This window comes from Pedobacter immunditicola, from assembly GCF_037482985.1.
In the GTDB taxonomy this organism is placed as follows: Bacteria; Bacteroidota; Bacteroidia; order Sphingobacteriales; family Sphingobacteriaceae; genus Pedobacter; species Pedobacter immunditicola.
Map to the genome: position 1 here is coordinate 346029 of NZ_JBBHKC010000006.1, position 57671 is coordinate 403699.

56 protein-coding genes and 1 tRNA gene (2 of these 57 cut by a window edge) are annotated in these 57671 nt (G+C 40.1%); 34 read left to right on the forward strand and 23 right to left on the reverse strand.

The genetic code is table 11. From position 1 onward, the window contains the following. The 19 genes from WG905_RS12900 to WG905_RS12990 all read left to right on the forward strand — a co-directional run. A protein-coding gene (locus WG905_RS12900; protein WP_339592141.1) for a DUF5703 domain-containing protein crosses the window boundary here: on the forward strand, nucleotides 1-1254 show its 3' portion. 1068 nt of this gene lie to the left of the window's left edge; the window shows 1254 of its 2322 coding nt (coding positions 1069-2322); its start codon lies beyond the left edge, outside the window; it ends in the stop codon at nucleotides 1252-1254. A gap of 14 nt (nucleotides 1255-1268) precedes the next feature. After that, on the forward strand, nucleotides 1269-2435 hold the full coding sequence (locus WG905_RS12905; RefSeq protein ID WP_339592142.1) for a glycoside hydrolase family 88/105 protein: 1167 nt from the start codon (nucleotides 1269-1271) through the stop codon (nucleotides 2433-2435). Between the two features lie 20 nt (nucleotides 2436-2455). Further along, nucleotides 2456-3244, forward strand: coding sequence for an SDR family oxidoreductase (locus WG905_RS12910; protein WP_339592143.1), 789 nt, complete (start codon nucleotides 2456-2458; stop codon nucleotides 3242-3244). Nucleotides 3245-3275: 31 nt separating this feature from the next. Continuing rightward, complete coding sequence (locus WG905_RS12915; RefSeq protein ID WP_339592144.1) at nucleotides 3276-4295, forward strand: zinc-binding alcohol dehydrogenase family protein; 1020 nt, start codon at nucleotides 3276-3278, stop codon at nucleotides 4293-4295. 90 nt (nucleotides 4296-4385) lie between these two features. Then, nucleotides 4386-5861 (forward strand): IMP dehydrogenase, encoded by a 1476-nt coding sequence (gene guaB / locus WG905_RS12920; RefSeq protein WP_339592145.1) that lies wholly within the window; start codon nucleotides 4386-4388, stop codon nucleotides 5859-5861. Between the two features lie 22 nt (nucleotides 5862-5883). After that, on the forward strand, nucleotides 5884-6471 hold the full coding sequence (locus tag WG905_RS12925) for an LOG family protein (RefSeq protein ID WP_339592146.1): 588 nt from the start codon (nucleotides 5884-5886) through the stop codon (nucleotides 6469-6471). Nucleotides 6472-6578: 107 nt separating this feature from the next. Continuing rightward, nucleotides 6579-7016, forward strand: a complete 438-nt coding sequence (locus WG905_RS12930) for an RrF2 family transcriptional regulator (protein ID WP_339592147.1) — start codon at nucleotides 6579-6581, stop codon at nucleotides 7014-7016. A 62-nt stretch (nucleotides 7017-7078) separates the two neighbouring features. Beyond that, nucleotides 7079-9199 carry a cbb3-type cytochrome c oxidase subunit I gene (locus WG905_RS12935; RefSeq protein ID WP_339592148.1) on the forward strand — a complete coding sequence of 707 codons (2121 nt, stop codon included), beginning with the start codon at nucleotides 7079-7081 and terminating at the stop codon, nucleotides 9197-9199. Nucleotides 9200-9212: 13 nt separating this feature from the next. Further along, a complete protein-coding gene (locus WG905_RS12940; protein WP_339592149.1) occupies nucleotides 9213-10214 on the forward strand; it encodes a cytochrome c in 1002 nt (333 codons plus the stop codon). 11 nt (nucleotides 10215-10225) lie between these two features. After that, nucleotides 10226-10486, forward strand: a complete 261-nt coding sequence (locus tag WG905_RS12945) for a hypothetical protein (RefSeq protein ID WP_339592150.1) — start codon at nucleotides 10226-10228, stop codon at nucleotides 10484-10486. Nucleotide 10487: 1 nt separating this feature from the next. Beyond that, nucleotides 10488-10901, forward strand: coding sequence for a cytochrome C (locus WG905_RS12950; RefSeq protein ID WP_339592151.1), 414 nt, complete (start codon nucleotides 10488-10490; stop codon nucleotides 10899-10901). A 65-nt stretch (nucleotides 10902-10966) separates the two neighbouring features. Beyond that, nucleotides 10967-11353, forward strand: coding sequence for a group III truncated hemoglobin (locus tag WG905_RS12955; protein WP_339592152.1), 387 nt, complete (start codon nucleotides 10967-10969; stop codon nucleotides 11351-11353). Between the two features lie 50 nt (nucleotides 11354-11403). Then, on the forward strand, nucleotides 11404-11802 hold the full coding sequence (locus tag WG905_RS12960) for a group III truncated hemoglobin (RefSeq protein WP_339592153.1): 399 nt from the start codon (nucleotides 11404-11406) through the stop codon (nucleotides 11800-11802). 74 nt (nucleotides 11803-11876) lie between these two features. Continuing rightward, nucleotides 11877-12695, forward strand: a complete 819-nt coding sequence (locus WG905_RS12965; protein ID WP_339592154.1) for a hypothetical protein — start codon at nucleotides 11877-11879, stop codon at nucleotides 12693-12695. A gap of 36 nt (nucleotides 12696-12731) precedes the next feature. Beyond that, nucleotides 12732-14360: an acyl-CoA carboxylase subunit beta gene (locus tag WG905_RS12970; RefSeq protein WP_339592155.1), complete on the forward strand. Its 1629-nt coding sequence runs from the start codon at nucleotides 12732-12734 to the stop codon at nucleotides 14358-14360. Nucleotides 14361-14376: 16 nt separating this feature from the next. Further along, entirely contained in the window at nucleotides 14377-15012 is a 636-nt protein-coding gene (locus WG905_RS12975) for a hypothetical protein (protein WP_339592156.1), read from the forward strand. A gap of 81 nt (nucleotides 15013-15093) precedes the next feature. Next, entirely contained in the window at nucleotides 15094-16050 is a 957-nt protein-coding gene (trxB, locus tag WG905_RS12980) for a thioredoxin-disulfide reductase (protein ID WP_339592157.1), read from the forward strand. Nucleotides 16051-16197: 147 nt separating this feature from the next. Further along, nucleotides 16198-18105 carry a family 20 glycosylhydrolase gene (locus WG905_RS12985; protein ID WP_339592158.1) on the forward strand — a complete coding sequence of 636 codons (1908 nt, stop codon included), beginning with the start codon at nucleotides 16198-16200 and terminating at the stop codon, nucleotides 18103-18105. A 69-nt stretch (nucleotides 18106-18174) separates the two neighbouring features. Beyond that, nucleotides 18175-18798 carry a hypothetical protein gene (locus WG905_RS12990; RefSeq protein WP_339592159.1) on the forward strand — a complete coding sequence of 208 codons (624 nt, stop codon included), beginning with the start codon at nucleotides 18175-18177 and terminating at the stop codon, nucleotides 18796-18798. 5 nt (nucleotides 18799-18803) lie between these two features. Here the strand turns inward: WG905_RS12990 and WG905_RS12995 are convergent, their stop codons facing one another. Beyond that, entirely contained in the window at nucleotides 18804-19412 is a 609-nt protein-coding gene (locus WG905_RS12995) for a hypothetical protein (protein ID WP_339592160.1), read from the reverse strand. Beyond that, entirely contained in the window at nucleotides 19399-19896 is a 498-nt protein-coding gene (locus WG905_RS13000; RefSeq protein WP_339592161.1) for an RNA polymerase sigma factor, read from the reverse strand. Before WG905_RS13000 ends, WG905_RS12995 begins: the two co-directional genes overlap by 14 nt. 143 nt (nucleotides 19897-20039) lie before the next feature. Here WG905_RS13000 and WG905_RS13005 point away from each other — a divergent pair, with 143 nt between their 5' ends. The 4 genes from WG905_RS13005 (at nucleotide 20040) to rpmA (ending at nucleotide 22730) form a co-directional block, all read left to right on the forward strand. Then, nucleotides 20040-21452: a dicarboxylate/amino acid:cation symporter gene (locus WG905_RS13005; RefSeq protein WP_339592162.1), complete on the forward strand. Its 1413-nt coding sequence runs from the start codon at nucleotides 20040-20042 to the stop codon at nucleotides 21450-21452. Nucleotides 21453-21457: 5 nt separating this feature from the next. Beyond that, nucleotides 21458-21970, forward strand: a complete 513-nt coding sequence (locus WG905_RS13010; protein ID WP_339592163.1) for a hypothetical protein — start codon at nucleotides 21458-21460, stop codon at nucleotides 21968-21970. Nucleotides 21971-22051: 81 nt separating this feature from the next. Further along, the gene (rplU, locus tag WG905_RS13015) at nucleotides 22052-22363 is read left to right on the forward strand and encodes a 50S ribosomal protein L21 (protein ID WP_339592164.1); all 312 of its coding nucleotides are present in this window, start codon (nucleotides 22052-22054) and stop codon (nucleotides 22361-22363) included. Nucleotides 22364-22418: 55 nt separating this feature from the next. Further along, a complete protein-coding gene (gene rpmA, locus WG905_RS13020; RefSeq protein ID WP_339592165.1) occupies nucleotides 22419-22730 on the forward strand; it encodes a 50S ribosomal protein L27 in 312 nt (103 codons plus the stop codon). A 128-nt stretch (nucleotides 22731-22858) separates the two neighbouring features. Here the strand turns inward: rpmA and WG905_RS13025 are convergent, their stop codons facing one another. From WG905_RS13025 to rnr, 4 genes are all read right to left on the reverse strand, one after another. Next, nucleotides 22859-23470 carry a thioredoxin family protein gene (locus tag WG905_RS13025; protein ID WP_339592166.1) on the reverse strand — a complete coding sequence of 204 codons (612 nt, stop codon included), beginning with the start codon at nucleotides 23468-23470 and terminating at the stop codon, nucleotides 22859-22861. 4 nt (nucleotides 23471-23474) lie between these two features. Next, complete coding sequence (locus WG905_RS13030; protein WP_339592167.1) at nucleotides 23475-23957, reverse strand: TlpA disulfide reductase family protein; 483 nt, start codon at nucleotides 23955-23957, stop codon at nucleotides 23475-23477. A gap of 92 nt (nucleotides 23958-24049) precedes the next feature. Then, nucleotides 24050-25021, reverse strand: a complete 972-nt coding sequence (locus tag WG905_RS13035) for a polyprenyl synthetase family protein (protein WP_339592168.1) — start codon at nucleotides 25019-25021, stop codon at nucleotides 24050-24052. Nucleotides 25022-25037: 16 nt separating this feature from the next. Beyond that, nucleotides 25038-27170 carry a ribonuclease R gene (gene rnr / locus WG905_RS13040; protein ID WP_339592169.1) on the reverse strand — a complete coding sequence of 711 codons (2133 nt, stop codon included), beginning with the start codon at nucleotides 27168-27170 and terminating at the stop codon, nucleotides 25038-25040. Between the two features lie 76 nt (nucleotides 27171-27246). On the opposite strand from rnr, the gene WG905_RS13045 reads away from it, so the two are divergent. Next, nucleotides 27247-28197 (forward strand): mechanosensitive ion channel family protein, encoded by a 951-nt coding sequence (locus WG905_RS13045; protein WP_339592170.1) that lies wholly within the window; start codon nucleotides 27247-27249, stop codon nucleotides 28195-28197. Here the strand turns inward: WG905_RS13045 and WG905_RS13050 are convergent. Beyond that, nucleotides 28147-29874, reverse strand: a complete 1728-nt coding sequence (locus tag WG905_RS13050; protein ID WP_339592171.1) for an ABC transporter ATP-binding protein — start codon at nucleotides 29872-29874, stop codon at nucleotides 28147-28149. The two genes, WG905_RS13045 and WG905_RS13050, sit on opposite strands and share 51 nt — an antisense overlap. Before the next feature lie 62 nt (nucleotides 29875-29936). On the opposite strand from WG905_RS13050, the gene WG905_RS13055 reads away from it, so the two are divergent. From WG905_RS13055 to WG905_RS13065, 3 genes are all read left to right on the forward strand, one after another. Beyond that, nucleotides 29937-31250, forward strand: a complete 1314-nt coding sequence (locus WG905_RS13055) for a nicotinamide mononucleotide adenylyltransferase (protein WP_339592172.1) — start codon at nucleotides 29937-29939, stop codon at nucleotides 31248-31250. A 238-nt stretch (nucleotides 31251-31488) separates the two neighbouring features. Then, nucleotides 31489-31785 carry an ArsR/SmtB family transcription factor gene (locus WG905_RS13060; RefSeq protein WP_339592173.1) on the forward strand — a complete coding sequence of 99 codons (297 nt, stop codon included), beginning with the start codon at nucleotides 31489-31491 and terminating at the stop codon, nucleotides 31783-31785. 12 nt (nucleotides 31786-31797) lie between these two features. Then, entirely contained in the window at nucleotides 31798-32898 is a 1101-nt protein-coding gene (locus WG905_RS13065) for an NADH:flavin oxidoreductase (protein WP_339592174.1), read from the forward strand. A gap of 188 nt (nucleotides 32899-33086) precedes the next feature. On the opposite strand, the gene WG905_RS13070 is transcribed toward WG905_RS13065, so the two are convergent. Both WG905_RS13070 and WG905_RS13075 read right to left on the reverse strand, forming a co-directional pair. Then, entirely contained in the window at nucleotides 33087-33527 is a 441-nt protein-coding gene (locus tag WG905_RS13070; protein WP_339592175.1) for a GNAT family N-acetyltransferase, read from the reverse strand. Then, complete coding sequence (locus WG905_RS13075) at nucleotides 33528-34019, reverse strand: YajQ family cyclic di-GMP-binding protein (RefSeq protein ID WP_339592176.1); 492 nt, start codon at nucleotides 34017-34019, stop codon at nucleotides 33528-33530. Between the two features lie 71 nt (nucleotides 34020-34090). On the opposite strand from WG905_RS13075, the gene WG905_RS13080 reads away from it, so the two are divergent. The 3 genes from WG905_RS13080 to WG905_RS13090 all read left to right on the forward strand — a co-directional run bounded on the left by WG905_RS13080 (nucleotide 34091) and on the right by WG905_RS13090 (nucleotide 37718). Next, complete coding sequence (locus WG905_RS13080; RefSeq protein ID WP_339592177.1) at nucleotides 34091-34642, forward strand: hypothetical protein; 552 nt, start codon at nucleotides 34091-34093, stop codon at nucleotides 34640-34642. 85 nt (nucleotides 34643-34727) lie between these two features. Beyond that, on the forward strand, nucleotides 34728-36785 hold the full coding sequence (gene ppk1, locus WG905_RS13085) for a polyphosphate kinase 1 (RefSeq protein ID WP_339592178.1): 2058 nt from the start codon (nucleotides 34728-34730) through the stop codon (nucleotides 36783-36785). Next, nucleotides 36786-37718, forward strand: a complete 933-nt coding sequence (locus WG905_RS13090) for a Ppx/GppA phosphatase family protein (protein ID WP_339592179.1) — start codon at nucleotides 36786-36788, stop codon at nucleotides 37716-37718. Here the strand turns inward: WG905_RS13090 and WG905_RS13095 are convergent. From WG905_RS13095 to WG905_RS13145, 11 genes are all read right to left on the reverse strand, one after another. Continuing rightward, nucleotides 37636-38184 carry a 4'-phosphopantetheinyl transferase superfamily protein gene (locus WG905_RS13095; RefSeq protein WP_339592180.1) on the reverse strand — a complete coding sequence of 183 codons (549 nt, stop codon included), beginning with the start codon at nucleotides 38182-38184 and terminating at the stop codon, nucleotides 37636-37638. The two genes, WG905_RS13090 and WG905_RS13095, sit on opposite strands and share 83 nt — an antisense overlap. Next, entirely contained in the window at nucleotides 38144-38404 is a 261-nt protein-coding gene (locus tag WG905_RS13100) for an acyl carrier protein (protein WP_339592181.1), read from the reverse strand. The genes WG905_RS13095 and WG905_RS13100 overlap by 41 nt, the downstream gene beginning before the upstream one ends. Continuing rightward, nucleotides 38401-39675 (reverse strand): beta-ketoacyl-[acyl-carrier-protein] synthase family protein, encoded by a 1275-nt coding sequence (locus WG905_RS13105; protein WP_339592182.1) that lies wholly within the window; start codon nucleotides 39673-39675, stop codon nucleotides 38401-38403. The genes WG905_RS13100 and WG905_RS13105 overlap by 4 nt, the downstream gene beginning before the upstream one ends. 11 nt (nucleotides 39676-39686) lie before the next feature. Next, a complete protein-coding gene (locus tag WG905_RS13110; protein WP_339592183.1) occupies nucleotides 39687-40133 on the reverse strand; it encodes a 3-hydroxyacyl-ACP dehydratase FabZ family protein in 447 nt (148 codons plus the stop codon). Between the two features lie 16 nt (nucleotides 40134-40149). Then, the gene (locus WG905_RS13115; RefSeq protein ID WP_339592184.1) at nucleotides 40150-41199 is read right to left on the reverse strand and encodes a type III polyketide synthase; all 1050 of its coding nucleotides are present in this window, start codon (nucleotides 41197-41199) and stop codon (nucleotides 40150-40152) included. Further along, entirely contained in the window at nucleotides 41186-41899 is a 714-nt protein-coding gene (locus tag WG905_RS13120; protein ID WP_339592185.1) for a methyltransferase domain-containing protein, read from the reverse strand. Before WG905_RS13120 ends, WG905_RS13115 begins: the two co-directional genes overlap by 14 nt. Next, entirely contained in the window at nucleotides 41883-43004 is a 1122-nt protein-coding gene (locus tag WG905_RS13125) for an NAD(P)/FAD-dependent oxidoreductase (protein WP_339592186.1), read from the reverse strand. Before WG905_RS13125 ends, WG905_RS13120 begins: the two co-directional genes overlap by 17 nt. Before the next feature lie 77 nt (nucleotides 43005-43081). Next, a complete protein-coding gene (gene pgl / locus WG905_RS13130) occupies nucleotides 43082-43807 on the reverse strand; it encodes a 6-phosphogluconolactonase (RefSeq protein WP_339592187.1) in 726 nt (241 codons plus the stop codon). A 30-nt stretch (nucleotides 43808-43837) separates the two neighbouring features. After that, nucleotides 43838-45349 (reverse strand): glucose-6-phosphate dehydrogenase, encoded by a 1512-nt coding sequence (gene zwf, locus WG905_RS13135; protein ID WP_339592188.1) that lies wholly within the window; start codon nucleotides 45347-45349, stop codon nucleotides 43838-43840. 9 nt (nucleotides 45350-45358) lie between these two features. Continuing rightward, on the reverse strand, nucleotides 45359-46771 hold the full coding sequence (gndA, locus tag WG905_RS13140; protein ID WP_339592189.1) for an NADP-dependent phosphogluconate dehydrogenase: 1413 nt from the start codon (nucleotides 46769-46771) through the stop codon (nucleotides 45359-45361). 25 nt (nucleotides 46772-46796) lie between these two features. Beyond that, a complete protein-coding gene (locus WG905_RS13145) occupies nucleotides 46797-47555 on the reverse strand; it encodes an ROK family protein (RefSeq protein ID WP_339592190.1) in 759 nt (252 codons plus the stop codon). Nucleotides 47556-47939: 384 nt separating this feature from the next. Here WG905_RS13145 and WG905_RS13150 point away from each other — a divergent pair, with 384 nt between their 5' ends. Together WG905_RS13150 and WG905_RS13155 are read left to right on the forward strand one after the other, a co-directional pair. Then, the gene (locus WG905_RS13150) at nucleotides 47940-48311 is read left to right on the forward strand and encodes a response regulator (protein WP_339592191.1); all 372 of its coding nucleotides are present in this window, start codon (nucleotides 47940-47942) and stop codon (nucleotides 48309-48311) included. Beyond that, the gene (locus WG905_RS13155) at nucleotides 48298-50529 is read left to right on the forward strand and encodes an ATP-binding protein (RefSeq protein WP_339592192.1); all 2232 of its coding nucleotides are present in this window, start codon (nucleotides 48298-48300) and stop codon (nucleotides 50527-50529) included. The genes WG905_RS13150 and WG905_RS13155 overlap by 14 nt, the downstream gene beginning before the upstream one ends. Nucleotides 50530-50590: 61 nt before the next feature. Here WG905_RS13155 and WG905_RS13160 read toward each other — a convergent pair. From WG905_RS13160 to WG905_RS13170, 3 genes are all read right to left on the reverse strand, one after another. Next, a tRNA-Ser gene (locus WG905_RS13160) sits at nucleotides 50591-50675 on the reverse strand. 217 nt (nucleotides 50676-50892) lie between these two features. Further along, nucleotides 50893-51945 (reverse strand): fatty acid desaturase, encoded by a 1053-nt coding sequence (locus WG905_RS13165; protein ID WP_339592193.1) that lies wholly within the window; start codon nucleotides 51943-51945, stop codon nucleotides 50893-50895. Between the two features lie 45 nt (nucleotides 51946-51990). Beyond that, nucleotides 51991-52851: a hypothetical protein gene (locus tag WG905_RS13170; protein ID WP_339592194.1), complete on the reverse strand. Its 861-nt coding sequence runs from the start codon at nucleotides 52849-52851 to the stop codon at nucleotides 51991-51993. Nucleotides 52852-53168: 317 nt separating this feature from the next. On the opposite strand from WG905_RS13170, the gene WG905_RS13175 reads away from it, so the two are divergent. Next, complete coding sequence (locus tag WG905_RS13175) at nucleotides 53169-56411, forward strand: SusC/RagA family TonB-linked outer membrane protein (RefSeq protein ID WP_339592195.1); 3243 nt, start codon at nucleotides 53169-53171, stop codon at nucleotides 56409-56411. An 11-nt stretch (nucleotides 56412-56422) separates the two neighbouring features. Beyond that, on the forward strand, nucleotides 56423-57671 hold the 5' portion of the coding sequence (locus WG905_RS13180; RefSeq protein WP_339592196.1) for a RagB/SusD family nutrient uptake outer membrane protein. 281 nt of this gene lie beyond the right edge of the window; the window shows 1249 of its 1530 coding nt (coding positions 1-1249); it begins with the start codon at nucleotides 56423-56425; the stop codon falls past the right edge of the window.

Genomic DNA, 57671 nt, shown 5'->3' on the forward strand with positions numbered 1-57671 from the left:
TTTAACGGCGGGTTATTTACGTATGATCCTGTTTTGGTCGATTCAGCGATGAAATTTTCACCAGATTTCAGGCTTTGGGGTGGCGGCACATTTACCGCTCAAAACCAGCGGTTGGTATATTGGCCCATGTTGAGGAGTGGCGATTTTGACCTGATGAAGTCGCAGTTTGACTTTTATCAGCTTTTGCTCAAAAATGCTGAACTCCGGTCTGAAGTATATTGGGGCCACAAAGGTGCCAGCTTTACCGAACAAATGGAGAATTTTGGACTTCCAAATCCTTCAGAATACGGATGGAAGCGTCCCGAAACATATGATAAAGGGATGGAGTACAATGCATGGCTCGAGTATGAATGGGATACTGTTTTGGAATTTTGTATGATGATGATGGAGACGGAACGTTATACAGGAAAAGAAGTCAGAGAATATATCCCTTTCATAGAGAGCTGCCTTACTTTTTTTAAAGAGCATTATACCTACCTGGCTAAACAGCGGGGCCGTAAAGCCCTTGATGACAATGGCCATTTGGTTTTATACCCAGGTTCTGCAGCGGAAACTTACAAAATGGCATACAATGCGAATTCTACCATTGCAGCTTTAAAAACTGTTTTAGAGCGTCTGTTAGAAATACCCTACCTCTCCGCAGCACAAAAACAAAACTGGGAAGCTATGCTGCGCACCATTCCGGCAATTAGTTTTCGTGAGGTAAACGGCTATACCACTATTTCACCTGCCAAAGTGTGGGAACGCATTAACAATACGGAAAGCCCACAACTTTACCCGGTTTACCCCTGGGGCATCTATGGCATTGGAAAACCAGGTTTGGATACAGCCATTAATACCTATAAACATGACCCCGATGTGCTGAAATTCAGAAGTCATGTTGGTTGGAGACAACACAACATTTTTGCAGCAAGGTTAGGCCTTACCAGTGAAGCTGCTGAACTGACTACACAAAAGTTGAAAAATTCCGGTCGCCGCTTTCCAGCTTTTTGGGGGCCGGGATTTGACTGGACACCTGACCATAACTGGGGAGGCGCAGGGATGATCGGCCTTCAGGAAATGTTGATGCAAACCGATGGAAGAAAAATATATTTGTTCCCAGCCTGGCCAAAAGAATGGGATGTACATTTCAAGTTACATGCACCCTATCAAACTACAATTGAAGGTGTGCTGCGCGCCGGTAAAGTCAATATCATCAAAGTTACTCCTGCGTCAAGAAGCGTAGATATTATTAACTGTTTCAACACCGATTAAAAACAAATTATATCATGATGAAAAAATCAATGCTGATTATTGGCTTAATCACCTTGCTCACAGGCATGCTGAAGGTTAAAGCACAAGTTGAACCCCTGTCTGAACAAATGGCAGCTACTGTAATGGAAATCTGGCAGGAACGCCCACATAAATGGTCATATGACCAGGGGGTGGTATTTGACGGTTTGGAAAGACTGTGGAGAAGAACCGGTAAGAAAGAGTATTTTCAATATATCCAAAATAGCATGGATAAATTTATTTCCGAAGACGGAAAAATTGATTCTTATGTGGAGGAACATTTCAATATAGATAATATTAAAAATGGCCATACCCTTTTAATGTTATATAGAGAAACAGGCAAACAAAAGTATTTAACGGCAGCAACCCTATTATGGGAACAGTTAAAAAAACATCCCCGCACCTCAGAGGGGGGCTTTTGGCATAAAAAAATATATCCTAACCAAATGTGGTTAGATGGTTTGTATATGGGACAACCTTTTTATGCTGAATATGCAGTTTTCAGTAAAAATGACCAGGCATTTAATGATATTGCCAACCAGTTTGTCCTTATGGAAAAAAACAGTGTGGAGAAAAGTACCGGATTAATGTACCATGGTTACGATGAATCCAGAGCTGAGGCCTGGTCAAATCCGAAAACAGGAAGATCACCTCATTTTTGGGCAAGGGCCATGGGTTGGTATGCAATGGCATTGGTAGATGTTTTGGATTATTTCCCGGAAAATCACCCAAAACGTGCGATGTTAGTTAACCAGCTGAAAGCTGTTGCTTCCGCACTTAAAAAAGTACAGGATCCTAAATCAGGCGTTTGGTATGATATTCTCGATCTTCCCAACAGAGAGGGTAATTATTTAGAATCTTCGGCATCCAGTATGTTTGTTTGTGCCATTGCGAAAGGTGTCCGGAAAAAGTATTTAAAAAAATCATACCTTAAAGTTGCTCGTAAAGGATACGAAGGCCTTAAAAAGGAATTTATTGAGCATCGTTCAGCTGGTAAAGTAAATTTAAAAGGGACGGTAAAAGTATCCGGTCTTGGTGGAAAACCTTATAGAGATGGTAGTTTCGCGTACTATATGTCTGAAGATGTAATTACAAATGATCCAAAAGGGGTAGGCGCATTTATAATGGCCGCTAATGAAATGGAACTGGCAGGTATTCAATAAAGATTAAATTTAAAAAATATATGAATCTTCAATTAAACGATAAGGTTATTATTATTACTGGTGCTGCAAAGGGAATAGGCAGGGGAATAGCAGAAGTATTTGCTGCTGAAGGTGCTATTTCAGTGATTGTAGGTCGAAAAGAAGCAGATAATAGGAATGCTGTTGCTGCTATTGAAAAAAATGGGGGCAAAGCTTTCCAGGTTGTTGCTGAACTATCGGAACCGGAGACTTGTGAATTTGCGGTAAAAACAATCATTGAAAAGTTTGGTCGCATAGATGGATTAGTGAATAATGCAGGGGTAAATGATGGGGTAGGACTAGAAAATGGTAACTATAAAGATTTTATGGCTTCTTTACATAAAAACGTTGTTCACTATTACCTTATGGCGCATTATGCCTTACCAGAACTGATTAAAAGTAAGGGTGCTATTGTGAACATTACTTCTAAAACCGCTGAAACCGGACAAGGAAACACCTCAGGGTATGCTGCTGCAAATGGTGGTCGAAATGCGCTGACAAGGGAATGGGCAGTAGAACTTTTAAAATACGGTATACGCGTTAATGCGGTTGTAGTTGCAGAGTGCTGGACGCCAGCTTATGAGACCTGGATTCAGACCTTGAATGATGCCGAAGAAAAGTTAAAAGAGATTACATCAAAAATCCCCCTGGAAAACAGGATGACCACTGCAGAAGAAATAGCCAATATGACTGCATTTTTAATCTCAGCTAAATCAAGCCATACCACAGGACAGATCATCCATGTTGATGGAGGTTATGTCCATTTAGACAGGTCCCTTGCAAATGCTTAAACCTGAACAAGAATATCAATTGATCAAAGAAATGAAAACTTTAGTTTGTACCACTCCTGGCGTATTCGAATACAGCCAAGCAGAAAAGCCTGTGTTAACTGCTGGAAATGCCATCATCAAAATCAAAAGAATTGGAATATGTGGTACAGATCTGCATGCATTTGAAGGTACACAGCCCTTTTTTAACTATCCAAGAATTTTAGGTCATGAACTTTCGGGCGAACTGGTTGAGTTTGATGGTGCCGTTGGGTTCGAAATCGGAGAAGCGGTTACTTTTATACCTTATTTTAGTTGCAATAAATGTATTGCCTGCCGTTCCGGAAAATCCAATTGCTGTACCGATATCAAGGTTTGTGGTGTACATATAGATGGAGGCATGGTAGAGTATCTGTCAGTTCCCTCAGCTACGTTGCTGCACGGTGAAGGCTTAAGTTATGATGAACTCGCACTTGTAGAGCCTTTAGCTATTGGAGCCCATGGGGTCAGACGGGCGGGCATTCAACCAGGAGAATTTGTCCTTGTCATTGGAGCCGGCCCAATAGGATTAGGTACAATGGAGTTTGCAAGAATCGCCGGAGGTAAAGTTATTGCGCTTGATATCAATGAGTCTCGTTTAGCTTTTTGTAAAGACAAACTGAAAGTAGATTTCACCATCAATGGCAGTACGGCCAATGTTTTGGAGCAGCTAAAAGAAATAACCAATGGTGACATGCCCACAGTAGTCATTGATGCAACCGGGAGTCAGAAAGCAATCAATAATGCCTTTCAATACATGGCGCATGGCGCCCGTTTTGTTTTAATAGGCTTGCAGAAAGGCGAACTTTCCTTCAGCCATCCGGAGTTTCACAAAAGAGAAGCGACTTTGATGAGCAGCCGGAATGCAACAATAGAAGACTTTGAGCTGGTGATTAGCGCTATGAAAAACGGACTGGTAAATCCAGCTACATACATTACCCATGTTGTTTCCTTTGATGAGGTAAAAGCCTCCTTTGGTGATTGGCTCAACCCCGAAAATGGTGTAATAAAAGCGATGGTAAAGATAGAAGCTTAGTTTTTTTGTCGTCATATTTGAGCTGCTATTGCAAAAGCACGGATAAAATCGTATTTTTGCCCGGCAAATAGTACTCTTAAATTATTTGCTATGCAACTCGATCCCAATAAATTTATCGCCGAAGGACTAACATACGATGACGTATTACTAGTGCCCGCATATTCTGAAGTTCTGCCACGTGATGTGGACACCGGGACTTACCTCACCAAGAAAATTCGCTTAAATGTTCCTGTAGTTTCAGCAGCTATGGATACCGTTACTGAATCTAGCCTTGCCATTGCTATTGCGCAGGCTGGGGGAATAGGCATGCTTCATAAAAATATGAGCATCGAACGCCAGGCAGAAGAGGTAAGAAAGGTGAAGCGTTCAGAAAGCGGCATGATTCAGGATCCCATCACTTTGCTTGAAGATGCCACTGTAGCTGACGCTTTTAAAATTATGCAACAGTTTAAAATTGGTGGTATTCCTGTCATCGATTCACAAAATAAATTAGTAGGTATCATCACTAACAGGGATTTGCGTTTCCAGAAAGACATGAAACGTCCGGTTACTGAGGTGATGACCCGTGAAAATCTGATTACTGCGCCGGAAGGAACTACTTTGTTGCAGGCAGAAGAAATTTTGCAGAACTATAAAATTGAAAAGCTTCCGGTAATTGATAAGGAAGGTCGTTTGGCCGGCTTAATTACTTTTAAAGATATTCAAAAATTTAAAAACTTCCCTCAAGCGTGTAAGGATGAAAAAGGCCGTTTACGTGTAGGTGCCGCCGTGGGCGTTGCTGCAGATAACATTGACCGTGTGGCCGCTTTGGTACAGGCCGGGGTAGATGTTGTTACCGTTGATACAGCTCACGGACATTCAAAAGGCGTGATTGAGATGGTGAAAGCGATAAAAGCTCGTTTTCCAGATTTACAGGTTATTGCAGGGAATATTGCTACTGCCGATGCAGCCAGGGCGTTAGCTGAAGCTGGTGCTGATGCTGTTAAAGTTGGTATTGGTCCAGGTTCTATTTGTACCACAAGGATCATTGCAGGGGTAGGCGTACCGCAGTTATATGCTGTATATGAATGTGCCCAGGCTTTAATTGGTACAGGTATTCCTGTAATTGCTGATGGTGGTATTAAACAAACCGGAGACATTGTTAAGGCAATTGCGGCTGGTGCAAGTAGTATCATGGCTGGCTCATTGTTCGCAGGAGTTGAAGAATCACCTGGCGAAACCATCATTTACGAAGGTCGTAAGTTTAAATCTTACCGTGGAATGGGTTCAGTTGAAGCGATGCAACAAGGCTCTAAAGACCGTTATTTCCAGGATGAAGAAGATGTGGTTACTAAATTAGTACCGGAAGGTATTGTCGGCCGTGTAGCTTATAAAGGTACATTGGCGGAGGTAATCTATCAATATATCGGTGGCTTAAGAGCAGGAATGCACTATTGCGGAGCAGAAAATATTGAAGATTTACAAAATGCTAAGTTTGTAAGAATTACTGCTGCTGGTATGCGGGAAAGCCATCCACATGATGTCTCTATTACTAAAGAAGCACCTAATTATTCTTCGCGTAATTAATACATCAATCGAGTTGTGATATATGATAAAATCACTTTGTGTTTATTGCGGCGCAAATTTTAATGGAGATCCTCTATTGCTCAAAGCAATAGAGGATCTTGCTTTTTGTATGGTTAGTCAGCGTATCCGGTTAATTTATGGAGGCGGCAGTGTAGGGGTGATGGGTGTGATTGCTGATGAAGTATTGAAATTGGGTGGCCAGGTAACGGGCGTTATCCCCCAGTTTTTGATGGATAAGGAGGTGGGCCACCGGTCTGTCACTGAAATGGTGATTACATCAAATATGCACGAGCGCAAACAGAAAATGGCTGACCTCTCTGATGGTTTTGTGGTGCTTCCGGGTGGATTTGGAACGTTGGAAGAGTTTTTTGAAGTTCTAACCTGGTTGCAGTTGGGCTTGCATGGCAAACCCATTGGTGTGCTAAACATTGGCGGTTACTATGACCACCTATTTGCCCAGATGGAAGTGATGGTGCAGCACCGTTTTTTAAAGCAAAGTAACAAAGACCTTGTTTTTAACGAGGCTGATCCACAGAAGCTGATCCTAAAAATGAGCCGCTTTTCAGCCGCCCCAGACGATGTTTGGTTTAATGACAGAAACCTCACTTGATAAATGCAGGAACCGAAGTTGTCGGATAAATGAGTAACGAATCAATTGATAAATAAAAGATAAAATCATCTTTTATTTATCAATTAGTAATTATATTTGTATAAATCATGGGAATATTTTCTAAAACATGTGAATACGCAATGAGGTCAGTGTTTTATATCGCACATAGAACTTCTAACGGAGGAAGAGTAGGCATCAAAGAAATTGCCAGTGGCATTGATTCTCCTGAATATTTTTTAGGAAAAATCTTACAGGATTTGAGTAGGAAAGGTATTGTTCAATCTGCTAAAGGGCCGAATGGTGGTTTTTATATGGATGATCATAATTTAGATCGCCCTATATCTGAAGTAGTAGAAGCGGTTGATGGAAATGGGATATTTGTTGGATGTGGTTTAGGATTAAAACATTGTTCTGAAATAAATCCTTGTCCGATCCACCATGACTTTAAAGCAATCAGAAATCAGATGAAGCATTTGCTTGAAAATACCAAAATACGTGAGCTAAATGAAGACCTTAATCTAGGAATCACAAAATTGAAGAAATAACATTCTTAAAACTTGACGACCTGTTAAGGGATAAAAAAGTAATAATTTTTAAAATTGAAACGATGTTTAAATTCAAATTATTAGGCTGCTTTTTTATACTCACTGGGGGGTATAATCTTCCTGTGGCTGCCCAAGCTTCTAAGCAGGTCTCCAATTCTGATAGTTCAATCACGGCCTTATTAATTTTTGCCTTTATCATTGTTTTAATAGCACTTTTTTCGGCTATGTATCTCTACCAAAAGATAATTAGCATTAAAGAAACCGCAAGGAGACAAAAAGGAGAGTTTAATTTTAAGGAATATATCAAGACCTTCAATAGCAATCAAATTGATGCTTTTTTGAAAATAATAAGAGATAAATCGAAATTCTTTTTATTATTTTTTGCCATGATTTTGCTGGCCGGTCAATCAGCTTTTGCCCGGACTAATCGTGCTGCTGTTTCTTTAATTAGTGAAGGTGGAGTTATAATCACACTTTTTTTAATCTTAATCCCCATACTTGCAGTTATTGTTATATTAATAGTTAAAATAAATGCTGCATTAAGAAGCTACCAAAATAAAAGGAGTTTAAACGAAGCTGATTATCTCTCCGATTATTTACGGGATGGTGATCAGGAGGAGATACAGAAAGCTTTACTCGAACGAAAGAAAGCACTTGATTATTCTTTGTCAAATCAGGAATTGGCTGGAATCGAAAAGGCCGAAGACAGTAAAGGCCTGCTTCATCAGATCAATACCGAAGCAGCCCTACCGGTTGTGGCCTTAAAAAAACGCGCTCAGGTAAGGCCCGGTGTTGACCCGGAATTGTCTAAACTTATCATATGGCTCATCGGAACTGCAACTTTTTGGCTTTTTTTCGGAACCACAGTTGGGGAGTATTTAGGTATAAAATTCGTGGCCCCGGATATCGACCACCAGAGCTGGTTAAGTTTTGGAAGGTTACGTCCTGTCCATACCAATTCCGTTTTCTGGGGTTGGGCCTCTTTAGGGATGTTGGGGCTCGGCTATTATATTGTTCCCAGGGTAAGTAATACCTCATTGTATAGCTTAAAATTAGGGTGGTATACACTTGTATTGGTCAATGCTACTGTTGTATTGGGTACTTTATTTTTATTGGCCGGAATAAACAATGGCGGTGGCGAATACAGAGAATACATCTGGCCAATCCAATTACTGTTTGGTATAGCTCTTTTATTAACGTTAATCAATTTCTTTATCACTGTGGGAAACAGAACTACTAAAGAAATTTATATCTCCAACTGGTATATCATATCTGCTGTTATATTTGCTATAGTTATTTCTATCGTTGCCTATGTTCCTACCTGGCAGAATGGGTTGGGAGAAACGATCGTTCAGGGCTACTATATGCACCAGGGGGTGGGTATGTGGTTCATGTTGTTCACCTTAGGAATTGTTTATTATTTTCTTCCGCAACAATTAAATAGGCCCATTTATTCTTATAGTTTAGGTATACTCGCTTTCTGGACGCAGATTTTATTTTATACTGTTATTGGAACCCACCACTTTGTGTTTAGTTCTATACCCTGGTGGTTACAAACAACAGCTATCGTAGGGAGTGCAGGCATGATTATTCCTGTTGCTGCGGGTACAGCAAATTTTTTATTAACCTTTAAAGGTGCCTGGTATAAAGTTTCTTCAAGTTATACTTTGCCTTTCTTTCTCGTCGGCACCATATTTTACTTTACAGGCTCACTGCAAGGCACCGCAGAAGCATTTCGATCCACTAACCTGATATGGCACTTTACGGATTTTACTGTAGCCCACTCTCATATTACCATGTATGGAATAATTAACTTTTTCCTTTGGGCGGGAATTTATGCTTTGATACCAAGGTTAACGGGAAAGGAGGCGCCTCAGATTACCGTTGGAGCACACTTCTGGCTAGCCTTGATTGGTTTATTGTTCTATACAATTCCTTTGATGTATGGAAGTACGTTAAGAGGACTCATGTGGATGGATGGAAAACCATTTATTGATAGTGTTGTCTTTATGGCTCCTTATTGGCTTTGGCGGGCAATTGGCGGAAGCTTAATGTGGATATCTCATTTATTTTTTGCCTACAATATTTATAGAATGCTGGTTGATGTCGAAACGATTGACGTTCGTGAAGCTGCAGTTGAAAAACTTAACCAATCATATTCAGATTCAGACACTAAATTTTAATCAGGTAATCGCTATGGAATTTTTTAACAACCATAATAAATTATTTACAGCGGCATTCTTACTGTTTCTTGGGCTTACTATACTTGTCTGTATAATTCCAGCGTTCAAAAATCAAACTAATAATGCGGTTTTACCTAATGCATATCCTTTAAGTGAAGAGGCAATACTAGGCAAGGCGGTATATATTTCAAATGGCTGTGTGTCCTGCCACACGCAGCAGGTCCGGAATGTAGATATGGATAAAGTATGGGGCTCGAGGCCAAGCATAGCTGCAGATTATGCGGCTAATTACCGTACGGATTTTTGGCGAAACACGGCCACAGTGATGGGAACAGAACGTACAGGACCTGACTTAACCACAATTGGTCAAAGACAGCCCAGTGCTGAATGGCACCTTCCACATATGTTTAATCCACGGATTGTTGTTAAAGAATCGATCATGCCGGCCTATCCCTGGCTTTTTAAGATCACCATCAAAGTTGAAAAGGGTGATGTGGTTGTTAATATACCCGAAGAATTTATGGGTGGACGAAAAGGAAAGGTAATCGCTACTGATGATGCACTTCACCTGATCGCTTACTTACAATCTTTAAAGCAAACTAAACTGCCGGATGGTTCGCCAGAACCGGATTTTTTATATAAAAAGGAGGGCGCAAAAGGTGAAAAAGCTGCGGGGGCAACTAAAGAATTAGATGGAAAAGTTTTATACATCAGCAATTGTCAAACCTGCCACCAGTCAAATGGTGAAGGATTGAAAGGCGCTTTCCCGTCGCTTAAAGGAAGTAAGATTGTCCTGGATGAGAATGCGGAGCTGATGGTTGATATTATAATGAACGGTTATAGTGGAAGAGTAGCTGAAGGTTATGGTGTGATGCCGGCTGTTGGCACTAATAGTAACCTGAAGCCTGAAGAAGTTACCGCTATTATAAATCACGTGAAGACCAGTTGGGGAAATGATGTAAAAAAAGTCACACCTCAGCAGGTTAACAAATTGATAGATGCAGTTAAAAAGTAATAAAGTTAGCCATGAAAAAGACTATTTTAATTGGATTTCTTACCCTTTTCGGAATGATAGCAAATGCTTGTCCGGTTTGCGAGAAACAACAGCCAAAAGTGTTGCGTGGCATCACTCACGGAACTGGCCCCGACAGTCAGTTAGATTATGTCATCATTGCTGTTACTGTTCTCATTGTGCTCCTTTCCTTATTTTACTCGGTGAAATGGATCATTCATCCGGGCGAGAAATCAGAAAATCATATTAAAAATCTCATCATTAATTTGGAGTAAAATGGAAGAGAAGAGCAAAATATTTATATTTATTGATGAGGAGGTAAAGCCCATAGCCGAATTGGTTTCTCCAGTGAATTTTGAGCTTGATACTTCTAAACTTGTCGATGGACAGCACACCCTGAAAATAATCAGCAAAGATCCTACCGGTAAAGAAGGGATACGGTTAATTCCTTTTGTAGTTAGAAACGGTCCGGCAATAGCTATCGAAGGGATAAAAGAAGGAGAAGTCGTAGATGGAATCATCCCAATTATGATCAATGCTTATGGAAAAGGTAATCAGAAGAATTTCTTGATTGTTGGTAGTGAAACGCCACAAAGCATTCCCTTTTGGATCTTTATTCTGGTTATTGTTTTCATAGCCTGGGCGATATACTTTCATATCTCTTCATCAGAAATCCCCTTATATAAATAAACTGAATTAAAACTTACTCATAGTCAACACAGCATTTATAAATGCGCCTTAATTAAATATAATAAATGAAACAAGACATTAAAAATCTGGATGATATCATCGTATTTGTGGATGAGTTCTATAGAAAGGTGCAACAGGATGACCTGATCGGTCCGATATTTAATAACACCATTGCGGACTGGGGCCCTCATCTTGAAAAAATGTATAAATTTTGGAATGCTGCTTTATTTAGTATCCCCGGATTTAAAGGCAACCCCTTCGCTAAACATGCTCCCTTGCCTATAGAAGGGAAACATTTTGATCGTTGGATGGAGTTATTCATCACTACCATTGATGAGAATTTTAAAGGTGATATGGCAGAAGACACTAAAAAGAGAGCTAAATTGATGGCTGATATGTTTTTAACAAGATTGCAGCATATGAAGGGCGGACCTGGAAAAGTTATTGCTTAAGTACGTTAATCGCTCGTTTTACCTTTTATCACTAATATTTACCAATGACAATGAATAATAAAAATCAAGAAGTAGCAGCAGAAAAACCAGATACAGATATTCTAACTGAAAGTGATGTAAAGTTACTGGTAAACACTTTTTATGATAAAGTCAGGAAAGATGAAATACTTGCGCCTGTTTTTGAACCCATCATTAAAGATAACTGGGAAGTGCATTTATCAAGAATGACGGACTTTTGGTCTACGCTATTGTTGTATACTAAAAAATATAAAGACGATCCCATGCCCAAACACCTGCCGCTTCAAATTGGTAAAGACCATTTCGACAGGTGGCTGTTACTTTTTAACCTCACAATTGATGAATTGTTTGAAGGCACAATCGCAGAGAATGCAAGAAAACGGGCAAACAGCATTGCTAAAATTATGAAAGCGGTAAAAGGTATTTCATGAATTCTTTATCTTCATTTTTATCAATAGAATACTATCTTAGCAAGAAAAGAAATATTCAATATTTAGTATAAATTATGAAGACAAGTTTATTTGCGCTGCTGTTCGTTGCAGTCGTTCTTGTGGGATGCCAGGATGGTGAAAAAGAAAAAACTTACCTGCCGCGTACATTAGTTGCTGGTGAAGATTTTAATTCCTATGCCAAGAATGACGAAACTCCATTCACCGTTTTAAAATTAACTGATGCGGATGCCTTGGTACCTGCAGGTGAAGGCCCAGAGGAGATATTTACCGTAAAATTCAGAGATACGACGGTGCAGGTCCAACCAGATGAGGCCGATAAAGGCAATGTTAAACACAGGTTTTCACTAGCTCAGTTTGTGAATACACAGAAAACGAGTTTGTTAGTACAGATTGCCGATTCTTCCAATTTAGTTGCCCCTTACTATTTGTTAACCTTGAAAAATGACCAGGTGGAAGTGGTTAATCTTTACCGCCCGTCTAAGGGGGAAAGTGATGTAGAAATAACCAAGGGAATGGTGAGGGTAGGGAGTTCAGGCTATTTGATTAATAACGACTACTTTATTACAAATGTCAATGCCAAGATTTATCCCCTCAAAAGGCAAAATCCGGAAGAAAGAATCCAGGGTGAATATTTCATGAATTCCCCTGATAAAAAGACTTTTGTTTTTTTAATGGCAGATGCATTTTATGAAGTGCATTACCCCACCAATGAAACGTTTATCGTCCCGTTTAACGGAGCACCTTCAAATAAATCTGCTTTATATGCCTGGGTACAGTCTAATTTTAGCTGGCAAAAAAATAATAAAGGAATTTCTTTTTTAAAGCAAAATGCCGATGATAACAGAATCATCGATATAAAGGAATTTAAGTAAACAATGATAGATATTTCTTAAAGATACTTTGCGCTCATGGATATAGCATTTAATAAAAATGAAGACCTTAATAAACAATCGGTTTACCACGTAAATACCCGACTAAAAAAAATCTACGCAGGTGGGGGCGAAAAGAATGCTGCCAAGCAAAAAGCAAAAGGTAAAATGTTGGCAAGAGAGCGCATTGCTTATTTGATTGATAAAGATAGTGAGTTCCTGGAGATTGGTGCGTTTGCTGCCTATGACATGTATGCCGAACAGGGTGGTTGTCCTGCTGCCGGTGTTATTACCGGTATTGGATATGTTGCAGGCAGGCAATGTATGATCGTTGCCAATGATGCCACAGTGAAAGCTGGCGCCTGGTTTCCGATGACTGCTAAAAAGAACTTAAGGGCACAGGAAATCGCCATGGAAAACCGCTTGCCGGTTATTTACCTGGTGGACAGTGCAGGGGTTTATTTACCACTGCAGGATGAGATTTTTCCCGATAAAGAGCATTTTGGGAGAATGTTTAGAAATAATGCGGTCATGTCTGCTGATGGTATCGTTCAAATCTCAGCAATTATGGGCTCTTGTGTGGCAGGTGGTGCTTATTTGCCCATCATGAGTGATGAGGCCATGATTGTAGATGGTACCGGGTCAGTTTTTCTGGCAGGATCTTATCTGGTGAAATCTGCTATTGGTGAAGATGTAGACAATGAAACCCTGGGTGGCGCAACTACGCATTGTGAGATTTCGGGGGTAACTGACTACAAACATCCTAACGACCAGGCCTGTTTAGAAAGTATTAAAAAGATCATGAGCATGCTTGGCGCGCCGCTATCTGCTGGTTTTGATCGAATTAAACCCAATCAACCAAGTCTGGATCCTGAGCGGATATATGGTTTGATTCCTGAAAATAGGGAAAAACCCTATGATATGGGAGAAATTATCAAAAGCCTCGTCGATAATTCTGAAATTGAAGAATATAAAAAGGAATACGGACAAAGTATCATCTGTGGGCTAGCGCGTGTCGATGGCTGGGCCGTAGGTATTGTTGCCAATCAACGAAAAGTGGTTAAATCCAAAAAGGGGGAAATGCAATTCGGCGGTGTCATTTATTCAGATAGTGCGGATAAAGCTGCACGTTTTATCATGAACTGCAACCAAAAGAAAATTCCGCTGGTCTTTTTACAGGATGTCACCGGTTTCATGGTCGGCAGCCGGTCAGAACAAGGTGGTATTATTAAAGACGGCGCTAAAATGGTCAATGCAGTTGCCAATTCTGTAGTGCCAAAATTCACCATTATTATTGGCAACTCTTACGGCGCCGGTAATTATGCCATGTGCGGGAAGGCTTATGACCCACGTTTGATATACGCCTGGCCAAGTGCAAAAATTGCCGTGATGGGTGGCAGTCAAGCAGCAAAAACTTTATTGCAAATTCATGAATCTTCGCTTAAAGCGAAGGGTGAGACAGTCACGCCTGAAAAGGAGGCTGAACTGTTGAAAGAAATTACAGACAGGTACGACAGTCAGACCACGCCCTATTACGCGGCATCCAGATTATGGGTAGACGGGATCATTGATCCCCTTGAAACAAGGAAAGTGATCTCCATGGGAATTGAGGCAGCCAACCAGTCGCCTATAAAAAAGCAGTTCAATGTTGGAATTATTCAAACTTAGATCAGTATTTTTGTAGATGAACAAAATATTAATACTTCTTCTATTTGTTTTGTGCTCCTTTAATGGTTTTGGCCAGGTGAAAACAGTATTTTTTGATGCTAAAGATAAGGTTACCGCTGATTCCACCGAGGCAAATAGCTATGCCATTTACGGTAAGGTGACCGGAGATAGTGTCTATGTTTTCAAGAAATATGACCTGGATGGTTATTTATTGGTAACCGGTTCTTTCAAAGATGACGATTTAACCATAGCCCATGGAAAGTTTGTTTATTACGACTGGATTAACCCATACGATAGTTTCACAAATCAGGAAGCAGTGGCCAGGGGCAAGGAAAGGTATATTACGCTTTCCGGGAATTTCGAAAATGGTTTGCGCCAAGGTCTGTGGATCAGTTACTATGTAAACGGGGATGTGAAGGATGTCGCCAACTATAATAAAAATCTGTTAAATGGTGAATATAAGTCTTTCGAGGCCAATGGAGATCTAAAAGAGAGCGGTCAGTTTGTAAACAATAAAAAAGAGGGTGAATGGAAATTAAAGGGCGGATTACAAATTGTGAAATTTGAAAACGATAAGGTAATCTCTACTGTAAATAAAACCAGGAAGCAACTAAAAAAAGAAAAAGCACAACAAAACAAATCCAAATTATAACAGTAACATCACAATCCCGTACAGCAATTGGCGTATTCATAGTATTATTGTAAATTTGGCGCTCAAACGAATTAGAATAATATGTCTCAAGAAATAGAACACGTTCAATGTCTGATTATTGGTTCAGGACCAGCAGGGTATACGGCTGCAATTTATGCTGCCCGCGCTGATTTGAAACCAGTTTTATATACAGGCATGGAAGCTGGTGGACAGCTTACACAAACCACTGATGTTGACAATTTTCCCGGCTATCCCCGTGGTGTGATGGGTCCTGAAATGATGGAAGACTTTAGAAAACAAGCAGAGCGTTTTGGAACGGACATCCGTTTTGGTTATGTGAGTTCTGTAGATTTTTCTTCCCTCCCTCATAAAGTTGTTGTTGATGAAATTAAAACCATCACAGCAGATACGGTAATTATTTCTACTGGTGCAACAGCCAAATGGCTTGGTTTGCCAAGTGAGCATCAATATAATGGTTTTGGCGTCTCTGCATGCGCTGTTTGTGATGGCTTCTTTTTTAAAGGCCAGGATGTTGCGATCGTGGGAGCTGGTGATACCGCTGCAGAAGAGGCAACTTATTTAGCCAAACTTTGTAATAAAGTTTATATGCTTGTTCGTCGTGATGAATTCAGGGCTTCAAAAGCGATGGTTCACCGTGTGCTTAACACCCCAAACATTGAAGTGATCTATAATACGGAAGCCAAGGAAGTGTTAGGTAATGGTAAAAATGTGACTGGTTTAAAGGTGGTAAACAATCAAACGGGAGCGGAGCAGGATTTGCAGGTAGAAGGTTTATTTGTTGCCATTGGCCATAAACCCAATACTGACATCTTTAAAGGCTGGATTGATATGGACGAGACTGGTTATTTGAAAACTATTCCTGGTACAACCAAGACTAATGTAGAGGGTGTTTTTGCTTGTGGTGATGTGCAGGACAGTTATTACCGCCAGGCCGTAACCGCTGCAGGTACAGGTTGTATGGCTGCACTTGATGCCGAGCGTTATCTTGCTGCAAAAGAAGATGTATTAAGGGTTTAACTTTAAGCATTTTACAATATATACGAAGCGGACCATCATGGTCCGCTTTTTTTATATGGAGATTTTATTGCTTAAACTTTTAGCTGCGGATGGGCTCCTGCATATAAATTATTTTTATCTTGGAGGCTTATTCACTTATAACACCATATGAAGAAGTTCTTTTCTTGCATTTTATTAGCCGCAATGACGGCTCCTGCGTTTGCCCAGCAGGATGCAAACATGGGTATCATTCCGGTACCAGTTTCGGTACAAAAACATTCAGGATCCTTTATTTTGGATAAAACGGTACTGCTGGTATCCAATAATGCGGAAAATAACCACACGACAGATTTACTGAATGCATTCATCGTAAATAAAGGTGGATTTTCACTTAGAGAGTCCAAAAAAGCCAGTGCTAATCAAAAAGCCATCGTTATCACTTCTGATGGTGCCGATAAATTGCCGACAGAAGGATATAACATCAAAATCACCAAAAACAAGATTGAGATCACCGGAAAAGGTGCAGGTTTGTTTTATGGCGTGCAGTCTGTGATGCAATTAATGCCGGAAAAGGAAGGTGATAAAATCACCATACAAACCGCTGAAATTAATGACTTTCCAAGGTTTAAGTACCGCGGTATGCACCTTGACGTAGGGAGACATTATTTTCCTGTAGCTTTTGTGAAAAAGTACATTGATTTAATGGCCCAATATAAATTGAATAATTTCCACTGGCATTTAACCGAAGACCAGGGGTGGAGAATTGAGATCAAAAAATACCCGAAACTAGTTTCCGTAGGGTCTTCCAGAAATGGAACAATCATCGGCCGTTACCCTGGTGTTGAAAATGATAACGAAGTTTATAAAGGTTATTATACCCAGGAGGAGGTTAAAGATATTGTCGCTTATGCCGCAACTAAATTCGTTAACGTTATTCCTGAAATAGAAATGCCGGGTCATGCATCAGCTGCCATCGCTGCTTATCCCGAATTGAGTGTTTTTCCTGACAGAGATACTTTTATTGATCCTAAAACCCCTTGGGCAGGTCCTAGAAATGGTAAGCAAGTACAGCAAACCTGGGGAGTTTTTGATGACGTATTTGTGCCCACGGAAAACACTTTTACTTTCTTAGAAAATGTGCTTGATGAAGTGATTGCTTTATTTCCATCTAAATATATCCACATCGGCGGGGATGAAAGTCCTAAAAAATACTGGGAAGAGTCTGAATTTTGCCAAAAGTTCATTAAGGATAATAACCTGAAAGATGAACATGGTTTACAAAGTTATTTCATTCAGCGTATCGAGAAATACTTAAACAAAAAAGGCCGTTCCATAATTGGTTGGGATGAGATCTTAGAAGGTGGTTTAGCACCAAATGCAACTGTGATGTCATGGAGAGGTCTAGAAGGTGGTATTGCTTCTGCACAACAGCACCACGATGTGATCATGACCCCATCTACAAATGGTTTATATTTTGATCACCAGCAATCAAATTCTCCCGATGAACCGACAAGTATTGGTGGTTTTGCACCTATGACAAAAGTTTATAGTTACGATCCGGTGCCTGATGTATTAACTGCAGATCAGCAAAAATACATCATTGGTGTACAAGCCAATCTTTGGACAGAATATATTAAAACACCTGCCAAAGTAGAGTATATGATTTTGCCAAGAATGTTTGCACTTGCAGAAATTGCCTGGAGCCCGAAAGACCGTAAAGATTTCAAGAATTTCTCTGAAGAGCGTTTACCGCTACATTTGGCCCGTTTAGATAAAACGAATACAAATTATTGGGTACCCACACCGATCGGACAAACTGAGAAGGTTTTAAATGGTGAGAAATTCAATATTGAGTTGAAAACTCCTGTGCAGGGTGCGAAGATTTATTATACTTTAGATAATACACGTCCTTCAGTATACGGAAACCTATACAATAGTTCCATTAAGGTGAACGTTCCTAAAGGTAAGAAGCTTGCCTTAAAAACAATCGTGATCATGCCTAGTGGGAAAACAAGTGTAGTTACAGAAACCACTTTAAATAATGGTGCTCCAGAAACTGTTACCAAGGCTAAATAAGTTGTTCACCGCTGGATTTGTTAAAGGATGATAATTAAATTAAATTACCACTTCTAAATAGGCACACACATGAAATATAAAGAATTATTCTTAAAACCATTTTTATTGGCGGGAAGCTTGTTATTCTTGTTGTCCTGTGCGCAGGATACCCCGCCAAAAGATGTATCCACGAGCGGTCAGCTTACGGAAGCACAACAGGCCAATCCTTTTCCTTTTTACAAGGATATCTCTGTCAGGCCAGGACTTAACTTTGAGGTACTCAGTTGGGGTAAAGGCGTAGATAGTGTGGGTGGTTATTTAATATTAATGACGGATTCTTCCAAAAATGACTTCAAATCGCTATCTAATGAAAGGGAAGGAATCATTACCGATGCCTGGAACATGGATTTGGATAATGATGGCAATCCGGAGGTTTATATTGAGCTGAAAAGCAGCAAGGATGTGCTTGACCTGAATGTTTTTGAATATTCAAGGAATGGTTTTCAAAAGATCACCTTTCCCGGGTTAAGCAGTAGAATGAAGAAGATCTACCAGGGAAAGGATAAATTTTTCATGAAAAACGGTGATCTTTTCCGTTCTTTCCCAGTGGTAAATGCTGATGATACAGCCCAGAAAGCTGCGGTAAAAACGCTGCAATATAAGTTAAGCGGGAATAGTTTTTCCGTTGATGAGGTGGAGATCGTTAATGAATAATATCCTTAAAGACGGTGCTCATTCTCTTTGAATTGTGTACTGAGTCTTTCAAATTTTTCGATTAAGAGCGCTATGCGCTCTTTTTCTTTTTTAATCACTATGCTGCGGAAAATAGTCGAGCAAAAAATTAACCATCCGAAGGTGAGCACAATAGCCAAAAGTTGCTTCCAGAAACTGAAGTAGGACAATATCTCATAGAAATAAAGCCCTATGCCTAAACTCAATGCAATCATGTAAATCCAGTATAATTTATTATAAAGGTTGTACCTGCTGATCTGATAGCGCTTCAGCTGATTAAGGAAGTCATTGGGGTTGGCAGTGAAATCATTTCTGGAAATAAGCAAATGTCCTTTGTACAAAATAAATGTGTAAACCGCTATCGAAATGATGACAATGGTTATACCAGCATGGGTTGTCCAGGAATGGAAATCAAAGAATAACCACAAACAGGCAATAGCAAGGAAGGATAGGCACATGCCCAATATGTTCAATAAGGATTTGCTGCGCATGCTGTTGACTTCTTTCTTCGCTTGCACCAGCATTTCCCCGGAAGAGATTTTTACTTCAACGGTATGGTTATTCCATAACGATTGTATATCATCAAATTCTTGCATGTTGATTGTATAATTCTGTCAGTTTTTGTTTAATCCGGTGAATCTTCACCCTTAAATTCCCTTCACTTATCCCCGAAATCTCTGCAATTTCATTATAGGGCAGTTCATCAAGAACCATAGTGATAATTAAACGGTCATTCTCTTCCAGTTTTGATATGGATTTATAAAGTAAGGCTACTTGCTCGTTCTTTTCGGAATACTCTTCGATCTTGTTTTCAATAATATTATCGGTCAATTCTTCTTTCCCCTGTCGCTTCTCCGATCGTAAGTAAGTTAAACAAGTATTGACTGCAATTCTGTATATCCAGGTAGACAGGAGTGACTTGTTCCTGAATTTGTCCAGGTTCTGCCAAACTTTCAGAAATGTTTCCTGTAACAAATCGTTTGCAGAGTCCTTGTCTCCGGTATATCCATAACATAAATGGAATATTTTCTTTGAGTTGGTTTCGAAGATTTGCTTAAATAACAGGTCCTTTTGTTCCACTTATGGTGAGTTGATATACGTTTAGAGGTCTTTTTTGATATATTGTTACACCTAATTTGCGAATTTAATTCCTTTACAAACAAACTTTTCAGAATAATTTAATTATTGTAGTTTTACCGCCTCATAAACAAAAACTAAGGTAGATGTCTAAACACAACAGATTAACGTTCTTTATCTTTTTAGCATTAGTAATTGGAGTAGGACTGGGGTATTATTTAAACGTAAAATCCTTCAGTACCTATAACGATAATATAGCCAAAGCTGAAAACAGAATAAAAACGCTGGACGGTGAGATTTTAAAAATTAAAGATTCAACAGCTGTTACTTATACCAACCTGGTCGCTGAAAAGAAAGCTGAACAAGGTGTGCGTGCGGAAAATGAAAAGATAAGGGAGAAAAAATTAGAGCCTTTAACTTTATTAAGCGATATATTTCTTCGTTTGATCAAGATGATTGTTGCACCGCTTGTGTTTACAACGTTGGTAGTTGGTGTGGCAAAAGTAGGTGATATCAAAGCTGTAGGCCGTATCGGTGGTAAAACCATGTTATGGTTTTTAAGCGCCTCTCTGTTATCGCTTGTTCTGGGCATGATCATGGTGAATATATTTAAACCTGGACTGGCAATGAACCTGCCACTGCCTCCTGATAATATAGATACTGGTATCGAAAAAGCAGCAGTATCTGTAAAAGATTTCATTTCGCATATCGTACCTCGTAGTATGACTGAAGCGATGGCTACCAATGAAATTCTGCAGATTGTGGTCTTCTCTCTGTTTTTTGGCGTGGCCACGGCTGCCATTGGTGAAAAAGGGAAAATAGTGATCAGTTTTTTCGATTCTGTGGCACACATCATATTAAAGGTGACTGGTTATGTAATGAATTTTGCACCTTTTGCCGTATTTGGCGCCATGGCTGCTATTGTCGCTAAACAGGGGCTCGGTGTAATATCGACCTATGCTTTGTTTATTGGCGAATTTTATTTTTCCATGCTGCTGCTTTGGTGCATATTGATCTTTATCGGTTTTCTGATTCTTAAAGGCAGGGTGTTTAACCTCATGAACAGGATGAAAGAACCGGTGATGCTTGCTTTTAGTACGGCAAGTAGTGAGGCGGCTTTTCCGAAAACCATGATGCAACTGGAGCGTTTTGGCTGTAAAGATAAAATTGTAAGTTTTGTGCTTCCATTGGGCTATTCCTTTAACCTCGATGGATCCATGTTATACATGACCTTTGCTTCTTTATTTATTGCACAGTCTTATGGTATTCATTTGTCATTTGATCAGCAGATTACCATGTTATTGATCTTAATGCTTACCAGCAAAGGAATTGCAGGGGTGCCACGAGCATCATTAGTAGTAATTGCCGGTACAATTGCTACCTTTAACATTCCTGAAGCTGGCCTTGCCTTGCTGATTGGTATCGATCCGCTTCTAGATATGGGAAGATCTGCTACCAATGTTGTTGGTAATAGTTTAGCAACGGCGGTGGTGAGTAAGTGGGAGGGTGCGTTGACCGGGCCACTTGAGGAAACTAATGAAGTATTAATAAACGATTAAAGAATATGACTTCCAGGGGGAAAAAGATATTTCTGGCACTTTCTATCATAGTGCCTTTTTTAATTTATTGTGTGGTGTATTATATGCCGATGATTGCGAATGCACCATTCAAATCATCAGAGTTTGTTTCTCTGCAATATAAATGGGGTGTTGGCAAAGTACTGGATAACAGCTATGATTCTGCTACAGGCGACTATCAATACCTTGATGGCAAGGATTCATTGGTGAAGACAAACGTGAAGCTGAGAAAGAACGACATCATCTATCTGCACAATAAAGCGAATCAATTAGGTTTATGGAATTTTCCTGATGTAATTGCAAACAGTGGCACCGACTTAACTTCGCCTAAGGTATTACGTTATGAAATTCAGTTCAATTATCAACGTAAATCAAAGAAAGTAATCATCTTTAGTGACTACCAGGAGATACCTAAATTAAGGGATGTTTCTGCCCAAATGAGAACGCTTGTAGCGCAAAGTATTCATGATGCAGAAGAAAGATATAGTAAGAAAGATTAAATCATTTGATTTAAGTAAAAATAATTCTATATTTGCACCTCAATAAAAAATATAACAATTTAAAATAATAATTATTTAACAATGTACGCAATAGTAAATATAGCAGGACAGCAATTCAAAGTTGCAAAAGACCAGCACCTTTTTGTACACCGTTTGCAAGGAGATGAAGGCGCTAGTATTGAATTTGACAATGTATTGTTGGTTGAAGATGGTGGTAACATCTCTGTAGGAACTCCTGCATTGGCGGGCGCAACTGTTTCAGCTAAAATCGTGTCTCATTTAAAAGGTGATAAAGTGATCGTTTTCAAAAAGAAACGTAGAAAAGGTTACAAAAAGAAAAACGGACACCGTCAGTATTTCACCAAAATCCAGATTTCTGGTATCAGTTTATAATTATTTGTTGAACAAAATTACCAGCTATAATCAGGTAGTTTAAAAAATATAAATCATGGCACATAAAAAAGGAGCCGGTAGTTCCAGAAACGGACGTGAATCGCATAGCAAGCGCTTAGGTATTAAAATCTTCGGTGGGCAAACTGCTATCGCCGGAAACATTTTAGTACGTCAACGCGGTACAAAACATCACCCAGACAAAGGTGTAGGTATTGGTAAAGACCATACTTTATTCGCCTTAGTTGACGGTACTGTAATTTTCAAAAAGAAACAAGATAACAAATCATACGTTTCTATATTACCAGCTGCTGTAGTTGAAGCTGCACCTGTTGTAACAAAAGAAACTGAAGCTGCTTCTGCAGAGTAAGTTGCTTACATTATAAAAAAAAGGCTGTTCATTGATAAAATGAACAGCCTTTTTTGATTTATACCGCCATATATAAGAGCGATACCATTCACCCGTATCCTACATATCGGTGAGGAACCTGGAAAATCTTATAATTGTTTTTTAGACTTTACCGAACATCCTATGGCTTTTGTATAGGCCAGGGGAGGTTGACTCCCCGCAAGCAGTGCATCAACAGCCTGCTCCACATATTTTATTTTTTCAGGCTTTGTATTTTCGGTGTCGTTATCTATAGCCCCAATATAAGCCACCTTATTTCCTTCAGGGGTTTTGTTTAATAAATAAACATGAGGTGTACGTTGTGCCCCAAACTGTTTGCTAACAACTTGTCCGGGATCAAACAAATAGACGAACGAATAATTTTTAGCCTTTGCCCTTTCTTGCATCGCCTTGTAAGAATCTCCTGCAGACACCTCAGGGTCATTTGGATTGATGGCGATAACAGGGTATCCCTGAGGTCCGTACCTATCCTGTAAGGCATTAATCCTTTCTTCATAGGCTTGAGAAACAGGACAGGTATTGCAGGTGAAAATGACGATAAAACCTTTGGCATTCTTGTAATCATTTAAAGACACGCTTTTCTGATCAATATTTTTTAAACTGAAATTAGCTGCCAAATCTCCAGGTTTATATCCAGTGGTTTGTGCTATGGCCATTATTCCTGTGGCCAGCAACAATACGGTCATCAAATAGCGCTTCATGGCATTATTTATTTAAGTTATAAATAGCTAATAATTCATTATAAGTCAGTTCATTTGGTATAAATTGTCGTCGGTTTCGAGAGGTGTTAACAACCAGGGTTGCAGGAAGGTTTCCTTCCCAATTTTTATCGATCTTCTGGATAAAAATCTGTTCGTCCTGATCATTCATTAGAAAAACCTCGCTCATGATCTTCATCCGATTAAGAAAAGGTTTTAGGTCAGATTCAAGCCTTGACTTAAAGTCAAGGCTGACCAGGAGTACTTTTAACGGTTTGTTGGAGAATTTCTTTTGCAGTTGTTCGAAATTGGGTAATTCTTTCACACAGGGAACACACCAGGTGGCCCAGAAGTTGACCACAAAGACGGTATCTTTTCCTTGACTTATGCGTTGCTGTAATTTTTGGGCAGTCATTAAACCAACCCTTTGGGCTGAAGCCTGCAAAAGAATCAAACTGAATAAAGCAGTTATGAATATTATTTTCCTCATGACCTGTCTTTCCAGATTTGGCAAGCTAAAACCTTGCCAGTCATGAAGGTATGTAAAAAGATCCCGGATGAGGTCCGGGATCATCGATATTTTTAGCTTTCCCTGTGCATGAGTGCGTTGGCCAGGTCAATTAACACTTTCTTTTGGCTGCCGGGCAATTTGATTCCAGCAAGGGCCTCAAAAGCTTTATCCAGGTATTCTCGCATTTGTGCTGTTGCCAGTTCCTTCACTTTATACTCGTCATACAAAGCGGTAATGTCATCAACTTTCGCGGAAAGTGTTGTGGTATTAGTAGCATGCTGGGCTAATGCGGCAAGATCATCTTTACCGGCCAGTTCCTGTAGTTTTAATAACAGATAAGTTTTTTTGTTGGCAATGATGTCACCACCAATTTGTTTACCAAATTTTTCAGGATCTCCGTACACGTCAAGGATATCATCCTGCAACTGGAAAGCAATCCCCAGGTTTTCGCCAAAGTCGTAAATCAATTCAGCTTCTTCCTTGGTTGCACCACCCACAATTGCACCTAATTTCATAGCGCCACCCACTAAAACTGCTGTTTTAAGACGGATCATGTCAATATATTCTGCAATCCCAACATCGTGGCGCAGCTCAAATTCCATGTCCAGCTGCTGCCCTTCACAAACACCTTGCGCTGTGGCATTAAAAGTATCTAAAACATCCTTTAATACTTCAACCTTAACTTTGGTCAGTTGCTTGTTAGATTCTACCATCATCACATCACCACTGAGGATCGCATTATTGGTACCCCATTTTTCATGGACAGTTTGTTGACCACGACGTAAGGGTGCATTATCCATGATGTCGTCATGGATCAGCGTGAAATTATGAAAAGTTTCAATGGCCAAAGCGGCGGGCATAGCCTCTTCAATGTTTCCATCAAACAAGTCGGCCGCAATTAATACCAGCGCCGGGCGCAGTCTTTTGCCGCCCAGGTTCATGATATACGAAATGGGCTCGTATAAATTTTTTGGATGTTGCGGGTATTCTATTGCTGAGATCGCTTTTTCTATAATCTCTTGTAATTCAGAAGTGGTATACATTATTTATTGCCGTGTTTTATTGAGTATTAATCAGGGAAAAATCTATCTGACGTTTAGAAAGGTCTACTTTTTTAACTTTCACCTGCACTTCATCGCCTAACTGGTATTTTTTCTTTTTACGTTGACCGATGATGCAGTAATTTTTTTCATCCAGCACATAGAAGTCATCTGCGATGTCCCTTAACCTGATCATTCCTTCGCATTTATTGTCTATTAACTCTACATACATGCCCCATTCGGTAACTCCCGAGATGATGCCCCCATAAGTATTGCCAATATTTTCTTCCAGGTATTCCACTTGTTTGTATTTTATAGAAGCACGTTCTGCATCTGCAGCACGTTTTTCCATGGCAGAAGAATGAGAAGAGGCAATTTCATATTGTTCCTCGTCGGCAGATTTTTCGCCATTTAAATAAGAAGCCAGCAGACGGTGCACCATCACATCAGGATACCGCCTGATAGGGGAGGTAAAGTGCGTATAATGGTCAAAAGCCAAACCGTAATGACTGGTTTTCTTGGTGGTGTAAATTGCTTTAGCCATAGAACGGATGGCCAGCTGGGTTAATACATTCTGTTCTTTTTTTCCTTCTACATCTTCCATCAGGAAATTCAACGATTTAGCAATCTCCTTGTCTGATTTCATGTTGATCTTATAGCCAAAACGGGCAGCAAAGAGTGCAAAGGTATTTAAGGTCTCCAGGTTTGGTGAATCATGTGAACGGTAAACGAAAGTATATTTTTGTTTACCCTTGCCTTTTTTAGACACAAATTCGGCTACCTTTTTATTGGCCAGCAGCATGAAATCTTCGATGAGTTTATGTGCATCTTTACGTTCCTTCACGTAAACGCCGATAGGTTTTCCAGCCTCATCCAGTTTAAACTTCACCTCAGTGCTTTCAAAACTAATAGCCCCTGCTTTAAATTTCTTTTCCCTTAGAATATGGGCAAGCTCGTTTAATTTAAGGATTTCAAGAGCATGGTCACCCTCCTTGTTTTCTATAATCTCCTGTGCTTCTTCATAACTGAACCTCCGGTTTGAGTTGATGACCGTGCGGCCAAACCATTCAGAATGAATATTTGCCTTGTCGTCAAGCTCAAAAACAGCACCGAAACACAGTTTATCTTCATTCGGGCGCAAAGAACACACCCCGTTACTCAATCGCTCGGGAAGCATCGGGATCACCCGGTCTACAAGGTAAACAGAGGTGCCTCTTGCATAAGCTTCTTTATCAAGCTCACTGTTAGGTGTTACATAATGAGAAACATCAGCAATATGCACCCCAATTTCGTAATTGCCATTTTCAAGTACTTTGACAGAAATGGCATCATCAAAATCTTTTGCATCTGCGGGATCGATGGTGAAAGTCACCGTATTTCTAAAGTCCTTACGGCCTGCTAAATCTTTTTTCTTAACGATTTCAGGGATGCCATTGGCTTCTTTTTCTACTTCAGGCGGGAATTCCAGTGGGAAGCCAAATTGTGCAAGGATGGCATTCATTTCTGCATTATTATCCCCCTGCTCGCCTAATATATTAATCACCTTACCAATAGGATTCTTAGCTTCTTCAGGCCAGTCTGTAATCGTTACCTGAACTTTTTGGCCGTTTTTAGCACCATTGAGGTCGGTTAAAGGAACAAAAATATCATGAAGCATTTTGCGGTCGTCAATATTCACAAATGCAAAGCGTTCTGAAATCTTAATGACACCAATAAAATCTGTCTTGGCGCGCTCAATGATCTCAATCACTTCACCCTCGTTTTTGCGGCCACTTTTCTTGGCGAAAATATATACTTTTACTTTATCTCCATGCAGGGCATTGTGCAGTTTACGGGCAGAGATATAAATATCTTTTTCAAACTCATCATCAGGCACAACATAGCCTGAGCCATCTGCAGTGATGTCCACTTTACCAATGATAAAAGTTTTAAGGTCTTTTAATTGAAATTTTCCTTTTTCAGGCTCAACAAATATTCCTCTAAGTGTTTGTTCCCGCATCACTTCCAATATGGTCTCTTTCGAAGCAGTATCAGTGATATTTAATTTTGCGGACACTTGTTTATAATTTAAGGCGTCCTTACTTTTATTTAAAACGTCGCTGATCAGTTGGGTTAGAACTTGTTCCAGGTCCGTTGCTTTCTTTTTTGCCATAATTAATTTATGAATCACCCGAAGGTAACAAATTGGTGGGAAATTAATACGGTTTTAGTACATTTGTTAGCATGGTATGGCTAAAAATGAGGTATTAACGACGGAAATGTTTACGGTAAAAGAAAGAAGGACTAGGAACGAATTTATCATGATTTTGGTCAAGGCCATTATCTTTACGGTGCTTGTTTATTTTAGGGTCAACACACCAGAAGTTTACGATAAATATATTTTTGTTAAACAGTTAGCCAGTGCACTTTTCATTTTTATCGGACCGAGTTTAACCGCGTCCATCCTCAGGCTGATCATCATCTTTGTCTATATTAAAAAACATAGACTGAAGTCGAATATTAAAGATAATTTTATTTTAGGAATTGACCGGATTCAATCTATCCTTGATACGGTGTTTTTCTCCTTGGCTTTCATCGTTTTTCTTGGAAATGACCCCAAAACTTTCTTAACCAGTATTACCATTGTGGCTGCTGCAATTGCCCTGACGTTTAAAGATTACATTACCAATATGATCAATGGACTGATCATTATGTTCAGCGACCAGCTTTCACTGGGCGATCATATTAAAATTAAAGATGTTGATGGTAAGATTGTCGATATTACACTGATTAATATGGTGTTACAGAATGAGGATAATGATATGGTGATTATTCCAAACTCAGTAGTTTTTAACGAGCTCATCGTCAATCAATCCAAACAAAATATTAAAAAACTGAGCCTCGAATTTCAGATCGCCTTACATTTTGGCTTTACACCCGATAGCCTGGAAGAATACTTAAAGGATTCGGTGAAGCATTTTTCCGGATTGATTGTCGAAAATGGTTTAACAGTAAAAACCATTGCCATTAACAAAGACCAGGTGAGTTTTAAAGTCCAGGTGCTGTTAACCCAATACAATAAAGTAAAGGAAAGGGAAATCAGGAGGGAATTGAATACGGTAATTATGAAATTATCAGATCCCGCTACCTTAAAAACCCCTGCTACTGATGTTACCCGTACCCGGGATGGCATCAATTAACTTCTTCGTGTACGCTGCCTGCGGGTTGTTATATATATCATCCGGGAACCCTTGTTCTTCAATTTGCCCCTGGTTCATCACAATCATCCGGTCAGAAATATGTTTCACCACCGCAAGGTCATGGGAAATAAAGATATAAGTTAAACCGAGTTCTTGCTGTAGCTGTTTAAGCAGATTTAAAACCTGTGCCTGTACAGATACATCCAATGCGGAAACAGATTCATCACAGATGATGAACTTAGGCTGTAAGGCCAGCGCCCTGGCAATCACAATCCGCTGTCTTTGTCCGCCGGAAAATTCATGTGGATATCGGTCAAAATGTTCTGGCTTCAGGTCCACTTTTTTAAGCAGGTTCATCACGTGTTCCTTCCGCTGGTTATCATTTGCCATAAATTGGTGCACCTGTAAAGGTTCCATGATGGCGCTGCCAACGGTTAGACGTGGATTAAGGGAGGAATATGGATCCTGGAAAATGATTTGTATGTCTTTTCTTATTTTTCTGAGCTCATTTCTGTTCAGGCTAAGGAGGTCTTGCTGGTTATAAATTACCTGTCCTGATGTGGGCTCGGTAAGGCGCAAAATACTCCTGCCCAAGGTAGATTTTCCACAGCCTGATTCACCGACTAAGCCCAGCGTTTCTCCGGGATAAACATTGAAAGTGATGTCGTTCACCGCTTTTACAAAAGAAGTAGCTTTACTAAACAAGCCTTTATGGATGGGGTACCAAGTGCATAGATTTTTAACTTCCAGCAAGGGGGGCTGTTCGTATAACTGCTTTTTGCGCTGTGCAATTTCTGCTGCTGTGTAGGTATTGGAATCAAGTAAATGAGCTACGCTTTGCGCGGCATCCACATGCAGGAAATCTGCAACAGTAGGTAATACCTTCAATTGCCTTTCAGGTGCCGGCCTGCAAGCTAACAACCCTTTGGTATAGGGATGTTGAGGGTTTTCAAACAAAGCTTTTGCGGGTCCCTGTTCAACAATACTTCCCCTGTACATTACCGCTACATCATCAGCAATTTCACTGATGACGCTCAGATCGTGGGAAATAAAGATCATAGCCATTTGCCGCTCTTCTTTTAACTTTAAAAGAAGTTGTAAAATCGTCTTTTGTACAGTAACATCCAATGCTGTTGTAGGCTCATCTGCAATCAGCAACTCAGGATTACAACTAAGGGCCATGGCGATCATTACCCGCTGTTTTTGTCCGCCGGAAAGCTGATGAGGGTAACTTTCAAATATTTGCTCAGGCCTTGGTAATTGCACTTCCTTGAATAGGGCGATGGTGTGTTCCTTTGCTGTTCTTTTATCAATTTGCTGATGGAGGATGATGGCTTCCATAACCTGGTAGCCGCAGGTAAATACCGGATTAAGGGAGGTCATGGGTTCCTGGAAGATCATGGATATCTTGTTACCCCTGTATTTCCTGATCTCCTGCTCGGAAACATCCAGTAAATTGATTTCTCCAAAATCTATTTCTCCATCAATTTTGGTGCTTTTCGCATTGTGCAGGCGCATAATGGAAAAGGAAGTAACCGATTTTCCTGAACCGGATTCACCGACTATACCTAAAACTTTTCCCTTATCAACTTGGAAACTAACCTGGTTTACAGCCTTTACCCAAGATTTATCTTCTTCACTTAAAAATTGTATTTCTAGATTTTTTACGTTTAGCATCAGATTACCAAGATAAGTAAAATTTTGACTTGTAATTGGGTAGTTTGTCCTATTTTTGCACCATGGAAAGAGAAATTCTGGATACAAAGCGTAAAGCACTGAAGATTAATTTAAATCCGAAGATTTACGGGACTTTTGCAGAAATAGGAGCAGGACAAGAAGTAGCGCGTAATTTTTTTACTGCCGGCGCGGCTTCAGGCACCATCGCAAAAACCATGTCGGCCTACGACATGACTTTTAGTGATGCCATTTACGGTGCTGAGGAATCAGGCAGGTATGTAAGTCAGTCGAGACTTACCAAAATGTTAAACCATGAATATGAGTTGTTAATTGAGCGCCTGAGTAGCGAGAAATACGATGATCGGACCTTCTTTGCTTTTGCGGATACGGTGACAACACTGAATTACAACAAAACCAATGATCCTCATGGCTGGATTGGGATCAAATTCCAGTCGGAACCTGAAGGTGAACCCAACGAGATTTACTTCCATGTGCGGTTATTGGATACCGATGCTGCGCTGCAACAAAATGTTTTAGGAATTATCGGCGTTAACCTGGTCTATGCTGCCTTTTATTTTAAGCATGATCCAAAAACAATGATCGAATCTCTTGCAGACAACCTTACGATAGGCTCTGTGGAAATCGACTTGATTTCTGTCAATGGCCCCGCTTTCGTTGGCGTAAATAATATCCTGTTGAACCTTTACCTGATTGTTAAAGACTTTTCAAACGCAGCTATATTTGACCCCCAGGGTGCGCCACGTTTGCCAAAAGACCTTTTGTATAAAAAGGATATTATGATTTTACGTACCAAATATGCGCAAAAATCACATCCTAATTTTAGCATGCTTAATAAGGCAGTGGACCAGTTTGTGCGCACTGAAACTGTTGATGAAAATAACCTGAGTGTACTGATTGAGGTGTTGCTGTCAAATGTACTGGACACTGACGAAAACTGGGCACAAAATCTAGACTTGCATGCGGTCGCCAAACGTGCAGAAGAAATGTGTAAGACTGGCAACCTGGTCATTGTTTCCAACTTTGCGCGGCACAATAAACTGGCAAAATACCTTGACCGTTGCAGACCCAAGAGCGTGGGTATTTCCACCAACATCAATAACTTAAAATTCGTTTTTAACTCTACTAATTTTGGCGAGAATTATAGCAGTCAGCTGCTGACTTATGTAAGCGATATGTTTAGTAAGAATGTAAAGCTTTTTGCTTATCCATTTCTTGATAAAAAAACCAACGCGGTTATTACGAGTGCTAATATGCCGGTTACCCCGGATGCCAAACCATTATTCGATTTTCTGATCATCAATGGCTATATCACTGATATTAAAGATTACAGTGAAGGTGACGTTAAAACTGTGTAAACAATACCTTTCATGTTACCAGGGTGTTGTTAGGGGGTTGGTAGGGCCTTGTTAGGGCCTACATAGGGCTATTTGCCCTACCAATGCCCTGCCAACGCTTTGTTAACCCTTCATTAACGATAAGAGAATCCCTGGCCGACTATACATGATCATGTAGGGTTGACCAGGGATTTTTCACGTTCAAGTCATTATACTTTATAAATTGGGATATCGGAAAAAGCCGATGTATCTTTGTGCTATGGATGAGTTAGAAATCTTCAAGGCGCTGTCGAATAAGACAAGATTATCAATCCTTCAATGGCTAAAGGAGCCAGAAAAGCACTTCCCCGATCAAACTGACGATTACGGGCGAGGGGTTTGTGTAGGGGAGATCCAAAGAAAAGCTGGTTTAACACAGTCGACCGTTTCAGAATACTTATCCATTTTACAGCGTGCGGGATTAATCGAATCAACCCGGGTAGGTCAGTGGACTTATTACAAAAGAAACCCACAGGCATTAAGTGAGCTGGTAAAAATCATTGAAAAAGAATTATAAATAAATAATCATATGAATACAAATAGTCTATTTCAGCCTTTTAGTCTGAAGTCTTTAAATATCAAGAATAGAATTGTAATGGCACCGATGACACGTTCATTTTCACCGGATGGCGTGCCAACGCCCGAAGTTGCTGCTTATTACAGGAAGAGAGCTGAAGGCGAAGTTGGATTAATTTTGTCGGAAGGAACAGTGATCGATCGCCTGAGTGCATCAAATGATAACAACGTTCCAAATTTTCATGGCGATAAGGCCCTTGCAGGCTGGCAGCATGTTGTTGAAAACGTTCATCAGGGCGGAGCACAGATGGGGCCACAAATCTGGCACATGGGTGTGATGGAAAACCATTATTCAGGTTGGATGCCTGCTGCTCCTTTTGAAGGTCCGTCAGGTTTAAACAAGCCCGGTTTTATCAATGGTAAAGCCATGACAGACGCTGATATCGCTGATACGATTGCGGCCTTCGGACGCGCAGCAGCTGATGCCAAAAGGTTAGGCTTTGACTGTGTTGAGCTACATGGTGCTCATGGGTACCTGATTGATCAGTTTTTTTGGGAAGGCACCAATGAACGGAAAGATCAATATGGCGGTGTAAGTTTAGCGGAACGCAGTCGTTTTGCTATTGAGGTCATCAAAGAAGTGAGAAAACAGGTAGGGGAAGATTTCGCCATCATTACCAGGTTATCTCAGTTTAAGCCCCAGGATTATACTTACAAACTGGCTAAAAATGCTGATGAAATGGAAGCCTGGTTGACGCCAATGGCTGATGCTGGAGTAGATATTTTCCATTGTTCACAACGTCGTTTCTGGGAGCCTGAATTTGAAGGTTCTGATTTAAACTTTGCGGGTTGGGCTAAAAAGATTACCGGAAAACCGACCATTACCGTTGGTTCTGTAGGTTTAACCGGAGAGTTTATGGCTGCTTTTGCCGGTGAAAGCTCTGACCCAAGTTCTTTAGATGAATTAATGAGAAGAATGGATAGAGGTGATTTTGACCTTGTGGCTGTGGGCAGACCATTGTTGGCTGATCCTCAATGGGTTCAAAAGATCAAGGAAAACCGGACATCAGAATTGCTTGGTTTCACGAAAGCTGCACTTGCCGAATTGGTTTAAATGGCCACGTCTTCCCGGACCTGTTCCGGGATTTAGTTGATAAACAATCACCAATGACGATGTTTAAATAAGCATTGTTCATTGGTGATTTTTTTTACTTTCCTATTTAAAACAAGATTTTTTAACAGCCCGGGGCTCTATTTATTAATTTTAGATTCTGAAATAAATTCAGGATGACGATGGCTGCTTTATTTTTCTTTATAAATATCTTTAATCACAATGGCCATCAGGTTTTCAGGATTCTCTATCCGTTTAAAGCCAAAATTCTCATATAAACCATGGGCATCTACGGTAGCAAGCATGTACCGTCTTAAGCCCTGAAGATCTTTGTGGAAAAGCATGAGCGACATCAGTTTTTTAGAGAGGCCCAGTTTGCGGTAAGGCGCCTCTACATAAACATCAGCCAGGTAGGCGAAAGTTGCTTTATCTGTTATCCACCGTGCAAAGCCGATTTGTATTTTGTCTTTATAAATGCCGAAACACAATGAATTGGCAATAGACTTTTCCACCACTGAAAAAGGGATCCCCTGTGCCCAGTATGATGTTATACTGAGATAAAGATGTACAGCTACGGGATCAATTTTCTGTTGATCATCAGAAAAAACAAAGCCATCTTCAATGATTTCCATTTAATTTCTCATGTTAATGTATTGCAGGGGCTGGCCAAAATCTTCATTTTTGCAAAGTGCAATAACACCCTGCAAATCATCAATATTTTTGCTCTGTACACGTACCTGATCTTCCATCATGGAAGCCTGCACTTTTAAGCCGCTGGCTTTGATTTTAGCAACAATCTTTTTAGCAGTTTCCTTGTCGATACCTTCCTTTATGGAAATCTCTTTTCTGATCATGTTACCGGAAGCATATTGCTCTTTTCCAAAATCAAGGCTTTTTGCATCCAGGTTTTGTTTGATCATACGCGAAATAATTGCATCCTGTATAGCTTTTAGACGCATGTCATCTTCTGTGATCACGGTGATGATGTTTGTTTTTTTATCATGTTCAATGGTGCTTTTAGATGTTGTGAAATCATAGCGGTTCAGAATCTCTTTTTTCGCGTTGTTTATGGCATTGTCAAATGTCTGCGCGTCAACTTTACTTACGATGTCAAAAGTGGGCATGATAATAGCTTTAGTATGGATAAATTGTTAAATTAGTTAATAATTGATTATTCCCATTAATACGATACAATATGAAAACCAATAAGCCAAAAGTGCACAAAAAAGATGCTAAAAAAGCAGGAAAAAAAGAATTGGCGAAAACTTTAACGGAAAGATTTTTGCAATTAATGAAAGAAATGGGGCAGGAGGCTGAAAAGATTGGGCTGGACATCAATAAGGTGGGAGTATCTGCCATTAAAAAATTATCAGCCAAGCTTACTGGCGAAAAATCACCGAAAAAGACAGTGGTTCATCCGGAGAAACAGTTCAAAAAAGCTGTTGACAACAACGGAAAACCTAGGAAGAAAGCTATTGCTGACGAAGTGAAATTCACCAAAAAAGCTGTTGTTGATGAAGTAAAAGTTGCTAAAAAAACACCTGAAGTCACAAAAGACACTAAAACTGTAAGTCCAGTAAGGAAAGCAGTGTCGAAAGGCAGGCCTGCTGCACAAAGTGTAAAAGTGGTTCCGATATTATCTGAGGAAAATGCGGCTAAGGCTTTAGCAAAAAAAACTCCGGTAAAAAAAACCACCAGGGCACCACGGAAAACTAAAACTAAAACTGATGAAGATGTTACTTCTTAATGAATCGCATATGAAAGAATTAACAAGGATTTAACATTAGATTTAGCAGTTTTGCTTGTTCAAGCAAGGAATTATCTAAAATTACATGACGAAAAAAAAAGTTCCTTTTTTAAACAGAGAGATTAGCTGGCTATATTTTAATGAACGGGTTCTTCAGGAAGCAGCCGACGAAACAGTACCTCTGATCGAACGGATCAAATTTTTGTCTATTTTCTCCTCCAATCTGGAGGAGTTTTATCGGGTCAGGGTAGCTACAATGACCCGACTAGCTAATTTAAATGAGAAGTCCAAAGCCCTGCTTGGCTTTAATCCTAAAAAGATCCTTAATGAAATAAAGAATATTGTCATCAGGCAGGAACGCAAATTTGAGCAGCTTTTTCAGGCCACCCTGATTAATGAGTTGGCTCAAAATCGTATTTTCATACTGAATGATACACAACTTAACGTGGCAAGGGGAGAATTCGTGAGAAATCACTTCCGCGACAGAATCCTCTCCAACCTGGTGCCAATTTTAATTAATCCTGATCAACCTTTTCCTGAATTAAAAGACCGCTATTTATATTTCTTTGTCAGGTTGTCTAAAAAAAGCTCGCGCAAGAACGAGCGGTTTGCTTTGATCGAATTACCACAAGACCTGCCGCGTTTTCTGGTGCTGCCTGAAACCAATGGCTTGAAGTTTATTATCCTTGCCGAAGATATTATCAAATATTGCATGGATGATATCTTCTATATTTTTGATTATGATGAACTGGATGCTTTTTCGATACAGGTAACCAGGGATGCAGAAATAGACATTGATAAAAAGATCAGTGACAAGTTTATTGAAGAATTAAAAACCAGTCTGGACAAGCGCAAAAAGGGCAAACCGATGCGCTTATTGTACGATACGGAAATGCCTTTTGACATGCTGAGTGTTTTGGTTGCTAAGATTAAAATTGAGGCTGAAAGTTTAATTCCCGGTAATCGTTATCATCGTTTTGGTGATTTTATTCGCTTTCCTAACGTGGGTTCTCCTTCCCTGGAATATAAACCTACGGTGCCGCTAAAAGTAGCCGGTTTACATCGCACAGAAAGTATCATTGATAAAATTGCAGTGAAAGATTACTTAATCAACTTGCCTTATCAATCTTACGATTATATCATCTTGTTTTTAAGGGAGGCTGCCATAGACCCTAAAGTGACAGAGATTAACATCACTTTATATCGCCTTGCAGAAAATTCAAGAGTGATCAATGCGCTTATAAATGCAGCAAAAAATGGAAAGACGGTCAACTGTCTGGTAGAACTCAAGGCCAGGTTTGATGAACATTCCAATATCTATTGGTCTAACCGCCTGGAGGAAGAAGGTGTAAATGTAAATTATGGTTTAACAGATTATAAAGTGCATTCTAAAATCTGCCTTGTCAAAAGAATGGAGAAAGGAAGGGCCGTTTACTATGCAAATTTAGCTACCGGAAATTTTAATGAAAAAACAGCTAAACTGTATTGTGACCACAGTATTTTCACTGCTAAAAAAGAAATTACCAGGGAACTGCTCAAATTGTTTACGGCATTAAATAATAAAACTGTTATTAAAGGCTTTAAGCACCTTATTGTTTCTCCTTTAGAATCAAGAAGAAAATTCTATTTCTATGTTAACCGGGAGATCAGAAATGCTAAGGAAAATAAAGCGGCATATATGGTACTGAAAGTGAACAGCCTGGCCGATGAAGGCATCGTGGAGAAGTTATACGAAGCCAGTAATGCCGGCGTTAAAATTAAACTCATCGTCCGTGGTACCTGTTGCCTGGTTCCGGGCATCAAGGGTTTTAGCGAAAATATTACCGTCATCAGTATCATTGATAAGTTTCTGGAACATGCCAGGATTTATATTTTTGGTAACGGTGGTAAGGAAGAAATGTTTTTATCCTCGGCCGACCTGATGACCAGGAATTTTGAACACCGTGTTGAAGTGGGTTTTCCAGTACTTGATGCCGATGTAAGACAGGAAATAAGGGATATTGTTGATTTTCAGTTGCAGGATAATGTGAAAGCCAGGGATGTCAATAAATACAATAACAATAAATATCACAAAAACCGGCTCACCTTTAAGGTCCGGGCACAATTTCAGACCTATAATTATTTAAAAAATAAACACCAATAAATGTTAAGATACGCAGCAATAGATATAGGATCCAATGCAGTAAGGTTACTGATTGCAGATATAACAAACAAAGATGATTCTTTCGGTTACAAAAAGAACACTTTGGTAAGGGTGCCGTTACGCCTGGGTGATGATGCTTTCCTTGATCATAAAATATCCGAAAGAAAATGCAACGACCTACTGAAAACGATGGTTGCTTTCAAGAATTTAATGGACGTTTACCAAGTTAAAAAATACATTGCCTGTGCTACTTCTGCCATGCGCGAAGCAGAAAACGGTGCGGAAATCATTGAACTTGTAAAACAACAGACAGGCCTTGATTTGGAAATCATAGCAGGTAAAAGAGAAGCCAATATCATTTATGCCAATCATATTGAAGAAAACCTCGACATCAGGAAGAGTTATTTATATATTGATGTTGGCGGTGGCAGTACGGAGTTGTCTGTCTTTGTAAATAAGGTTCCCGTTGCTTCGCGATCATTTGACATCGGTACCATTCGTATTCTTGATAATCAGGATAAGGATGAAACCTGGGAGGAAATGAGGCTTTGGATCAAGGAGGAAACTAAGGCCTATAAAAATCTGGCCGGTATTGGAACAGGCGGCAATATCAATAAACTTTTTAAAATGTCTAATGAAAAGGATGGAATGCCACTGACCTATTTGAAACTGAAGGCCCTCTACAATCAATTGAATAGTTATTCATTAAAAGAACGCATCAATAACCTTGGTTTAAACCCAGATAGGGCGGATGTGATTATTCCTGCCGCTGAGATATACCTTACTATTTTGAAATGGACAGGGATCAAACAACTGTATATTCCCAGAGTTGGCCTGGTGGATGGTATTATTAATTTACTGATTGAGGAGAACCTGAGCCCAGGTAAACAAGGGCAAGGTATGAGCCATGGTGACTTACACAGCCGGGTTTAGTGTGCTTATAGTTATTGAATAAGGGATGGCCGGTAGTGAAGATGTTGATTTTAATTTGTGTGATATCTGTTTCGTTGGTGGCACAAATGGTATGGATGAGCTGAACATTACCGGTGCTTTGCGTGAGGTAAATGTCATCACCGATCAATACCTTTCCGGTGTAAGTGCGCTCTCCTTCATCGTTGTTTGAAAGGAGGGGGGCAAGCTGGCAGCAAAGACTGGTGGGGGCAAAGCACCGTATTCCCTTTTCCCTGGAATAAATTTTATAGGCAGCTTCCTTCATGCTCCATAAAAGCCATAGCGTTGCTTCAGGTTGTTGACTGGACATGATGAGCAATTGCTCTTCAGCGGTGAAGATCTTCTTCAAAAAACCCTTCCTTTTCCAGTTGCTTTCCTGTGCTGCAACCAACAGGTCAACGATGTCATTACCGATCAATTTCCAGTAATTTGGTTTCAATAATCTCAATGGCAGCACTTACCGTAAGCATCTTTTCCATCGAGCGGTTATCGATCTCTATGCCGAATTCTTCCTCCACATCCAACACTACATCTACCAGGTTTGCGGAATTAATCTGAAGGTCTTTGATGAAATCAGTATCCTCATTAATTGCCTCAAGCGCTTCCTTGTTTTGGGTATAGGGAGCAAGAATTGGTTTCAAATGGGTAATTAATTCTTCTCTAGTCATGATTTATATTTTTTAAAGATTAAACAGGCATTGACGTCTCCGAATCCAAAGCTGGCTTTTGCCAGCAAATTAATATCATAAGGTATGCATTTTACAGGTATTTTTTCCGGCGCTATAAGCGCTGTGATCCCAGGGTGGAGATCTTCGCAATTGATGTTAGGGAAGAGGAAGCCCTGCTCGATCTGTAAAACTGCAGCTACGCTTTCGATGCTGCCTGCAGCACTCAAACAATGACCGACCATCCCTTTTAGGGTATTGATATAGGGGAATTTTCTTCCCCTTCTGTTCAATGCAGCAGCCCAGTTCTGTATCTCCATGCAGTCCATCATTGTCGCTGTAAGATGTCCGTTAATGGCATCTAAATCATCAGCTTCAATATCGGCATTTTTTAAGGCTTCTTGCATACATTTTTGCACTGCAAAATTATTTGGTGCAGTCATGGAACCGCTACCCCTTTGTCCGCCGGAATTGACATGTCCGCCCAATAATTCTGCATAAATATAAGCGCCGCGATAAATGGCACTTTCCAGGGATTCGAGCAGGAGTGCCCCGGCACCACTACCTGGAACAAAGCCACTGGCTGAACTGCTCATGGGTCTGGAACCTTTCTGTGGCTGGTCGTTGTGTTTAAAGGTGCAGACTTTCATAGCGTCAAAACCTGCCCATATATAGGGGCCGCTGTCGCTGGTGCTCCCGGCAAGCATCCGCAATGCCTGCCCGGATTTTATTCTTTCATAAGCCAGTAAAATACTTTCTGTACCGGTACTGCATGCTGAGGAATTGGTGGTCACCTGGTTACCAAGACCAAGTTTTCCGCCCAGGTAGGCACTAATTCCACTGGCCATAGTTTGTGAAATTACGGTGCTCCCTAATTTCCGTTGCTGCAGCTGATCAATTTTATATATGGCTTCCCTGAATTTCTCAATACCTGAAGTTCCTGTGCCGAATATCGTTCCACTGTCCCAATCAGGTGCCTCATTTATTTCGAAGGATAGTCCGGCATCTTTCCAGGCTTCCATGCCGGCGATGACGCCATAGAGGATGCCGCTGCTGTTGAAGTTCTTTAGTTCAAGGCTCGTGAAATAACTGGAAATAAGTTCCTGGGAAAGTTCAGGTTTTCCGGCAATCTGGCAGGAAAACCCCATTTCCTCAAGTTGTAGCTGGTGTTTAATACCAGATACGCCGTTTTTTATAGCCTCAGTAAACTGAGGTATGCCTACTCCATTTGGAGCAGCTACGCCTAGTCCGGTAATAACAACCCTGTTAGCCATTGTATTACGTATTAGCCATTTAATTTCGTGGTCACCATTCCTGATAAAGTCCCTTTACATACCACTTCTCCGGCAGCATTCTGCATTTCAACCTTGCAGTGCAGTTTTTTGAACCTGAAATACACCTTTTCAGAAACTACCTTTACCTGCTCACCAGGAAATACGGGTTTCATGAAGTCTATCGCCGTTGAAGTCAACATCACATGGCCGCTTTTACCTTCCTCTACAGCGCCGTTAAGGTATATGCCCAGGCATACCAATCCTATTTGTGCCATGGTCTCTGTTAATATCACACCTGGGGTAACCGGGTGGTCTTTAAAATGCCCTTTGTAAAAATCAAGGTTTTCGTCATAAGTAAAGGTTCCGCTGCTACCATTCTCGTCCACATGGATGAGCTCATCTACAAATAAAAATGGATAGCTGTAAGGTAATTTTTCTTTTATTTCGTTTATTTTCATGTGTGTTTTGTTATGTTTACCACTGTAGTAATATGCTTTGTGCTGTAAATCCCGGTCCGAAGCTCAGCATTAATCCTTTTTCACCTGCAGGTATTCTCTTGTCCATAAAGCGCTCCAATACATAAAATATCGTTGCACTTGACATATTTCCATACAAACGTAACACTTCTTTTGTATCGTCAATGTTTTTTCCATATTCTTCAAATAACTTTTCTACCATCTGGACAATTTTCTTTCCACCGGGATGAAAAATCAAATGGTTAATATCGGAAATTGAAAGGGTGTTTTTTGCTAAAAATGGATTTATAATTGCAGGGAAATGCGATGCAATGGTATCCGGCACATTAATGTCCAATACCATTTTTAATCCTTTATTGGTTAAATCGAAACCCATCAAACCGGTGGCATTCTCAAAGTGGTACATCGCTTCGTCTACTATGGCCGGGCCTTCATCTTCACCACAGGAGGAAAGCAGTACGCAGGCTACGCCATCACCAAAGATCGCTGCACTCACTATATTGGCCATGGAATAGTCCTGCAGCTGAAAAGTCGCTGTTGGTGATTCTATAGCAACTACCGCCGCTCGCTTCCCTGGATTAGCATTTAAGAAGTTTTTAGCATAAATTAAACCTGAAACGCCTGCTGCACAGCCCATTTCGGTAACCGGAAGCCTGACTATGTCCCGGCGCATTTTTAAGTTGTTGATGAGGTAGGCATCTACCGAAGGGATCATGAAACCTGTACAGCTTACGGTGATAAGATAATCTATGGTTCCAGCAGGCCAATCTGCTTTTTCTAGGGCTGCGGTAAGGCATTTTGTACTGAGCCGGATACCTTCTTTAATGTAGATATTGTTTCGCTCTTCAAAGGTCGTGTCAGCAAAGACCTCTTCCGGCGACATGATGGAATAGCGTTTATCTACTGCAGAATTTTCAAATATTTTTTTCACCTTACGGATAAAGCGTTCCTCCTGACCCTGTAGCCACCTATCTAAAAAAGGTATTATCGCTGCAGTACTTCGGGAATATTCAGGTACTGTCTTGAACACTGTCTTAATTTTTACCATAAGTTTTAACGATCCATTGATACCTGAATGCCCACTTCCATTTTAACTGGTAATTGTGGAAATGAAGTAGATTTGAAAATAATAAAAAATCTTCTCGTTTGAAGCCCCGGAGAATAGAAATCAGTCCATCTTCTCTCGACATGCTATTAAGCCTGAATATAAAACAAATTATCTTGAATAAATGATAGGCAAGGGCGCTTCTATGAAGGTCATTGATTACAAACCCCAGCCTGCTTTGTTTGGCAAAACTGGTAAGGAGTTTTAATATATCCTCATTTTTAAAATGATGCAGGGTAAGTGTGCAAAGAATGATATCATATTGATGACCTTCAGCCATTTCGTTAAAGATATCTGCACAAATATAGGATATGTTTGGATAGTGTTGTGAAAGGTTTTCGGCATGGCGGATGGTGAATTTATTGGCATCAATGCCGTAAAGGTGGAAAGATAAACCCTTTTTTTTGGCATACTTCGCTAATGTCCTTAACATATCACCATTACCACAGCCGACATCAAGTATTTTAATATCTTTCCTGGTGGTCGCAGTTAGCAGTGTTTTTACACCTTGTAAGGTTACTTTGTTACCTCCTAATAACTGGTTGATAAAAGCTATTTTATCTAAAGCATCCCTTAAGGTCTCGCCTTCCAGGGCAAAGTTATCCATAAGCTCTGGCGCTTCGCTTCTATAGCTGGTATCCATGGGTCCTTTTGATGAGTTGCGGTAAAATAAAAGGGAAGTTAGCTAAACTTGAGGTCATCATATCGGCTATTTTTTCTTTTCTCAACAGTGCGGCTAATATTTTTCCCATGTAGAGTCTGTCTTTGAAATGATGCCTCCACAAATGACTGTAGGTTTGTTCCATTTGCTTTCTGCTTACCTTTTCGTCGGACAGGTAATGGATGACTTGTTCAGCACAAATTTTTGCGCTGTGGATGGCCATGCTCATGCCATTTCCGCACAGCGGATGAATTAAGCCTGCTGCATCACCAATCATTAAAATGTGCGCTGCAACAGCCTCCTTTTCTTGAAAAGAGATCTGTCCGATACTGAGTGGAACTTCAAATTCCATCCTGCTGTTTTCAAAAATTGTCCTGAGGTGTTTGTTTTTGTAAAGCACCTGTTGTTGAAATTCTTCCAGGCTGCGGTATTTTTTGAAGGTGACATAATCTGTAAGGTAGCAAATGTTAAGCAGGTTATTTTCTACCATGGAAACACCGCAATATCCACCCTTAAAATGGTGCAGGGCAACTAATGTATCATCGAAAGAACCCCGGTAATGTGCTTTAACCGCCAGCCATGGCGAAGGGCTTTTCATGAAAGCGCGGTTGAGCTTGTTATCTAAGGTGGTTCTTTTTCCATAGGCAGCGATCACCATGGAGCAATTTAAGGTGCCGTGTCTTGCTGTTTGAACTTCAAAAAATTGACTTTTATCCTTTAAATCATTGTCTTTAAATTGGATATCAAGTACCGTATCTTGTATCATCCGGCAACCATATTCCAGGGCTTTTTGCATTAAAAAATGATCAAAGGCATACCTGCTCAGGCCGAAACCACCGAGTGGAAGTGGTGCAGAGATTAATTTGCCTGAGGTACTGGAGAATTGAAATTTATTGATCTGTGTGGGCTGAAGTGTTGCGGGGTAAACACCGAGCTCCCTGAGGTAGGGGACAACTTCATTAGAAATATATTCACCGCAGACTTTATGATGTGGATAAGGGTTTTTCTCGATAACAGTTACATTGAAACCGGCTTTTGAGAGGTGTATCGCGGCTGTAAGTCCGGCCAAGCCACCGCCTGCTATCATGATGTCATTATTTAAATACATAGCAAGCAAAGATGTGTACACACCATAACAGCATGTACACATTTTTGTTTGCCGCTTTAATTATCCAATAGGGCTGCGGCCTGGTCATCAATGAACCAGGTTACCTGCCCGTCTATCGGATTGACCAATTGCGTCGGGTATAAGGATGTATTTTTTGTTTCACTTTCAAGAACGGCTTTAACAGCTTTCGCTTTTCCTTCGCCAAATACAAGGAAGGCAATGTTTTTTGCTTTGTTAATCAGCGGTGCTGTAAAGCTGATCCGGTGGGTGGAAAGTTTATCCACATAAACAGAATCAATAGTTGCTTCTCTGTTTTTCAATATGGCTGTTTCGGGGAAAAGTGATGCAGTATGTGCATCATCACCCATGCCTAAAAGAATAAGGTCGAAATTTAAATCTGCGCCGTTAAAATGCTTATTGATGGCTTTAAAATATTCTATTGCTGCTTTTTCCGGAGCAAGCTGCGTGTTGACATAGAAAATCTGACTTTCCGGGATATTCAACGGCGCAAGCAGCGTTTCTTTCGCCATTAAACCGTTATAATTTTCATGATCAGGCAGTACATTGCGTTCGTCACCAAAAAAGAAATACACCCTGGTCCAGTCAATATCTTCCTTGTAACGGGTTGCCAGCAAATGATAAAGTTCCTTAGGCGAATTTCCACCAGTCAGTACAAAATTAAAACAATTCTGCTCTGCTATTGCTTTAGTCGCAATCTTAATGATGTAATGGGCAATTGCATTCAGCAACTCATCCTTTGATTTATAGATCAGTAAATTCATTTTTTTTTAATACTAAATTATTAATTTCTCCTAGTCTTTATTCAATGGTAAAGTAAACCAGTGAAAACCATCTCTTGCAATTAAAGCTTCCGCATCTTCAGGTCCCCAGGAATCTGCAGTGTAATTTGGAAAACTCAAAGATTTTTTACTTTCCCAGGCATTGATCACGGGCATCAATAATTCCCATGCAGCTTCCACCTGATCTGCACGCATAAATTGGGTTTGATCACCGGTCATCGCGTCCAGTAACAAGGTTTCATAAGCTTCAGGCGTATCAGAATCATAAGTTCCTTTGTAATCAAAAACCATGTCGACAGGGTTTAATACCATATCTAAACCAGGTCTTTTTCCCTGAACCTGCAGGCGAATGCTCATTTCGGGTTGGATACTGATGATTAAACGGTTTTGCTGCCAGTGTTCTGTAACGGCCGACGGGAAAATATGATGTGGTACATCTTTAAATTGGATAGTGATTAAAGATGAAGTTTGAAATAAACGTTTTCCGGTACGCACATAGAATGGTACACCTTGCCAGCGCCAGTTATCCACAAAGAACTTGATTGCAGCAAAGGTTTCCGTATTGGAATCTGTTGCCACACCATTCTCATGCCTGTAGCCAGGAACTTCTTTTCCTTCCACCCAGCCTTTGGTATATTGACCTCTTACGGTGCTGAAACGGATATCTTCTGGACCAAAAGGACGCATGGCTTGCAACACATCAACTTTCTTGTTCCTGATTTCATCCGCATCAAAATTAATAGGAGTTTCCATGCCAATCAGACATAGCAATTGCAGCAAATGGTTCTGAATCATGTCGCGTAAGGCACCGGCACCCTCATAATAACCACCACGGTCACCGACACCTAATTGCTCTGTTACAGAAATCTGAATGTGATCAATATAGGTTCTGTTCCATAGTGGCTCCAGGAAAGAATTGGCAAAACGAAAAGCCATGATATTTTGTACGGTTTCCTTACCCAAGTAATGGTCGATCCTGTATATCTGTTTTTCAGTAAATATGCTGGTCAGTAAAAGATTTAATTCTCTTGCGGTTTCTAGGTCCCTTCCAAAAGGCTTTTCGATCACAATTCTGGAAGTTTCTTCGTCCCCCGCCAGCTTGTAGTCCGACAAGCATTTCGCAATCATCGGAAATAAATTTGGTGCTACAGCAAGGTAATAGATCACCTGCGTATTTGGGCCAAAGTCAGTTCTGAATTTTTCTATTTTATCTTTCAGTCCTTCAAATGTAGCAGGGGCTGAGACATCAACAGGTGTATAATGGACATTTTCGGCGAATTTCGCCCATTTGTCTTTTTTAACTTTTCCCGTTCTCGAGAAACTGTTGACGCCCTCCTGGATGACATCCCTGAATTTTTCGTCGCTGAATTCTTTTCTGGCCGTACCTATTATCGCAAATTTTTGTGGCATATAACCATCTGCATAAAGGTTATAGAGTGCGGGCGCCAGCTTACGCATGTTAAGATCTCCAGTACCACCAAAAATTACGAAAATGGTAGGTTTAAGATTGATCAATGTCTTCATGATATGGTGTTACAAAGTTGTAGATTTCCAGATGGCGTGAAAAATTCCTTCTTCATCTGTACGTTCAAATGTATGAGCACCAAAGAAATCTCTTTGTGCCTGGGTTAAATTTAAAGGTAGTCTTTTTGTTCTTAACGAGTCAAAATAGGTTATTGTGGAAGCAAAGGCTGTAACCGGAATGCCGTTGTTAATAGCCTGGGTAACTACATTTCGTAAGCCACCTAAGGTTTCTGTTAATTTTTCCTGAATGTTAGCATCAGCGAACAAGTGTTCTAAGTCTGTATTGTTATGGTAAGCCTGGTAAATATCTTCCAGAAGTTCAGCCCTGATGATACATCCTCCACGCCAGATCTTTGCGATTTCCTGAAGTTTCAAATCATATTCATAGGTAACGGAAGCTTGCCATAAAAGGTGTAAACCCTGTGCGTAAGAAGAGATCATGGCAAAATAAAGCGCTTGCTCTAGTTGTGCTTCCATTGCCTGAGCGTCTTCGGGCAGGGTGGTTTGATGAGGGAAAGCTTCAGAAAGCTCCACTCTTAGTTTTTTGAACTTGGAAAGATCCCTAGAACTTACAGCTTCATTAATGGTTGGAATCGGTAATTGCAGGTCCATGGAAACTTGTGAAGTCCATTTGCCTGTACCTTTAGACTTGGCTTCATCTTTGATCACATCGACCATCAAATCACCCGTTTTGTCATCAATAAAGGCGAAAATGTCCGCAGTAACTTCCATTAAAAAAGACTTCAGGCGACCATTGTTCCACTTCGCAAATACCTGCTGTATTTGTTGATTGTTATAGCCTAGGCCGTTCTTTAAAATATCGTATGTCTCTGCAAGGAGCTGCATCATGGCATATTCAATGCCATTATGGACCATTTTCACAAAATGGCCGGATGCACCGGGACCAATATAGGTGACACAAGGCTCACCGTTTACTTTTGCAGAAATAGACTCCAGGATCTCTTTCATTGCTGCATAAGCAGTTTTATCACCCCCTGGCATTAGGCTGGGGCCAAATCTAGCACCTTCTTCACCACCAGAGATACCCATTCCAAAAAAATGAAGTCCTTTTTCCGACAGGTGAATTGCTCTGCGGCTGGTATCGGTGAAATGAGAATTTCCACTGTCAATGATCATATCACCTTTATCCAGTAAAGGCTCAAGTTCCTGAATTACGCTGTCCACAATGGCTCCTGCAGGAACCAGCAATACAATTCTTCTTGGCAATTCCAAGCTTTGTATAAAATCTTCGAGGACGCTAAAGCCCTTTAAATTGTGCTTTTCGCCAACTTCCTCCAAAGTTTTTAACATTTTCGGATCTTTGTCATACCCTGTAACAGCATAACCATGGTCTGCCATGTTCAGTAGTAAATTGCGACCCATGGTACCCAGGCCAATCATTCCTAAAGTATATTTATTCATTCGTTTATTATATTAATGGTCGTTATTAAGGTTTTTGTGGGTAAACACTAATCAAGTGATACTTTTCCTGCGCTTTCCAAAGTTTGGCTCCCCCTTTGATGCCCTCCCTGTTGGATACTATTTTTACATTATCAGCTAACTTAAAATCTATCAACTTGGCGTTTCCGCCGCCCAAATATAGTTTGTCGTAATTAAAAACGGTTTTGTAAATCTCTATTACTTTTTTTACACGTTCATTCCACTCCTTTAGCCCCAATTTTTTCAATGCTTTGTCGCCAATGTAATCGTCATAATCTTTTGTAGGGGTTACCGGCATGTGGGCCAATTCTAGGTGGGGCAGGAGATCCCCGTCATATAACAAGGCAGTACCGAAACCGGTACCAAAAGTGAGTACGATTTCGAAGCCTTTTCCTTCAACTAATCCCAACCCCTGTTGATCGGCATCATTGACCAGTCTAACCGGTTTACCGATTATATCACTAACCATCTGCGCAAATTCTACTTTTAGCCATTTACCCTTAGCCAGGTTTGGTGCCGTATACACAACACCAAGCTTCACGTAACCGGGAAAACCTACTGAAATCTGACTGAATTCTCCCATTGTAGCCGCTAATTGTTTGATCACAACTAACACCGCTTCAGGGGTTGCTTTCAAAGGAGTCGGTAACTTTGTATATTCGGATAATGCGGTGCCTTCTTGACTTAGCAGGCATGCTTTAATATTTGAACCACCTATATCGACAGATAAGATGTTCGTTATTTCTTTATCCTGGTTGCTTGGCATTTTACGTTGTTTAGTAAATGTTTTGTAGGCACATTCAAAATAATAAATTCTTTCAACGGAAATTTCAATCTTTAAAACAGTCTTTTATTGCTTTTATGGCAATTTAAGCTGGCTAATTTCTTGTGATCTTCCCCTTGTTCTCCATTTTTCGGAGAATTAAAAATCCATTACAAAGAACATTTTCTCAAATATAAGATTATTGGTAATATGATGCCTTATTTGTATGGTATTGTTTAGGAATTAGCCGCGATACGGGTTAATGACTGTCTTTTATTGACCTATTTTGTTGCACAGGATATAAGCAATGAAACATTTTCTTGAACAGATTGTTAATCTTGCAGAAGCTTTTTAAAAATATTTATAGCCGTTACTTTTTGAACTGACATGGAAAAACGTATTTTAATAGTAGAGGATGATGAAGATATGGAAGATGTTTTCAAGGAAATATTTTCCGGTGAATGGGATCGGGTTTTTTTTTACGAAGGAACGGACGATATTTTCGGATTAATTGAAGAACATCAGCCAAACATCATTATTTTGGATTATAACCTGAATGGTAAAAATGGGGGAGAGCTTTGTAGAAGTATTAAGAAGCACTCTAAATACAACCACATTCCTGTGATCATGTTATCTGCTTTTCCGAAGTTTATTTATCAAAATGAAGATGTCGGTTATAATGCCTTTGTGGAAAAGCCTTTTGATGTCGAAGAGTTAAAAATGATAGTAGAACAGAAAATAATGGATGGATCATCATAATGAGACTTTGTTTAAAAGTTTTTTAGAAAGTACACATAACGGCCTGGTATTGAAGGTAGAAAGTTCGACTTTCATCATCTTTGCTGCAGGGGATGATTATCTACATATGACTGGCCTCCAGCGCCAGGGTATTATTGGAAAGGATATCGATGAATTACCGGCTAATCTTTTTCATTCTTCGACCCGGATTGTCTTGGAAGGAGTTCTTCATCACAAACAAAAAGCTTCCATTATACCTTACTTTCTCGTATCGGCTGGTGATAACCAAAGTGTATATGTTTCAGTAAATATTACGCCTATTCTTAATGCGGATGGTGAGGTCGCTTATCTCTTATATACGGTAACAGATATTGATGCCTATATGAGGAAGGCGGAAGAGAAGGTCAACCGGAATTATTTTATGCAGCTTTTAGACCAGGCTCCGGTTGGAATATGTATCCTTCGTGGAAGAGAGTTATTCGTAGAATCCGCCAATAACATGATGTTGAAACTATTGGATAAATCAGACGCCATCCTTAATTTACCACTTAAAATTGCCCTGCCTGAACTGGAAGATCAACCTTTTTTTAAGCTCTTGGACGATGCTTACACCTGGGGCGAACCGCTGGTTGGTAATGAATCCAAAGTGCTGCTCATTCGAAACAGTAAACTGGAAACAGCGTATTTTAATTTTGTTTACCAACCCCTGAAAGATAATCTGGGCGTAACCAATGGAATTATGATGGTCGCAGCCGAGGTAACATCGCTGGTTCGGGTGAAACAGCAGCTGGAAGAGAGTGTTGCTAATTTCAAAAGTGTAGTGATGAATGCCCATTATGCTTTGTTGGTCGTAAAAGGCAAAGATTGGATAGTGGAGATCGCAAATCAACCCATGTTAAATTTATGGGATAAAAATAAGGAAGAAGTGCTGGGTCGGCCGCTCATGAAGATCCTTCCGGAGCTTGTCGGCCAACCCTTTCCCGAACATTTAAGGCGTGTCACCGATTCTGGTAAATCTTATGCCATCAATGAAGAGGTTTTTTATTACAATACCCCGGCGGGCATCAAAAAAAAATATGTAAGTTTCTTTTACGATCCTATACTGGATAAGGAAGGGAATGTAAAGGGGGTGATTGTAGGTGCTGAGGATATTACCAATAGTGTGGAAACTAGGCTAAAAATTGCACGTGCGGAAGAAATGTTAAGGATAGCTATTGAATCTGCCAACCTTGGTACCTGGCATTATGACCCGGCAAGTAAACGATTAACAGTATCGCCAAGGCTCAAAGAACTCTTTGGATACAAGCCTGATGAAGAAATGAACTATAATTCTGTAATGGCACAAGTGACAGAAGAATACCGATATATGCTGCTAAAAGCGATCCAGTCTTCGGTTTCTCATGGTGAACATTTCAATCTCGAGTTTTCCATTAAAGGTAATTTTGATAAAAAGCTCCGCTGGATGCGTGCTACAGGCAGAATATACCGTGACAATGAAGGTGTGCCTATAAGGTTTTCCGGAATCTTGATGGAAATTACCGAACATAAGCTGGATGAGATCAGGAAAAATGATTTTATAGCGATGGTTAGTCATGAGCTTAAAACGCCACTTACTTCTTTAAAAGCTTATGTGCAGCTTCTGGGTTTCAAGGCAAAGCAAAGTGGTGATATGTTTACCATCAAATCATTGACAAAGGTAGAAGGGCAGGTGAATAAGATGAATAACATGATCCGAAGCTTTCTGGATTTGTCAAGGCTGGAGGCGGGCAAGCTTAATCTGGAAAAAGAACGTTTCCGTATAGACAAGCTGATCATAGAAGTGGTAGATGAGGTTTTACTTACCGATAAATCGCATAGCATTTTGTATGCTGCTTGTAAACCGTTGGAGGTTTATGCAGACCGCGAAAAAATCGGGCAGGTCATCAATAATTTACTGAGTAACGCCATTAAATATTCTGCTCCTGGCACCAAGGTTAAAATAGGTTGTGAAGTAAAATCTGGAATGGTGCAGGTTTGGGTGAGTGATGAAGGTGTTGGGATTTCTAAAAAAGACAGTGAAAAATTATTTAGCCGGTTTTACAGGGTAGAAAATACACCCCTAAAAACTGTTTCAGGATTTGGTATAGGCTTGTACCTGAGTGCTGAAATCATTCAGCGGCATAATGGGAATATCTGGGTAGAAAGTGATGCAGGAAAAGGTTCAACCTTTTATTTTAGTTTACCAGACGAAGAGCCCTAAAATGAAAAAGCCCCTAATCCGAAGATTATGGGGCTTTTTACTTGATTTTATGAATAATCAGCGGAGAGTGGGGGATTCGAACCCGCGGACCTATAACAGTCAACAGTTTTCAAGACTGCCGCAATCGACCACTCTGCCAACTCTCCGGCGCAAAAGTACGAATACTGTTCGGTTTTACAAATTTTTGTTACTGATTATTGTTAGCTTGTTGAAATTCAGTTTATTAATTAATAATAAAGCTTGTTTAACCTTCGCATGAAGTCAAATCAAGCGGGTAATTTAGTCACGCGTTTCCTTATATCAGCCCAAATAGCTCAGCTGGCTGTCAAAATTTGAAAAGCGGTCACGCTTAACCCCACGCTGTTAAGCACTCTTAGGCTGTAACATCTTTTTCTTTTCCTTGTAAGGAACTGCAAAACGAGTATGGAATTCTTGCTTTGAATCATGATAAGAAGTAATTAAATTCAGCTTATTTAACGACCAGATATAATACCAGGCCAGATCTACCTGGTGTGTTAAAAACCCTGTGCGTGCACTTCTCGGGTATAAATGATGGTTATTGTGCCACTCACCGGCCACTAGTCCCGGCCAAAGCTGATTAATAGACATGTCCTTCCGGTTAAAATCAGTTCCATTTCTGCGCTTATCTTCACCTTTTCCATGTCCTTCATAATTAAACGTTCTAACACCAACAGCCCAGAATGCGGCAGCGCCAAACACCGTACAAGCCATCCCATGGCCTCCAATAAAATAAAAAAAAGTGTACCAAAACGCCCAGTTCATTAAACAAGAAAATACAGCAATAGCAGGATTAGTTACCGATCCCCATTTGAGATAAGCCTGGTAGCTATTTGTAGCCACCCCCGTATGTTGCATCATCTGAACAACTTTCTGGTAATCTTCCTTAGACAGGTTCTTTGCAATAGGCTGGTGATTGACATCAGCAAGGAAGCAATATAAAAAGCCTGCTGAAGCATTATAAGGATCACCGGGCTGGTCGGATTTAGCATGATGGACATGATGGGACACGACGTAAATTTCTTCCGGAATCATGCTGATCGTGAGGTTCTGTGTAAATAGCCTCCAGAAGTTGTTCCTGAAAGTATAGGCTCCATGAGTGCAATAACGGTGATGCCAGATGGTACCATGGGTTCCCATGGCTATCATGCTATAAATAAAGAACACCACTAACAGGCCAATGCTGAAAAATTTAAACAGAAAAAGAAGGAATAAGGGAATCAAAATAATTACCCTGATCCAGCTGAAGAAAGGAAGCCAGTTCTTGCGATCCTTAAATACATTTAAACGGGTAAAGAATTCTTTAAAAATTTGATTTGCAGTTGGTTTTATCAACTTTCCACTGCGGTCTGCCCAGCCATAAGCCGGCGGGTCTAATACTTTGTCCAAAAAGGCCATCAATAATAATTTGCGGAATATACAACAGAATTATGTAAGATTAACTTAAAAATTAACGACACTTACATTATTTTTTCGTGAGGAACTTACTGCTATCCCTTTTTTTGGATCCGCTGTAAAGGTAAATCCTTCCAGTTCATCCTGGAGATCCGGCTCCACCACTTTTAAGACTACTTCTTTTCCACTTTCAATTGATTTTTCAAGATCTAAAAAGCTTAGTCTCCATTTTCTTCCTTCTATTTGATTCTGTACCAGAATCAAGTTTCCTGTTTTTTCATCCCAGTGCAAAGTTTGCACCCATGGGCTGCATTTAAACTTTTTAAATAACACGCCTTTTTCAGAAGTTTTTGATGCCGTCTTCAATGCTTCCGGATCATAAAGCCGGACTTCATTTTGCTTGTTTCCATAATCTGATGTTGCCACGTACCATTTGCCTTTATATTTAACATATTCGGGGCGGCTCCCCTGAATACAGGCATCGTCTTCAATGGTGCTGATTAAATTCCCGTCCAGGGTCCTCTTTTTCAAGAAACCATCCCAGTTGATCGAATAAAGTATTGCCTTCCAGCGAGTGCCCTCTGCATTCTGTCTGACAGAGTTGCCAACAATGGTAGGCATGCCTGGTTTCCATGCAATTCCTGTGGGATGTTTAATTACATTCTTTCCATTAATCGTAAATCTATATTCCTTATGCTGGTTCAACAGGGTGTCTTGCCCCAGTCTGTACTCACGCATGACGCCGACTTCGCGGTCACCATATAAAAAGTATTTCTCATCCTGGCGGGAGATCCCCTGGCAGGCACCTAAAGAATCTATGGTAAAGGTCCGGCTAACCTGCGCCACTACTTGCTGAGAAAAAAATAATAAACCTGAACAGATTAAAGAAGGTAAGATGTGATATTTCATAAGTACCTGCAAATTACAGCGCCTGCATTACTTCAATATTAACTGGTGATGATCATAAACTCTGCTGATCAGGAAAATTAACCCTTTTTTGAAAAGTTCACCTTAAGTTAACATGCCGGATACACCCTGTTAAAATTCCATCGATAGTTTTGTAGCGTAAACATTACAGTTAACAGTTCATTGCAAAACCAAAGAAATAAAGAGCTAAGCCTATGTGAAACAGAGATGTTATTTTTCGGTAAACCATTAAACTACACACATCATAAAAAATTTTTACAAACACAAAACAGATGACGTCAATTCTACAAACCACAAATATGAAAAATATTTGCGGGAAATTACTTTTGCCATTGGGCCTGTTTGCATTTTGCAGCTCGCCCGTTATGGCCAACTACACTAATGACTGGAAGTCATTACATAATGTTAGAAAAGCAAATGTCACCATCACAGGTACCATTACGGATGAACAAAAACAACCCTTACCAGGGGTAAGTGTTTTTGAGAAAGAGAGTAAAAAAGGTACTGTCACAGATGCAAATGGTAAATATACCGTTGCAGTTGAGGCGGGTTCAACGTTGGTCTTTTCTTACATGGGATTCGTAACACAGGAAATAGGTGTAAGCACTAACAGGACCTTAAATGTGACGTTAAAGGAAGAAAGCAATACCTTAGATGAAGTATCAATTGGATACCAGAGAATCAGGAAATCTGATGTAACCGGTGCCATCAGCAGTGTTAAAGCGAGTGAACTTAATTTGACTTCACCTACCGTAGGACAGGCCCTGGTTGGTAAAGTTGCAGGCGTGCAGGTTTCTCAAACCAGCGGAGCACCCTATGCAGGTACAAAAATCAGGGTGAGAGGTGTTGGGTCCATCAATGCCAGTTCAGATCCTTTATATGTTATAGACGGTTATCCTTCCGGCAATAACGTTTCCATTAACCCGGAAGATATCGAATCCATAGACATTTTAAAAGATGCAGCTTCTGCAGCTATTTATGGCTCCAGAGCCGCAGGTGGTGTTGTTTTAATCACCACTAAAAGAGGAAAAGATGGAAAAGGAAAGTTTCAATATGATGCACAGACCGGTATTTCACAGTTAGCTAAAAAAGTGAAATTACTGGATGCCGATCAATATATCTCGCTTTTGGTCGACGGTCGGAACAATGCTTACAAAGATTTGGTTGTTAACGGAGGCAAAATGCCTTGGTCTGATAGCATGTTTTCTGATGACAACGCTACCCGTGTAAAAAATGTAGGTAATGCGAGCAGTGTAAGTCTCCCGGCTGATGTTTACGATTTTAGTGCGCAAAAGCCTATCCCAGCTACTCACAATACCGACTGGCAGGATGAGCTTTACAGAAATGCTTTCTTCCAGCGCCATAACCTATCATTTACAGGTGGAAATAATGACATCAAATATTTCTTAAGTGGAGGTTACCAGGATAATGATGGTATTGTAACCAATACCAATCAAAAGGTGATCAATTTCAGGGCTAATATTGATGGTAAGATCAGCGATCGACTACGTGTAGGGGCAAATATTGCTCATACCCAAAATGACAATAAGGAAGTTAGGGAAGGACGCTATAACTTAAGTCCGATGATGTCTGCCTTAATTTACCTACCAAATTTACCTGCTAGAGATGCCAATGATACACCAATACAATACGGAATGGCCGCTTTATCATCTCAGTATGGTATTCAGAACCCTGAAAACCCATTGGCTACGGTAGAGCAAATGAAAATTACCCGTAAAGGATACAGAAGTTCATACAATGCAAATGCTACCTACAATATTCTTGAGGGATTAGATTTTAAAGCAAACGTAGGGATGCAAACCTATAATGAGAAGTATGATTTTTATTTGCCAACAAGCCTGAGCAGTGGAAACATGCCGCCGTATTCAACTGATTCTTATAAGAATGCCACTGCAACAGCAGAAACTTTTAGAGAGATAGATAAGTTAGCGGAGTTTACCTTAAATTACAATAAAACTTTTGGCAAGCACAAGCTTGATCTCTTAGGGGGTTACTCTGCGCAAAGAACCGACAGCGATTTAATCCGCGTATCTGCTCAGGGATTTCAAAATGATAACATTGGCGAAATCTCCGATAAAGGCGCTGCGGCAAGTTTCTTTCAATTAAACGATGCAGCAAAAGTGACCAATACTTTAATATCTTATTTCGGTCGTTTCAGTTATAATTATGATGGAAAGTATTTCTTAACTGGAACTTTCCGTAGGGATGGCTCTTCCAGGTTTGGACCTAAAAATAAATGGGGTAATTTCCCATCCGTATCTGCAGGTTGGAGTCTTTCTGAGGAAGATTTTTATGATGATTTCCTGGGTGACGGTTCTACTGTAAAGTTAAGGGCCAGCTGGGGCTTAAGTGGTAACAATAATATCGGTAACTACCGACAAATGCAGACCATGAGGTCTCCTGGTGGTGTGGTGTTTGGCAATTCCGTTGCCACTGCAATCTGGTCGGGTGCTATCCAGGATGAAAATTTAGGATGGGAATCGACTTCTCAATTTAATTTTGGTACAGATATCTCGATCTTCAGGGGACGTTTGAATTTAATGGCTAACTATTACTTGAGTAATTCTTACAATTTATTGTTTAATCAAAGTCTTTCTGCCGTATCTGGTGCTTCTACCATTTTAACCAACCTTAAAGACAGCAAAATCAGGAACAGGGGTGTAGACTTACAATTAGACGGAAGCATTATTCAAAATGATGATTTCACGTTGGGTTTAACCGGAAACATCTCCATCAACCGTAATAAAGTGATGGACATGGGTGGAGCAAGTACTATTTTAACCAATGGCGCAGAACGTTCTTACAAAACTCACATTACACAAGAAGGTTATCCGGTAGGTATGTTCTACGGTTTCAAAGTGTTGGGACAAGTAACTGAAGAAAATTTAGGTAAAGTTGCTCCTTCTGCTTCTTCTACCAATCCTTTAAAAGTGGGTGATCTTTATTTTGAAGATGTGGATGGAAATGGCATTGTAGATGATAACGATAAAAGAGTTATTGGTACGCCACATGCTAAATTTACCTACGGATTTGGATTGAATACTGCTTTTAAAGCATTTGACCTGCGTGCTTCTTTCAATGGATCGCAAGGCAACCAGGTATTGGACGGCCAGGATTATTATTTGTTTAATATGGAAGGTTCAGGAAATCAGTATGTTGAGGCAGCAGACCGTTACCGCAATGCAGCTAACCCTGGTTTGGGAGAGGTTTACAGAGCCTCGAGAGCTGGAACTCAAAGTAACAGTACCCGTTTATCTACATTCTATATCCAGGACGGATCTTATTTCAGAATGACCAACCTTACTTTAGGTTATACTTTTCCTAAATCGGTGACATCAAATCTTAAAGTTAGCAATATCAGGCTATATGCCAGTGTAGACAATGTCTTTACCATCACTGATTATAAAGGTTACAATCCGGAAGTGGATTATAGTGGTGGTTCAAACTTAACTCCTGGTGTTGATTATGGTAATTATCCATTAGCCAGAACTTATAACCTTGGTGTTAAACTTACTTTTTAAACATTAGAAAAATGAAACAGCATATCATAAAGTTATTATCTATAAGCATCCTATTGTCCCTTGGCGCTTGTAAAAAGGACTTTTTAGCACAAACAGATCCAAACGCCGTTACGATAGACAATTTTTTTAAATCAGAAAACGACGTGTTACTTGCCGTAAATGGTGCCTACCAAAGTTTGAGAAGTGGTAATACGATGGGAGAAACCAGCCAGCTTTTTACAGATGAAAGATCGGATGATGCCGGACGGGATGACAATCAATCCAATGCAGGTGAACCTTTTCAGTTCAACGATTTCTCCATTTTACCTAGCAATTCGTATTTGAAAAGCCATTGGTTAGCCCTTTATGAGGCTATTTCAAGAACCAATGTAATTTTAACCCATATGGAAAAAGTTACTTTTCTTAATGAAAGTAACAAAGCCCGTTATGCGGGTGAAGCGAAATTTATCAGGGCACTGATGTATTTTGAACTGGTTAGAAAATGGGGTGACGTACCCTTGGTAACTGAGCAGTTGTCTACTTTAGAGGAAGTAAGCGCTAAAACATCCAGGGTGCCTCAAGCCGAAGTTTACAACCTGATTATAGCTGACCTTAAAGCGGGACTTGACAGTGATTTGCCAAACTTTCAAAGTGCAAGTGGTGTCGGCCGTACTTCAAAAGCAGCTATTAATGCCTATTTAGGGAAGGTTTATTTAACCATGGCGACTACACTGCCAGACAATAAAGCCGAAAACCTGCAACAAGCCAATACTTATCTATTGGCAGCATATAACATGCGTACTTTCGGTTCTTTGGCTGAAATTCCTTATGCTGATGTATTTAATGCGGCTAAAGAAACCACGAACAAAGAAGCTATTTTTCAGATTGCTTACATACAAGGTGACATTGATTACAGTTCAAGAATTGCTGCAAATAACCAGGCAAAAGGTGAAACTATTAACTCCCAAAATGTAGCAACTGGTCCCGGCGCAAAGGCGATGCTTGATTTGGTGAAAGATTATGAGGCCAATGACTCCAGGAAAGAGTTTTCGGTGAAATTTGGAAACGATGCCCAGGTGCAACATTGGTTTATCACCAAATACCGTGATAACAGTGATGCTGCAGGTAAGAATGGTTATGGTGGAAATGACTGGATCCTGATGCGTTATGCTGATGTGATTTTAATGCTTGCGGAAGTGAATAATTTAATGGGTAATGAGGGAGAGGCTATCCGTTATTTAGATATGGTTAGGGCAAGGGCTGGGGTACCATTATATGCCG

What these genes read in the sequence shown, in the direction of transcription:
- WG905_RS12905 (WP_339592142.1), top strand. Translation starts at nt 1,269, where the DNA reads ATGATGAAAAAATCAATGCTGATTATTGGCTTAATCACCTTGCTCACA.
- WG905_RS12910 (WP_339592143.1), top strand. Translation starts at nt 2,456, where the DNA reads ATGAATCTTCAATTAAACGATAAGGTTATTATTATTACTGGTGCTGCA.
- WG905_RS12915 (WP_339592144.1), top strand. Translation starts at nt 3,276, where the DNA reads ATGAAAACTTTAGTTTGTACCACTCCTGGCGTATTCGAATACAGCCAA.
- guaB (WP_339592145.1), top strand. Translation starts at nt 4,386, where the DNA reads ATGCAACTCGATCCCAATAAATTTATCGCCGAAGGACTAACATACGAT.
- WG905_RS12925 (WP_339592146.1), top strand. Translation starts at nt 5,884, where the DNA reads ATGATAAAATCACTTTGTGTTTATTGCGGCGCAAATTTTAATGGAGAT.
- WG905_RS12930 (WP_339592147.1), top strand. Translation starts at nt 6,579, where the DNA reads ATGGGAATATTTTCTAAAACATGTGAATACGCAATGAGGTCAGTGTTT.
- WG905_RS12935 (WP_339592148.1), top strand. Translation starts at nt 7,079, where the DNA reads ATGTTTAAATTCAAATTATTAGGCTGCTTTTTTATACTCACTGGGGGG.
- WG905_RS12940 (WP_339592149.1), top strand. Translation starts at nt 9,213, where the DNA reads ATGGAATTTTTTAACAACCATAATAAATTATTTACAGCGGCATTCTTA.
- WG905_RS12945 (WP_339592150.1), top strand. Translation starts at nt 10,226, where the DNA reads ATGAAAAAGACTATTTTAATTGGATTTCTTACCCTTTTCGGAATGATA.
- WG905_RS12950 (WP_339592151.1), top strand. Translation starts at nt 10,488, where the DNA reads ATGGAAGAGAAGAGCAAAATATTTATATTTATTGATGAGGAGGTAAAG.
- WG905_RS12955 (WP_339592152.1), top strand. Translation starts at nt 10,967, where the DNA reads ATGAAACAAGACATTAAAAATCTGGATGATATCATCGTATTTGTGGAT.
- WG905_RS12960 (WP_339592153.1), top strand. Translation starts at nt 11,404, where the DNA reads ATGAATAATAAAAATCAAGAAGTAGCAGCAGAAAAACCAGATACAGAT.
- WG905_RS12965 (WP_339592154.1), top strand. Translation starts at nt 11,877, where the DNA reads ATGAAGACAAGTTTATTTGCGCTGCTGTTCGTTGCAGTCGTTCTTGTG.
- WG905_RS12970 (WP_339592155.1), top strand. Translation starts at nt 12,732, where the DNA reads ATGGATATAGCATTTAATAAAAATGAAGACCTTAATAAACAATCGGTT.
- WG905_RS12975 (WP_339592156.1), top strand. Translation starts at nt 14,377, where the DNA reads ATGAACAAAATATTAATACTTCTTCTATTTGTTTTGTGCTCCTTTAAT.
- trxB (WP_339592157.1), top strand. Translation starts at nt 15,094, where the DNA reads ATGTCTCAAGAAATAGAACACGTTCAATGTCTGATTATTGGTTCAGGA.
- WG905_RS12985 (WP_339592158.1), top strand. Translation starts at nt 16,198, where the DNA reads ATGAAGAAGTTCTTTTCTTGCATTTTATTAGCCGCAATGACGGCTCCT.
- WG905_RS12990 (WP_339592159.1), top strand. Translation starts at nt 18,175, where the DNA reads ATGAAATATAAAGAATTATTCTTAAAACCATTTTTATTGGCGGGAAGC.
- WG905_RS12995 (WP_339592160.1), bottom strand. Translation starts at nt 19,412, where the DNA reads ATGCAAGAATTTGATGATATACAATCGTTATGGAATAACCATACCGTT.
- WG905_RS13005 (WP_339592162.1), top strand. Translation starts at nt 20,040, where the DNA reads ATGTCTAAACACAACAGATTAACGTTCTTTATCTTTTTAGCATTAGTA.
- WG905_RS13010 (WP_339592163.1), top strand. Translation starts at nt 21,458, where the DNA reads ATGACTTCCAGGGGGAAAAAGATATTTCTGGCACTTTCTATCATAGTG.
- rplU (WP_339592164.1), top strand. Translation starts at nt 22,052, where the DNA reads ATGTACGCAATAGTAAATATAGCAGGACAGCAATTCAAAGTTGCAAAA.
- rpmA (WP_339592165.1), top strand. Translation starts at nt 22,419, where the DNA reads ATGGCACATAAAAAAGGAGCCGGTAGTTCCAGAAACGGACGTGAATCG.
- WG905_RS13025 (WP_339592166.1), bottom strand. Translation starts at nt 23,470, where the DNA reads ATGAAGCGCTATTTGATGACCGTATTGTTGCTGGCCACAGGAATAATG.
- WG905_RS13030 (WP_339592167.1), bottom strand. Translation starts at nt 23,957, where the DNA reads ATGAGGAAAATAATATTCATAACTGCTTTATTCAGTTTGATTCTTTTG.
- WG905_RS13035 (WP_339592168.1), bottom strand. Translation starts at nt 25,021, where the DNA reads ATGTATACCACTTCTGAATTACAAGAGATTATAGAAAAAGCGATCTCA.
- rnr (WP_339592169.1), bottom strand. Translation starts at nt 27,170, where the DNA reads ATGGCAAAAAAGAAAGCAACGGACCTGGAACAAGTTCTAACCCAACTG.
- WG905_RS13045 (WP_339592170.1), top strand. Translation starts at nt 27,247, where the DNA reads ATGGCTAAAAATGAGGTATTAACGACGGAAATGTTTACGGTAAAAGAA.
- WG905_RS13050 (WP_339592171.1), bottom strand. Translation starts at nt 29,874, where the DNA reads ATGCTAAACGTAAAAAATCTAGAAATACAATTTTTAAGTGAAGAAGAT.
- WG905_RS13055 (WP_339592172.1), top strand. Translation starts at nt 29,937, where the DNA reads ATGGAAAGAGAAATTCTGGATACAAAGCGTAAAGCACTGAAGATTAAT.
- WG905_RS13060 (WP_339592173.1), top strand. Translation starts at nt 31,489, where the DNA reads ATGGATGAGTTAGAAATCTTCAAGGCGCTGTCGAATAAGACAAGATTA.
- WG905_RS13065 (WP_339592174.1), top strand. Translation starts at nt 31,798, where the DNA reads ATGAATACAAATAGTCTATTTCAGCCTTTTAGTCTGAAGTCTTTAAAT.
- WG905_RS13070 (WP_339592175.1), bottom strand. Translation starts at nt 33,527, where the DNA reads ATGGAAATCATTGAAGATGGCTTTGTTTTTTCTGATGATCAACAGAAA.
- WG905_RS13075 (WP_339592176.1), bottom strand. Translation starts at nt 34,019, where the DNA reads ATGCCCACTTTTGACATCGTAAGTAAAGTTGACGCGCAGACATTTGAC.
- WG905_RS13080 (WP_339592177.1), top strand. Translation starts at nt 34,091, where the DNA reads ATGAAAACCAATAAGCCAAAAGTGCACAAAAAAGATGCTAAAAAAGCA.
- ppk1 (WP_339592178.1), top strand. Translation starts at nt 34,728, where the DNA reads ATGACGAAAAAAAAAGTTCCTTTTTTAAACAGAGAGATTAGCTGGCTA.
- WG905_RS13090 (WP_339592179.1), top strand. Translation starts at nt 36,786, where the DNA reads ATGTTAAGATACGCAGCAATAGATATAGGATCCAATGCAGTAAGGTTA.
- WG905_RS13100 (WP_339592181.1), bottom strand. Translation starts at nt 38,404, where the DNA reads ATGACTAGAGAAGAATTAATTACCCATTTGAAACCAATTCTTGCTCCC.
- WG905_RS13105 (WP_339592182.1), bottom strand. Translation starts at nt 39,675, where the DNA reads ATGGCTAACAGGGTTGTTATTACCGGACTAGGCGTAGCTGCTCCAAAT.
- WG905_RS13110 (WP_339592183.1), bottom strand. Translation starts at nt 40,133, where the DNA reads ATGAAAATAAACGAAATAAAAGAAAAATTACCTTACAGCTATCCATTT.
- WG905_RS13115 (WP_339592184.1), bottom strand. Translation starts at nt 41,199, where the DNA reads ATGGTAAAAATTAAGACAGTGTTCAAGACAGTACCTGAATATTCCCGA.
- WG905_RS13120 (WP_339592185.1), bottom strand. Translation starts at nt 41,899, where the DNA reads ATGGATACCAGCTATAGAAGCGAAGCGCCAGAGCTTATGGATAACTTT.
- WG905_RS13125 (WP_339592186.1), bottom strand. Translation starts at nt 43,004, where the DNA reads ATGATAGCAGGCGGTGGCTTGGCCGGACTTACAGCCGCGATACACCTC.
- pgl (WP_339592187.1), bottom strand. Translation starts at nt 43,807, where the DNA reads ATGAATTTACTGATCTATAAATCAAAGGATGAGTTGCTGAATGCAATT.
- zwf (WP_339592188.1), bottom strand. Translation starts at nt 45,349, where the DNA reads ATGAAGACATTGATCAATCTTAAACCTACCATTTTCGTAATTTTTGGT.
- gndA (WP_339592189.1), bottom strand. Translation starts at nt 46,771, where the DNA reads ATGAATAAATATACTTTAGGAATGATTGGCCTGGGTACCATGGGTCGC.
- WG905_RS13145 (WP_339592190.1), bottom strand. Translation starts at nt 47,555, where the DNA reads ATGCCAAGCAACCAGGATAAAGAAATAACGAACATCTTATCTGTCGAT.
- WG905_RS13150 (WP_339592191.1), top strand. Translation starts at nt 47,940, where the DNA reads ATGGAAAAACGTATTTTAATAGTAGAGGATGATGAAGATATGGAAGAT.
- WG905_RS13155 (WP_339592192.1), top strand. Translation starts at nt 48,298, where the DNA reads ATGGATCATCATAATGAGACTTTGTTTAAAAGTTTTTTAGAAAGTACA.
- WG905_RS13165 (WP_339592193.1), bottom strand. Translation starts at nt 51,945, where the DNA reads ATGGCCTTTTTGGACAAAGTATTAGACCCGCCGGCTTATGGCTGGGCA.
- WG905_RS13170 (WP_339592194.1), bottom strand. Translation starts at nt 52,851, where the DNA reads ATGAAATATCACATCTTACCTTCTTTAATCTGTTCAGGTTTATTATTT.
- WG905_RS13175 (WP_339592195.1), top strand. Translation starts at nt 53,169, where the DNA reads ATGAAAAATATTTGCGGGAAATTACTTTTGCCATTGGGCCTGTTTGCA.